Source organism: Aquimarina celericrescens, assembly GCF_042682765.1.
GTDB lineage: Bacteria > Bacteroidota > Bacteroidia > Flavobacteriales > Flavobacteriaceae > Aquimarina > Aquimarina celericrescens.
The window spans coordinates 1-57,201 of record NZ_JBHUHY010000011.1 but is presented as its reverse complement, the minus strand read 5'-3'; the positions used below and the strand labels follow the sequence as shown (position 1 = coordinate 57,201).

The 57,201-nt window shown below is 33.7% G+C and carries 61 protein-coding genes and 2 tRNA genes; 18 read left to right on the top strand and 45 right to left on the bottom strand.

Features of this window, described 5'->3' with window-relative positions; translation table 11 throughout:
* Positions 1-49: 49 nt before the first annotated feature.
* On the top strand, positions 50-1,375 hold the full coding sequence (locus tag ACFSJT_RS11130; protein ID WP_378320337.1) for a DCC1-like thiol-disulfide oxidoreductase family protein: 1,326 nt from the start codon (positions 50-52) through the stop codon (positions 1,373-1,375).
* A gap of 76 nt (positions 1,376-1,451) precedes the next feature.
* On the top strand, positions 1,452-3,125 hold the full coding sequence (locus tag ACFSJT_RS11125) for an ABC transporter transmembrane domain-containing protein (RefSeq protein ID WP_378320336.1): 1,674 nt from the start codon (positions 1,452-1,454) through the stop codon (positions 3,123-3,125).
* A 751-nt stretch (positions 3,126-3,876) separates the two neighbouring features.
* Here the strand turns inward: ACFSJT_RS11125 and ACFSJT_RS11120 are convergent.
* From ACFSJT_RS11120 to ACFSJT_RS11110, 3 genes are all read right to left on the bottom strand, one after another.
* The gene (locus ACFSJT_RS11120) at positions 3,877-4,098 is read right to left on the bottom strand and encodes a hypothetical protein (RefSeq protein WP_378320335.1); all 222 of its coding nucleotides are present in this window, start codon (positions 4,096-4,098) and stop codon (positions 3,877-3,879) included.
* Positions 4,099-4,194: 96 nt separating this feature from the next.
* Entirely contained in the window at positions 4,195-4,635 is a 441-nt protein-coding gene (locus ACFSJT_RS11115) for a tyrosine-type recombinase/integrase (protein WP_378320422.1), read from the bottom strand.
* Positions 4,636-5,038: 403 nt separating this feature from the next.
* A tRNA-Pro gene (locus ACFSJT_RS11110) sits at positions 5,039-5,113 on the bottom strand.
* A gap of 181 nt (positions 5,114-5,294) precedes the next feature.
* Here ACFSJT_RS11110 and ACFSJT_RS11105 point away from each other — a divergent pair.
* The 3 genes from ACFSJT_RS11105 (at position 5,295) to ACFSJT_RS11095 (ending at position 8,826) form a co-directional block, all read left to right on the top strand.
* Positions 5,295-6,266, top strand: coding sequence for a CAP domain-containing protein (locus tag ACFSJT_RS11105; protein WP_378320334.1), 972 nt, complete (start codon positions 5,295-5,297; stop codon positions 6,264-6,266).
* Positions 6,267-6,499: 233 nt separating this feature from the next.
* On the top strand, positions 6,500-7,801 hold the full coding sequence (locus tag ACFSJT_RS11100) for a cytochrome ubiquinol oxidase subunit I (protein WP_378320333.1): 1,302 nt from the start codon (positions 6,500-6,502) through the stop codon (positions 7,799-7,801).
* A gap of 2 nt (positions 7,802-7,803) precedes the next feature.
* A complete protein-coding gene (locus tag ACFSJT_RS11095; RefSeq protein WP_378320332.1) occupies positions 7,804-8,826 on the top strand; it encodes a cytochrome d ubiquinol oxidase subunit II in 1,023 nt (340 codons plus the stop codon).
* Positions 8,827-9,148: 322 nt separating this feature from the next.
* On the opposite strand, the gene ACFSJT_RS11090 is transcribed toward ACFSJT_RS11095, so the two are convergent.
* Positions 9,149-9,223 (bottom strand) — tRNA-Pro (locus tag ACFSJT_RS11090).
* A gap of 292 nt (positions 9,224-9,515) precedes the next feature.
* On the opposite strand from ACFSJT_RS11090, the gene ACFSJT_RS11085 reads away from it, so the two are divergent.
* On the top strand, positions 9,516-9,857 hold the full coding sequence (locus tag ACFSJT_RS11085; protein WP_378320331.1) for a hypothetical protein: 342 nt from the start codon (positions 9,516-9,518) through the stop codon (positions 9,855-9,857).
* A gap of 167 nt (positions 9,858-10,024) precedes the next feature.
* On the opposite strand, the gene ACFSJT_RS11080 is transcribed toward ACFSJT_RS11085, so the two are convergent.
* Together ACFSJT_RS11080 and ACFSJT_RS11075 are read right to left on the bottom strand one after the other, a co-directional pair.
* Positions 10,025-10,471 (bottom strand): hypothetical protein, encoded by a 447-nt coding sequence (locus tag ACFSJT_RS11080; RefSeq protein WP_378320329.1) that lies wholly within the window; start codon positions 10,469-10,471, stop codon positions 10,025-10,027.
* 771 nt (positions 10,472-11,242) lie between these two features.
* Positions 11,243-11,551, bottom strand: a complete 309-nt coding sequence (locus ACFSJT_RS11075; RefSeq protein ID WP_378320327.1) for a hypothetical protein — start codon at positions 11,549-11,551, stop codon at positions 11,243-11,245.
* A gap of 120 nt (positions 11,552-11,671) precedes the next feature.
* On the opposite strand from ACFSJT_RS11075, the gene ACFSJT_RS11070 reads away from it, so the two are divergent.
* The 4 genes from ACFSJT_RS11070 (at position 11,672) to ACFSJT_RS11055 (ending at position 14,065) form a co-directional block, all read left to right on the top strand.
* On the top strand, positions 11,672-11,899 hold the full coding sequence (locus ACFSJT_RS11070; protein WP_378320326.1) for a hypothetical protein: 228 nt from the start codon (positions 11,672-11,674) through the stop codon (positions 11,897-11,899).
* A gap of 117 nt (positions 11,900-12,016) precedes the next feature.
* A complete protein-coding gene (locus ACFSJT_RS11065) occupies positions 12,017-12,307 on the top strand; it encodes a hypothetical protein (RefSeq protein ID WP_378320325.1) in 291 nt (96 codons plus the stop codon).
* 119 nt (positions 12,308-12,426) lie between these two features.
* Positions 12,427-12,864 (top strand): nuclear transport factor 2 family protein, encoded by a 438-nt coding sequence (locus tag ACFSJT_RS11060; RefSeq protein ID WP_378320324.1) that lies wholly within the window; start codon positions 12,427-12,429, stop codon positions 12,862-12,864.
* A 106-nt stretch (positions 12,865-12,970) separates the two neighbouring features.
* Positions 12,971-14,065 carry a methyltransferase domain-containing protein gene (locus ACFSJT_RS11055; protein ID WP_378320323.1) on the top strand — a complete coding sequence of 365 codons (1,095 nt, stop codon included), beginning with the start codon at positions 12,971-12,973 and terminating at the stop codon, positions 14,063-14,065.
* Between the two features lie 151 nt (positions 14,066-14,216).
* Here the strand turns inward: ACFSJT_RS11055 and rraA are convergent, their stop codons facing one another.
* Genes rraA through ACFSJT_RS11040 form a run of 3 tightly spaced genes read right to left on the bottom strand, consistent with a single transcriptional unit; the run spans position 14,217 to position 17,357 of the window.
* Positions 14,217-14,714: a ribonuclease E activity regulator RraA gene (gene rraA, locus ACFSJT_RS11050; RefSeq protein ID WP_378320322.1), complete on the bottom strand. Its 498-nt coding sequence runs from the start codon at positions 14,712-14,714 to the stop codon at positions 14,217-14,219.
* A gap of 55 nt (positions 14,715-14,769) precedes the next feature.
* Positions 14,770-15,894, bottom strand: a complete 1,125-nt coding sequence (locus ACFSJT_RS11045) for a glycerate kinase family protein (protein WP_378320321.1) — start codon at positions 15,892-15,894, stop codon at positions 14,770-14,772.
* An 8-nt stretch (positions 15,895-15,902) separates the two neighbouring features.
* Positions 15,903-17,357, bottom strand: coding sequence for an SLC13 family permease (locus tag ACFSJT_RS11040; protein ID WP_378320320.1), 1,455 nt, complete (start codon positions 17,355-17,357; stop codon positions 15,903-15,905).
* Positions 17,358-17,577: 220 nt separating this feature from the next.
* On the opposite strand from ACFSJT_RS11040, the gene ACFSJT_RS11035 reads away from it, so the two are divergent.
* Positions 17,578-18,918 carry a GntP family permease gene (locus ACFSJT_RS11035; RefSeq protein ID WP_378320319.1) on the top strand — a complete coding sequence of 447 codons (1,341 nt, stop codon included), beginning with the start codon at positions 17,578-17,580 and terminating at the stop codon, positions 18,916-18,918.
* Between the two features lie 86 nt (positions 18,919-19,004).
* On the opposite strand, the gene ACFSJT_RS11030 is transcribed toward ACFSJT_RS11035, so the two are convergent.
* From ACFSJT_RS11030 to ACFSJT_RS11005, 6 genes are all read right to left on the bottom strand, one after another.
* Entirely contained in the window at positions 19,005-20,117 is a 1,113-nt protein-coding gene (locus tag ACFSJT_RS11030; RefSeq protein WP_378320318.1) for a DUF3103 family protein, read from the bottom strand.
* A 238-nt stretch (positions 20,118-20,355) separates the two neighbouring features.
* Positions 20,356-20,736 carry a nuclear transport factor 2-like protein gene (locus tag ACFSJT_RS11025; RefSeq protein WP_378320317.1) on the bottom strand — a complete coding sequence of 127 codons (381 nt, stop codon included), beginning with the start codon at positions 20,734-20,736 and terminating at the stop codon, positions 20,356-20,358.
* Between the two features lie 14 nt (positions 20,737-20,750).
* Positions 20,751-21,161 carry an SRPBCC family protein gene (locus ACFSJT_RS11020; protein ID WP_378320316.1) on the bottom strand — a complete coding sequence of 137 codons (411 nt, stop codon included), beginning with the start codon at positions 21,159-21,161 and terminating at the stop codon, positions 20,751-20,753.
* A 15-nt stretch (positions 21,162-21,176) separates the two neighbouring features.
* Positions 21,177-21,521 (bottom strand): YciI family protein, encoded by a 345-nt coding sequence (locus ACFSJT_RS11015; RefSeq protein WP_378320315.1) that lies wholly within the window; start codon positions 21,519-21,521, stop codon positions 21,177-21,179.
* Between the two features lies 1 nt (position 21,522).
* The gene (locus tag ACFSJT_RS11010) at positions 21,523-21,948 is read right to left on the bottom strand and encodes a VOC family protein (protein WP_378320314.1); all 426 of its coding nucleotides are present in this window, start codon (positions 21,946-21,948) and stop codon (positions 21,523-21,525) included.
* Positions 21,949-21,961: 13 nt separating this feature from the next.
* Positions 21,962-22,372 (bottom strand): VOC family protein, encoded by a 411-nt coding sequence (locus ACFSJT_RS11005; RefSeq protein ID WP_378320313.1) that lies wholly within the window; start codon positions 22,370-22,372, stop codon positions 21,962-21,964.
* Positions 22,373-22,517: 145 nt separating this feature from the next.
* On the opposite strand from ACFSJT_RS11005, the gene ACFSJT_RS11000 reads away from it, so the two are divergent.
* Positions 22,518-23,501, top strand: a complete 984-nt coding sequence (locus tag ACFSJT_RS11000; RefSeq protein ID WP_378320312.1) for a GlxA family transcriptional regulator — start codon at positions 22,518-22,520, stop codon at positions 23,499-23,501.
* A gap of 201 nt (positions 23,502-23,702) precedes the next feature.
* Here the strand turns inward: ACFSJT_RS11000 and ACFSJT_RS10995 are convergent, their stop codons facing one another.
* From ACFSJT_RS10995 to ACFSJT_RS10945, 11 genes are all read right to left on the bottom strand, one after another.
* Positions 23,703-24,656: a bifunctional helix-turn-helix transcriptional regulator/GNAT family N-acetyltransferase gene (locus ACFSJT_RS10995; protein ID WP_378320311.1), complete on the bottom strand. Its 954-nt coding sequence runs from the start codon at positions 24,654-24,656 to the stop codon at positions 23,703-23,705.
* Positions 24,657-24,842: 186 nt separating this feature from the next.
* Positions 24,843-25,667, bottom strand: coding sequence for an OmpA family protein (locus tag ACFSJT_RS10990; protein ID WP_378320310.1), 825 nt, complete (start codon positions 25,665-25,667; stop codon positions 24,843-24,845).
* A 68-nt stretch (positions 25,668-25,735) separates the two neighbouring features.
* A complete protein-coding gene (locus ACFSJT_RS10985; RefSeq protein WP_378320309.1) occupies positions 25,736-26,158 on the bottom strand; it encodes a hypothetical protein in 423 nt (140 codons plus the stop codon).
* Positions 26,159-26,324: 166 nt separating this feature from the next.
* Positions 26,325-27,218 carry a DJ-1/PfpI family protein gene (locus tag ACFSJT_RS10980; protein WP_378320308.1) on the bottom strand — a complete coding sequence of 298 codons (894 nt, stop codon included), beginning with the start codon at positions 27,216-27,218 and terminating at the stop codon, positions 26,325-26,327.
* 112 nt (positions 27,219-27,330) lie between these two features.
* Positions 27,331-28,593, bottom strand: a complete 1,263-nt coding sequence (locus ACFSJT_RS10975; protein ID WP_378320307.1) for a PepSY-associated TM helix domain-containing protein — start codon at positions 28,591-28,593, stop codon at positions 27,331-27,333.
* A 160-nt stretch (positions 28,594-28,753) separates the two neighbouring features.
* Complete coding sequence (locus ACFSJT_RS10970) at positions 28,754-30,907, bottom strand: TonB-dependent receptor domain-containing protein (protein WP_378320306.1); 2,154 nt, start codon at positions 30,905-30,907, stop codon at positions 28,754-28,756.
* 370 nt (positions 30,908-31,277) lie between these two features.
* Complete coding sequence (locus tag ACFSJT_RS10965; RefSeq protein WP_378320304.1) at positions 31,278-31,664, bottom strand: hypothetical protein; 387 nt, start codon at positions 31,662-31,664, stop codon at positions 31,278-31,280.
* Positions 31,665-31,763: 99 nt separating this feature from the next.
* Positions 31,764-32,696, bottom strand: coding sequence for a TolB-like translocation protein (locus ACFSJT_RS10960; protein WP_378320303.1), 933 nt, complete (start codon positions 32,694-32,696; stop codon positions 31,764-31,766).
* Between the two features lie 71 nt (positions 32,697-32,767).
* Positions 32,768-33,226: a GNAT family N-acetyltransferase gene (locus ACFSJT_RS10955; protein ID WP_378320302.1), complete on the bottom strand. Its 459-nt coding sequence runs from the start codon at positions 33,224-33,226 to the stop codon at positions 32,768-32,770.
* Positions 33,227-33,228: 2 nt separating this feature from the next.
* The gene (locus ACFSJT_RS10950; RefSeq protein ID WP_378320301.1) at positions 33,229-34,041 is read right to left on the bottom strand and encodes an anti-sigma factor; all 813 of its coding nucleotides are present in this window, start codon (positions 34,039-34,041) and stop codon (positions 33,229-33,231) included.
* Positions 34,014-34,568: an RNA polymerase sigma factor gene (locus tag ACFSJT_RS10945; protein ID WP_378320300.1), complete on the bottom strand. Its 555-nt coding sequence runs from the start codon at positions 34,566-34,568 to the stop codon at positions 34,014-34,016. Before ACFSJT_RS10945 ends, ACFSJT_RS10950 begins: the two co-directional genes overlap by 28 nt.
* Positions 34,569-34,690: 122 nt before the next feature.
* Here ACFSJT_RS10945 and ACFSJT_RS10940 point away from each other — a divergent pair, with 122 nt between their 5' ends.
* A complete protein-coding gene (locus ACFSJT_RS10940) occupies positions 34,691-35,212 on the top strand; it encodes a fasciclin domain-containing protein (RefSeq protein ID WP_378320299.1) in 522 nt (173 codons plus the stop codon).
* Positions 35,213-35,285: 73 nt separating this feature from the next.
* Here the strand turns inward: ACFSJT_RS10940 and ACFSJT_RS10935 are convergent, their stop codons facing one another.
* The 5 genes from ACFSJT_RS10935 to ACFSJT_RS10915 form a co-directional block, all read right to left on the bottom strand.
* On the bottom strand, positions 35,286-35,696 hold the full coding sequence (locus tag ACFSJT_RS10935) for a hypothetical protein (RefSeq protein ID WP_378320298.1): 411 nt from the start codon (positions 35,694-35,696) through the stop codon (positions 35,286-35,288).
* 2 nt (positions 35,697-35,698) lie between these two features.
* Complete coding sequence (locus ACFSJT_RS10930; protein ID WP_378320297.1) at positions 35,699-36,157, bottom strand: PaaI family thioesterase; 459 nt, start codon at positions 36,155-36,157, stop codon at positions 35,699-35,701.
* A gap of 74 nt (positions 36,158-36,231) precedes the next feature.
* Positions 36,232-36,843 carry a trimeric intracellular cation channel family protein gene (locus ACFSJT_RS10925; RefSeq protein ID WP_378320296.1) on the bottom strand — a complete coding sequence of 204 codons (612 nt, stop codon included), beginning with the start codon at positions 36,841-36,843 and terminating at the stop codon, positions 36,232-36,234.
* A 31-nt stretch (positions 36,844-36,874) separates the two neighbouring features.
* A complete protein-coding gene (locus ACFSJT_RS10920; RefSeq protein WP_378320295.1) occupies positions 36,875-37,216 on the bottom strand; it encodes a YdhR family protein in 342 nt (113 codons plus the stop codon).
* Between the two features lie 45 nt (positions 37,217-37,261).
* The gene (locus tag ACFSJT_RS10915) at positions 37,262-37,684 is read right to left on the bottom strand and encodes a hypothetical protein (RefSeq protein WP_378320294.1); all 423 of its coding nucleotides are present in this window, start codon (positions 37,682-37,684) and stop codon (positions 37,262-37,264) included.
* Between the two features lie 932 nt (positions 37,685-38,616).
* Here ACFSJT_RS10915 and trxB point away from each other — a divergent pair.
* The gene (trxB, locus tag ACFSJT_RS10910; RefSeq protein WP_378320293.1) at positions 38,617-39,585 is read left to right on the top strand and encodes a thioredoxin-disulfide reductase; all 969 of its coding nucleotides are present in this window, start codon (positions 38,617-38,619) and stop codon (positions 39,583-39,585) included.
* Positions 39,586-39,638: 53 nt separating this feature from the next.
* Here the strand turns inward: trxB and ACFSJT_RS10905 are convergent, their stop codons facing one another.
* The 8 genes from ACFSJT_RS10905 to ACFSJT_RS10870 all read right to left on the bottom strand — a co-directional run bounded on the left by ACFSJT_RS10905 (position 39,639) and on the right by ACFSJT_RS10870 (position 46,174).
* Positions 39,639-40,499 (bottom strand): GIN domain-containing protein, encoded by an 861-nt coding sequence (locus ACFSJT_RS10905; protein WP_378320292.1) that lies wholly within the window; start codon positions 40,497-40,499, stop codon positions 39,639-39,641.
* Between the two features lie 211 nt (positions 40,500-40,710).
* Positions 40,711-41,235, bottom strand: coding sequence for a hypothetical protein (locus ACFSJT_RS10900; RefSeq protein WP_378320291.1), 525 nt, complete (start codon positions 41,233-41,235; stop codon positions 40,711-40,713).
* 117 nt (positions 41,236-41,352) lie between these two features.
* On the bottom strand, positions 41,353-42,144 hold the full coding sequence (locus tag ACFSJT_RS10895; protein WP_378320290.1) for a nuclear transport factor 2 family protein: 792 nt from the start codon (positions 42,142-42,144) through the stop codon (positions 41,353-41,355).
* Between the two features lie 118 nt (positions 42,145-42,262).
* Positions 42,263-42,982, bottom strand: a complete 720-nt coding sequence (locus tag ACFSJT_RS10890) for a head GIN domain-containing protein (protein ID WP_378320289.1) — start codon at positions 42,980-42,982, stop codon at positions 42,263-42,265.
* Positions 42,983-43,031: 49 nt separating this feature from the next.
* The gene (locus ACFSJT_RS10885; protein WP_378320288.1) at positions 43,032-44,789 is read right to left on the bottom strand and encodes a PspC domain-containing protein; all 1,758 of its coding nucleotides are present in this window, start codon (positions 44,787-44,789) and stop codon (positions 43,032-43,034) included.
* Between the two features lies 1 nt (position 44,790).
* A complete protein-coding gene (locus ACFSJT_RS10880; protein ID WP_324180296.1) occupies positions 44,791-45,126 on the bottom strand; it encodes a PadR family transcriptional regulator in 336 nt (111 codons plus the stop codon).
* A gap of 60 nt (positions 45,127-45,186) precedes the next feature.
* Positions 45,187-45,720, bottom strand: coding sequence for a hypothetical protein (locus tag ACFSJT_RS10875; RefSeq protein ID WP_378320287.1), 534 nt, complete (start codon positions 45,718-45,720; stop codon positions 45,187-45,189).
* A 1-nt stretch (position 45,721) separates the two neighbouring features.
* The gene (locus ACFSJT_RS10870; protein ID WP_378320286.1) at positions 45,722-46,174 is read right to left on the bottom strand and encodes a DUF4870 domain-containing protein; all 453 of its coding nucleotides are present in this window, start codon (positions 46,172-46,174) and stop codon (positions 45,722-45,724) included.
* Between the two features lie 153 nt (positions 46,175-46,327).
* On the opposite strand from ACFSJT_RS10870, the gene ACFSJT_RS10865 reads away from it, so the two are divergent.
* From ACFSJT_RS10865 to ACFSJT_RS10855, 3 genes are all read left to right on the top strand, one after another.
* On the top strand, positions 46,328-46,783 hold the full coding sequence (locus tag ACFSJT_RS10865) for a DUF4442 domain-containing protein (protein WP_378320285.1): 456 nt from the start codon (positions 46,328-46,330) through the stop codon (positions 46,781-46,783).
* 124 nt (positions 46,784-46,907) lie between these two features.
* Positions 46,908-47,708, top strand: coding sequence for a TIGR00266 family protein (locus ACFSJT_RS10860; protein WP_378320284.1), 801 nt, complete (start codon positions 46,908-46,910; stop codon positions 47,706-47,708).
* Positions 47,709-47,841: 133 nt separating this feature from the next.
* Positions 47,842-48,039, top strand: a complete 198-nt coding sequence (locus tag ACFSJT_RS10855) for a hypothetical protein (RefSeq protein ID WP_378320283.1) — start codon at positions 47,842-47,844, stop codon at positions 48,037-48,039.
* Positions 48,040-48,056: 17 nt separating this feature from the next.
* Here ACFSJT_RS10855 and ACFSJT_RS10850 read toward each other — a convergent pair whose 3' ends face one another.
* The 6 genes from ACFSJT_RS10850 to ACFSJT_RS10825 all read right to left on the bottom strand — a co-directional run bounded on the left by ACFSJT_RS10850 (position 48,057) and on the right by ACFSJT_RS10825 (position 55,905).
* A complete protein-coding gene (locus tag ACFSJT_RS10850) occupies positions 48,057-49,007 on the bottom strand; it encodes a LysR family transcriptional regulator (protein WP_378320282.1) in 951 nt (316 codons plus the stop codon).
* Between the two features lie 157 nt (positions 49,008-49,164).
* A complete protein-coding gene (locus ACFSJT_RS10845) occupies positions 49,165-49,587 on the bottom strand; it encodes a DUF2141 domain-containing protein (RefSeq protein ID WP_378320281.1) in 423 nt (140 codons plus the stop codon).
* Between the two features lie 150 nt (positions 49,588-49,737).
* Positions 49,738-51,276, bottom strand: coding sequence for an amidase (locus ACFSJT_RS10840; protein ID WP_378320280.1), 1,539 nt, complete (start codon positions 51,274-51,276; stop codon positions 49,738-49,740).
* 480 nt (positions 51,277-51,756) lie between these two features.
* Positions 51,757-52,683, bottom strand: a complete 927-nt coding sequence (locus tag ACFSJT_RS10835) for a hypothetical protein (RefSeq protein WP_378320279.1) — start codon at positions 52,681-52,683, stop codon at positions 51,757-51,759.
* 188 nt (positions 52,684-52,871) lie between these two features.
* Positions 52,872-54,284 carry a S41 family peptidase gene (locus ACFSJT_RS10830; RefSeq protein WP_378320278.1) on the bottom strand — a complete coding sequence of 471 codons (1,413 nt, stop codon included), beginning with the start codon at positions 54,282-54,284 and terminating at the stop codon, positions 52,872-52,874.
* A gap of 157 nt (positions 54,285-54,441) precedes the next feature.
* Positions 54,442-55,905, bottom strand: a complete 1,464-nt coding sequence (locus tag ACFSJT_RS10825) for a S41 family peptidase (RefSeq protein ID WP_378320277.1) — start codon at positions 55,903-55,905, stop codon at positions 54,442-54,444.
* A 688-nt stretch (positions 55,906-56,593) separates the two neighbouring features.
* On the opposite strand from ACFSJT_RS10825, the gene ACFSJT_RS10820 reads away from it, so the two are divergent.
* The coding region (locus ACFSJT_RS10820; protein ID WP_378320276.1) for an IS110 family transposase at positions 56,594-57,201 on the top strand (608 nt) is incomplete at its 3' end.

Genomic DNA, 57,201 nt, shown 5'->3' with positions numbered 1-57,201 from the left:
AACACACTATCAGATATCAATTATAATAAAACTTCAAAATAAATGAAAGATGGAGAGATATTTTAAAAAAATTGCAGTTCATTCATTTCAAAAAATGCCTCCGCAAAGATTAGCTTTATTAAGGATTGCTACAGGTTTATTTTGTCTTTGGTACTTGGTAGATCGTTTCGGTATGTTACAAAGGATGGTGAAAAAACAGAATAATTTTGAACCCATAGGGGTATTATCTTGGATGGATCGTCCTTTATCCCCCGAGATTTTTTGGTGGATTTCGATAGGAGTTATCGCATTAAACCTTTTTTACATTATAGGATGGAAGTTTAAAGTAACCGGACCGTTATTTGCGATTATACTCTTATTGTATTTTACCTATCGAAACAGTTGGTCCATGATTTATCATAACTACAATGCTTTGATTATACACATCCTTATATTGGGCTTCGTTGCATCTGCAGATGCTTTTTCTATTGATGCTTTAAAAAATAAAGGGAAGCCACAGATTATTCATTGGCAATATGGATGGCCTGTACAGTTAATATGTATTGTAACAGTCGGGTCTTACCTTTTGTCAGGAATTGCCAAGTTAGCTGGAGACCTTGCTTGGGATTGGGTGAGCGGTACTGCGATGAGATCACAGGTGGCTGTGGATGCTATTCGAAAAGAAATGCTAGGGGATCAGGCTGCCCCTCTTTTTGATGTACTGTTCGAATTCACCTGGGTTTTTACCATAATGGGAATCCTTACTTTTATATTAGAATTGGGAGCACCTTTGGCATTAATAAAAAGGAGATTTGGGAAAATATGGGCGATTCTCACTTTGATGATGCATTGGGGTATTTTCTTTATGATGGGAATTACTTTTATTTATCAAATGAGCGGTTTACTGTTTCTTTCGTTCTTCGAGGTTGAAAAACTGTGGGTTTCTTCGAATAAAAATTCAGTCAATTTGGTGGTGCCAAAACATTACAAGGTAAAGAATTCATCACCGATCATACTTTTTGATGGAGTTTGTAATCTCTGTAATCGTTGGATACGGTTTATTTTAAATTGGGAAAAGAACCCTAGATTCCTTTTCGCATCGCTACAGTCAGATTTTGCCAGGGACAAATTGAAAGTATCAAATGTATCCAATGAATTGTCTTCTATAGTTTTTATAAAAAACGGAAGAGTATATCAAAAAAGCGATGCAGTATTGAGAATTGTCAATCACTTGCGTTTCCCTTGGAAGTTGTTATCAATATTTTTGATTTTGCCCGCTCTAGTAAGGGACTTTGCTTATCAGATAGTGGCTTCAAACCGTTATAAATGGTTTGGTAAACAGCAAAAGTGTCCTATGATTTCAAGAGATCAAAAAATGAGGTTTTTAGGATTATAAAATATACACTGATTTTCTTTCAAACCCTGAAAAATCAATTTGGTCTTTGGGTTGATAGTAATTTAAAATGGTTTTCATGAACAAGATAAAAAGTAAATGGGATATTATAAGAAGTTTTTGGCTGCATAATAGCAAAATTATTTTGGGCACATTTTTGGCTGGGATTTGCTATAATGTATTTACTATTCTGATTCCGATTAGTATTGGAAAATTCTATGAATTTAGTTTTGGTTTTTCCTCTCATCGCTTAGCCGCATTCAAGTTTATTCCATTTATAGATGCTCAAAATTTTGGCTCTTTTATTGCCTTCTTCTTTGCATTAATAGCTTTAAGGTGGGTTTTCGAGTACCTAAACCTTTACGGAATCTCACTTATTGGTGAGCGTTTCAGCAAAGTGCTTAGAGAAAAGCTTTTTGCACACCAGCTTCAAATTGGTATAGGAGTTTACGACCAAAAAGGCATTGGTAAATACTTGTTGCGGTATAGTGGTGACCTAAAAAGTATACAGAATTATGTAAAAAAAGGGTTAATAAGGTTTTCACAAGATGTGTTTTTACTCATCATCGTGGTCATAGTGATTGGCTATGTTGACATAAATATAGCCTTAATTATTGGAGGGAGTATTTTATTCTCTTCATTCTTTTTATGGATTATTAATAAGATGCTTTATAAGACATCTTTGGAGATTAGAAATGCCCGTTCAGGAATGTTAAGTTTCGTAAATACCAGGTTGCGGGCAATAACAGCTTTAAAGGCTTTTAATAAATATACTCCAGAAGAAAAAAGATATAATAAAAGATCGGGGACTCTTTATCAAATTGGCACGAAATATGCTAAAATTACTTCTTTATTACAGGCACTTGTTCCTGCATTTACTTATGGGATGTTAGGAATGGTGATGATCTATATTTTCATAAGCTCCCAGGATTCAACAAAAAATGTGGGGGGGTCATCATTACTGGTGTTGATACTTTTAATTATCTCAATTCTGCCGGTTTTTAGAAGAAGTCTAAAGGTAAGTATTATATGGAAATTGGGTGATATTTCATTTACAAAGCTAATTGCTATTTTTGACTTGCCTAAAGAAAATATAATCCCCTTAGAAGAATATAAGGCGGCAGGTATTGTTTTTCAAGATGTAGAATATCAATATCCTAACAGTAACTCTCCTGTATTTAAAAAGCTTAATGTAACATTACCTGCTTTGGGTACTGTCTTGTTTGTTGGAAAAACAGGAACCGGTAAATCTACATTAATACGTTTGTTGTTAAAAATGGTGTCACCTTCAAAAGGAAAAATTGCTTTTGGTTCGACATACTATTCATCTTTATCAGAAAAAGCCATAAGAAAAAGCGTAGCGGTAGTTTCTAAAGATTTTCCCTTATACGGAAGAAATGTATTTGAAGCTGTAGTATATAGCCGGAATGAAAGTAGAAGAAAAAAGGCAGAGCAGTTGCTAAAAAAATTACAACAGTTTGAAGGGGAAAACCAAAAATTGATGTTGGACACACCTATAGGTGATTTGGGTAAAAACCTGACCACAGGTCAGCAAAAAATAATTATGTATTGCAGGGCTTTGCTTACTGAAAAACCAATTTTAATTGTAGAAAACCCATTGAAGGATCTTAATGACAAAACGAGAAATATCATCGTAAAATACCTTAAAGAGAGTAGTTTTATTAGGAGCTTAATCATTTTTAATGACCAAGAAGATAAAGATTTTTACTATACCAAAAAAGTCTACCTCTAAACGTATAGTTATATCGCCGGAGAGATGTATCACTGAAGCTTAAAAGCCTGGGGTGAAGAAGATAAAGAGAGCAACTATTCGGCTACAAAATCTTTTTTTTAGAAGAACCAAAAGTGAGTTTTGAATATAATTTCTACCTCGACAACTATAGTAAATCCATCATTTGGAGCGTGGGTTTCGGGCAGTGCTACAACGTTAAACTAGACTGCAAATAATGAAGAAGGTGATGTATTAACTCATAGTGTCTATTTTATTAGCGAGATCAACCTACCATTGTTGGTTGCTGCGAGCCTATAAACCACTAAAATTGAGGTTGATTTGTGACCGAACATCGTATATTAATGACATATAAAAAAATGTAACCGTTGATTGTTTTATTGGTATAATTATATTAATACTTCATTTGTTACGTCAAAATTATAATTTCAGTAGGTTCTTCAAAAGTAGGAATGTGTGAACGTTTCATTTCAGTTAGTTTGTTGATTGTTCAGCAAGTTTTTCTTCAATGTTGCTTAGCAATGTTATGATAGCAATGGTTATAAAAGTAACAATATCCAACACCAATACGAGACAATATTGTCTCATATTGGTAAATATTACTGAATGTGTGATCTTGGGATGATTAGGACTTAATCATAGTAGTCAAATTTCAGGAAGTTCGGAGACAGCATCTTGATCATTTAGTTACCCGAGAGATTTTAGATAGCGCTCCGTCATTAACATACTGGAATGTCTGCACATTTTCTGAATCTTACAGATATCTTTTTTTTTCATAGCAATTTACAACAGCAGTGTGCTTAAAACCATATAGCGTATAATCATCTCCAAATTCAAAAAGATCTTTTACTTTTCTAAAATGCTTTCTCATATAATTTTCACCTATTTTGGTAGTAGAAGGAGTTTGATTTGAACCAAATAAATAATCCCCTGGATGATAGTCACTAAGATTCATTTCTGAGATAATCTTTTTCAATGCTGGAACGATTGGGACAACATCTCGCTTTTTAGTTTTATTGATTTTTCCAGAAACCCAAATTAAATCTTTTTGTAAGTCAATATCTTGTACCTTTCACCTTCTTATTTCTGAAGGTCGCATAAATGAATAATAGATAAAACAAATGATTTTCCAGAGGTAAGGATCATAGTCTAGAACATATTCTTTAATATTAGCAATCTGTTCGTTAGTAAAAGGCTTATTCTTAGTTCCGTATTTTTCTGGTTGTTTATCTATTTTATCAAACGGATTTTTACCTTCTACCCATTCTTGCTTAAGGCAGACGTTATAGAACGTTTTAAGAACTCCAAGAGTGTTGTTATAGGTTTTGGCACTATTCTTTCTTTTGGGTAGTAAATACATAAAATATTGCTGAATTAAGCCATTGTCTAAATCTCCAATCCAAATATTGTCTAATCCTTGATCTTCTAGCCACTTTACGAAACGTTCTAGCGTATTGGTATAAAATTCTATTCCTCGCTTATAGAGTTTTTGGCTTTTTTGATTTCGATAAATGCCGTTGTTGCTTCTCTAACGGAGTATATTTTTTCTGATACTGAACATTGTTGATGAACAGTATTTTTGGAAACTTTTTTCGATTAACATGAAACCCATCTGCTAGTAGTCCATTAATCTGTTTTATAATATCTTTTGCATAGGCTTTCTACGCTGCATCGGTTTTATATTTTTTTGGAATATATCGTCTTTGCCTTACTAGATCATTTTTCTGCACATCCAACACATAGTACATGATGTAATTACCTTTTGCAGCTTTTGACTTGACGAGCCTTTTTAAATTTATGCATATCTTCGTAAGTATGCTTTGGTACCAGACCAAATATACCATAAACTGACGACCCTTGACGTGAAGAAATAGAAAACCCTTTGTGCCTTACTGAAAACAAAGGGTTTTTATTTGTCGGGGTGGCAGGATTCGAACCTGCGACCTCCGCGTCCCAAACGCGGCGCGATAACCGGGCTACGCTACACCCCGAGACTTACATCTCTTAATTTAAGGGTGCAAATATAGATAAATCATTTAAAAATAATATGATAAGTTAGAAAATACTTGAAAAATCTATAGTTATTCCCTAGCAATACTGTTTTTATTTATTGAAATTCAAAATATTACATATTTTATTTCGTTGAATTTAGAATACTAACCCAATCTCTACATGAAATTTTTCAAAAAATATACCATTGAAGCCTGCATGTTATCCGTATTCTTATTGTTTACTAGCTGCTCTAGTGATGATAATGCTAAAGAAGACTTTGGTGGTGAGGAGCAAGGAGGTGATACTACTCCAATCGATCCTAAAAAAGAGGCAGCCATAGCATTATATAACGATTTCTATCTTGCTTCATCACAAACAGCTCAGGATTCACAATGGATTGATGGCAATCCCTCTACGTGTAACGCTGGTTCAGTTAAAAAAAGCACACGTGATAAAATAATGATGCGTTTGCAATATTATAGAAGGGCCACCGGACTTACAAATGTTATAACCGAAAATATGTCTAAAAGTGCTAAAGCTCAGGAGGCAGCACTTATGATGAAAGTTAATGGTACTTTGAGTCACTCACCACCCAAAGATTGGATTTGTTACACTGAAAACGGCAAGGAGGCAGCCGGAAAGTCAAATCTTACCACAGGTAGCGGTGTAAGGGCAATCGATTCGTATATAAAAGATGCAGGGAGCAATAATTTTGCTGCAGGGCACCGTAGATGGTTACTTTGGCCCAAACTGCAAGAAATTGGAATAGGAAATACCGATAGATCTAATGTTATCTGGGTCATCGGAAATGCCGGAAACGTGCCTGAAGATAACCCCAACTTTATTGCTTGGCCTCCGCAAGGTTTCGTGCCAGGTCGTTTGGTGTATCGCAGGTGGTCATTTTCTATTGCTGGTGCAGATTTTAAGAACGCTTCTATACAGATGAAAGATAGTAATGGTGTCGATATTTCTTTATCTATTGAAGATGTTAAGAATTCATTTGGTGACAATACTATTGTTTGGGTGCCAGAAGGAATACAATCTAATATTTCGAGCGACACTTTTTACAAAGTCATTCTAAAAAACGTAATAATCAATAATACTCCTAAAGATTTTGAATACGAGGTAATTCTCTTCAATCCTGATAATTAATGGAGAGTATCATATAGATCATCATATTGGATATAAATGAATTTTTTCGATGAAGTTGACCGTAAAAATTTGCTACCATTTACGGTAGCAATAGATTAATACCTTTCAAGGGTTTTTTAATGTCGTTCTCGGTATTTTGCCGAAATTATTCACTTCATTTTTATCTTAAATCCTTGGCAGATCGTATCTTTATAATTCTTGTAAACTATAAATTTCTTCTCTAAATTTTATCTATGGAAAATCTTGATGCGGCAAGACTCCAAATGGCATTTACACTTATATTTCACATTGTTTTTGCTTGTATTGGTATGGTGATGCCCTTTTTTATGGTAGTCTCTCATTACAAATGGCTAAAAACTCGCGATAAAATTTATCTTATACTTACCAAGTCCTGGCAAAAAGGTGTAGCTATATTTTTTGTTACTGGTGCAGTTTCTGGTACCGCATTATCTTTTGAACTAGGATTACTCTGGCCAGAGTTTATGAAACACGCCGGTCCAATTATTGGGATGCCTTTTTCTTTAGAAGGTGCCGCATTTTTTGTAGAAGCTATTGCCCTGGGATTTTATCTCTATGGATGGAATAAATTACCAGAAAAGTTTCATTGGTTCACTGGGATCATTATTGGTGTATCAGGAGTGGCTTCGGGTATTTTGGTTGTTGCAGCAAATGGTTGGATGAATTCCCCTACCGGATTTGATTATATTGACGGGAAATTCTTAAATATAAATCCAATACAAGCGATGCTTAACCCTGCATGGTTTACGCAGGCATTACACATGACTCTAGCGGCATTTACGGCTACAGGTTTTGCAGTAGCAGGTATACATGCCTATCAAGTATATAAAAAGAGAAAGGTAGAGCTTCATAAAAGAGCATTCAAGATTGCAATTACCTTTGGCGCGATCGCTGCAATACTGCAACCGATAAGTGGTGATATTTCGGCAAAAGATATTGCAAAAAGGCAGCCGGTAAAACTTGCTGCCATGGAAGCGCATTATAATACCGAGAAAGGCGCTCCCTTATATATTGGTGGAATTGTGGATAATGAAAGCCAGGACGTGAACTACAAGATTGCCATCCCCGGGATGTTATCTTTTCTTGCTTTTGGAGATTTTGATGCTGAAGTTAAAGGTCTAAATGATTTTCCTGTAGATGAAAGACCCAATGTAGCCATGGTGCATTATGCGTTTCAAATCATGGTAGGGATAGGAACACTATTACTTTTTGCGGGGATTCTATACTTTGTTTCGCTAAAGCGGAAGAAATGGTTCACTAACAACAAGTATTGGCTTTTGTTTGTCTTGTTGGCCCCTATGGGATTCATCGCTTTAGAAGCGGGTTGGATTGTTACCGAAGTTGGAAGACAACCCTGGATCATTCATAAAATAATGAGAACTAAAGATGCTGTCACCCCGATGTCAGGAATTGTCTTTAGTTTTTATACGTATGTCGTTGTATATCTCACGTTATCAATAGCTGTTGCATGGCTAATGTTAAGGCAAATAAAAGTATTGAATCATTCAAATAGTTAAGTATGTTGTATGTCGTTTTATTCTTCTTGATGTTTTCATTGTATTTGTATATTTTATTGGGTGGAGCCGATTATGGAGCTGGAATCGTAGAACTTTTCTCTTCTAAAGAGAATCAGAAAATTACTAAGAAAACTATTTATCGTGTGATGGGGCCAGTCTGGGAAGCAAATCATATTTGGATTATTATTATGATCGTAATCCTTTGGATTGCTTTTCCTGCATATTATAATATTATGGTGGTGCATCTGCATATTCCACTTACGATCGTTTTATTAGGGGTTACCCTTCGCGGAGTAGCATTTGTTTTTAGACACTATGATGCAGTAATTGATGATTCTCAGAAGCTGTATGATGGCATGTTTAAAATATCAAGTTTAATGACTCCCATCTTTTTAGGGATGGTCTTCGGAGCTTTAATTAGTGGTAAAATCAAAATAGTTGAAGATGTAAGCACCTTAACCTTTTATGAAGCTTTTATTAGACCATGGTTTAATGTTTTTAGCATATTAGTAGGATTATTCTTTGCAGCGCTTTGCGCCTTTTTATCTTCGGTGTTATTAATTGGCGAATCAGAAAAAACAGTTTCAAAAATTTATATTAGGAAAGCAAGTTTTGCTACTATGGTGGTTTTTATAATAGGATTAATAACTTTTATCTATGGTTATTTCTTTCAATATGTTTTCGTTCAAGATTTTCTTCAAAATGGCTATTCCATTACATTAATGTTCCTATCAGGAGTTTTATTGGTACCGTTAAGGATAACCATTAGAAAGGGTAGGAGAGTACTTAGTCGGTTTTTTGCCGGATTACAGGTGTTTTTGATCTTATTAGCAGCATTAATTTCACACTTTCCTGATATTATTATTACAGAAAACACAAGTATTAATTTATTAGACAATATTGCACCAGATATTGTTATTAATGTATTAGGGATCTCTTTGATTATTGGCGGAACTGTTATTCTTCCAGGATTATTTCACTTACTAAAATCTTTTAAAATGATTAAAATTCTAGAAAGGAATTGATTTAAATCCAGTTCGTATTTAATTAGAGTTTGAGCCACCATAAGAAAAGATCTTTATTCTTTTTCATTGTCTCATAAAATGAGATTTTTTAATATCATATTTAAATATGTTTTCACTGAGGAACAAATAAAAAAATGCTAATTTAAATTCAATCAAGAAATAAAGAATTTCTAAAGTATAAAATTAGGAGAAACATTTGTCAAACAAATATAACATTTTATGATAAAAACCGGTCAAAAACGAACATTTTCAAGATTTTGGAAAGATGGTTTTTTAAGGGTTAAAAAAGCTGAAACCCCTCTGTTAAAGGGGTTTCAGGGTGTCGGGTAGAGAGGATTCGAACCTCCGATCTCTGGTCCCCCAGACCAGCACTTTAACCGGACTAAGCTACTACCCGAAATTAGGATTGCAAATATAACTTTTTATTCCAATTTTTATTAAAAGTTCTTTTAATAAAAAAGATAAAGCAGGCAAAAAACTTACTTTAGTTTTATTGATAAGGCAACTTCTAACTTCTTTATAATCAACATATGTAGGTTTAAGAATATGATTTTTTTTCAAATGAATAAAAAATACTAAAATAAAAACTGTCTATGATGATTATTTAAAACAATTTTTAATGTTAATTTTGCCCAGTCACTCTTAAATTGTGAGTGAAATCTTATAAAAGTTAACCAAATAATTATATTATGAAAAAGATCCTTTTAGCACTTACGATCATTATCTCTTCTGCTTTTACTAATATTAGTAATAATGAAGTAGTGAGCATCGAGGCAACCTATAGTGGTCAATCTGATGATGCATATTATTTTACGAATAAAGAAACCGGGAAGGCGATGAAATTTGCTTTTGTGAGTAAGAAAGCTATTTCTAAATATGATCTGAACGATAAGAAAAATATAGGTTTGACCTTTACAGTAACTTATGAGATAGAGAAGATTGAAGTGCAGTCGAAGAATTCAGACGATAAAGCACAGGTCAAAGAATATAAGCAGCGTTACATTCTGATTGATCTCAAAAAATCTGAATAACCTATAAAACGCATTAAGAGCGGACCTTTAATGCGTTTTACTTATATATTCCAATATTTTATAGTGTGCCCTTGTTATTTTAAAAGCAATATTTTAATATCCGAACCTTTGACTCTTTTGGCCTATGTCTTGATTCAGTAAACCAAAATCATCATAACAGGATTTGCTTATTTTATCTTTTCATAATTTTCGGATTGAGAATATTGTCCTTCCTGATCAAAATCGATTTGTTGATATGAATCTTTACTCATGACCAACTCAAACTTAAAAACCTGGGTAGTATCAACAATTTTCATCATGGGTCCCGAAGCATACTCCAAACGTTCTTCGAGCATACCATCTTTTACAGTATAGGTGCCATATCCAAACCACTCATTATTGTCCATGGGATCAAATCTGGTCCACATAACTTTTCCTTTGCTATACATTTTTACCTGTCGGTATCCATTTTGATTTACTACAGTATCTGATACCTGATTATTCTCATATAAGAATTGATGTTTAAGTTCCCAAACACCTTCAAGGTTATAAGGCTCTGTTGTGGTTGCCTTTTTCTCTTGTGTGATGCCTAAAAAAGAGGACATCCCGATTAGAAGTATGAGTATATTTTTCATTCTTAGAGAGGTTTTTGATGAAGACCATATTAAGTTACAAAAAAATTGTCAGATACTTCTTCTTAATTATTGATTTATCATTTATTTAAAATTGATAATTAGACTTTTAAGTTATTTTTTAAAAATATCTTTGAGAGGATTTCGACCTTGTTAAGAATAAAGGGGATGGAATATTTTTATTATTGTAAAGAGGTTGTTTTTTATATGGTTAGAAGATCAAATTTGAATTAAAGCATAACCCAAATGTGGAAAGCCTAAATAATATCTAGGTAAGGTTTTTGAAATATGTAAATGTACATTTACAAATGCTTATAAACGATTACAAATAGAAATGTATATATTCCTATGTTGGCAAACATCAGCTAATCGTTTTTAGATCTATATACTCCATGCAATAAAAGAAAAGCAATCCACAAAAATATAGAACGATGTCTATAATATCTGCAGTATACCTTTCATTTTGTTGTGGGAGATAATACTCAAAATAAACGCAATAAAAAACAGTGATTGTCAAAAGAGGGGCTAGTGGAATTCTCAATGTTGGATCACTTCGTATATGTCGTGTGGCAGATTGACATATAAATAGCACCACAGGAATACACAAAAAGTCATTAACGTAATTATTTGCAATTTCCGGGAGTCGCACTCTACAATATTGTAATGTGTAAATAAGTATACCTGAACCCAAAAAAATGACAAAATAATATTTTTTTAGGCTAGAAAACAATCTTTGAGTAACAGTAGACATACAAGGATGATTAAAATTCTATATTATGCGGCGATATAACCTAAAATAAATGCGAGAAAAGAACCTATTGCCATTACAATCACCCAAATAGAGTAGAAAAATTTTGCAATCCATCTAACAAAGAAATGGGGATGATCTTTGGCATTCTCAAAAAATGAAGTGATTACATTTGGTTTTTTAGATTTTGCTTGCTGCTCCTTTATGGCAGCGCGATGTTCTCGCTCTTTTTTTCTTTTCAAATTGGTATTGATAATCTCTCCGCATTGTTCACAATAATCTTTATTTAAATTGACCTTTCCACAGTTTTGACACGTTCTATATATTTTATCCATTATATCTTTTTGTAAGAAACAATTTCTCCCATAATTAAGAAAATACAAATTTGACTAGAAAAATCAAGAATTAGAATTACTAAAGAGATTTTAGGTTTTAATTAATACTTAGAACAAATCATGAATACACAAAAGTTTTGGTATCTAGGTCTAATTTTTATCGCTGATGAGGATCAGCATCTTATAGACGTGTTCATTACTTTTCCAGATGATGCTTTAAAAGGAGAACCATTGTATTTTGAAGGAGAGTTTTCTATAAACGGGACTATGATTCCCAGGATAAGACATTGGCGTGAATATTCAGACAACCAATATTCGGGATCAGACATAATTGTTAAAGAATTATAGCACATAAATATGCTTCATTTTCTAAGATTTTTGAATTCTAATTAAAACTTAACGTTGCTTTTTTGTTAATTTAATGCAAACAGTTTTAATTTGTTATCTTTAATATTACACATCTCAATGAGAATCAACTGGCTTCCTAAAAATACCGCAACGAGTTCTGATATACAAAAATTACTGGATCTCGAGTATAAATTTCGTTCAAAGGCAATTAGAATATTATTGGCGATAGGTGAAGATCAGGATGATTTTGATTTGGACCATATAACATTTGATTTTCACACTGCTGATACGGTATTTTTTATATCCAAAATGACTCCGCAACCAATTTATGGCTATTTATCTGAATTAGCTTCAAATTCAGTTGATTCAGAAATACCGTGGTTCTGTCACACACAAACATCTCTTTAAGCTTTTATGATATCGTAATGTAAACCATGTTAATAGATCAGTTTTTATTGGTTTATCTGTTTATTTTTAATAGCTTAATGCTTGGATAGACAAAGTTTCGCTAACTAAAATAATCATTTATGAAAAACGTGCTAATAGTATTTTCTTTATCTCTGTTTTTATCATTAGGCTGTCATGCTCAATCTAAAAAATGTTTTAAGGTACAAGGAGCTCAAATGACAATTATTAAGGAAATGATTGATGCAGTTAATGAGAAAGATGCCGAAAAATATGTAAAGGAATTCTCTGATAACATTGCAATATATGTACATAACGATTTGAAATTAGAAGGTAGAGAAGCCTTGAAAGCAAATCGCTCAAACCATTTTAAGAACCATCCTGAAGTGCGCTCTGAAATTCAATACTTAGTAGAAATTGATAACAAAGTAATCATGCACGACAAAGTTTGGTTAGAAGAATCTAATCATGAGGGAAGAGATATTGTTGAGGTATTTACTTTCGAAAAGGGAAAAATAGTTCGAGTAGATGTAACACAACCTCAGGATTTATTTAAATAGTTAAGATTGAATTTTATTCAACTCGATCATGAATTCTTTTCATGTTCTTTCTCCTTATGCATTATATAAACTGTTGTATTTTGTGTGAGAATCTAAGCGTATAGCAATGATAGAAATTCGCCATTTAAAACTTATACATACGGTAGCAAAAGTAGGTACTTTAAAAAAAGCTGCAGAAAAACTATTTCTTACTCAATCTGCACTGAGCCATCAACTTAAAGAGCTAGAATCTCGTTTGGACACTAAAATATTTCATAGGATCAACAATCAATTAATGTTTACTGATGCTGGCAGGGAGTTGTTGAATGCAAGTGAAGATATATTAGTACGTCTTGAAAAAGCTCAGGATAATATCCGTGAGATCAATCAGGACCGAATGAAAAATTATATTCATGGATATTCGCATGAAGAGACTACGCGGCTTAATGATCAGGCAGGCACCATAGCCGAATTGTTACATTGGGATTCATTTTGGGAAAAGGGATCGTTAATATTAGAAGCGGGTTGTGGAGTAGGTGCACAAACAAAAATTATATCAAAAAATAATCCAGATTCGTCGTTTATTTCAGTTGATATATCTTCTATTTCGTTAGAACAAGCAAAAAAGATAATTCATGAAACTGATGTAAAGAATGTAGAGTTTGTACTAGCCGATATCTTGGATCTACCATTTGATGATGGATATTTTGATCATATTTTTGTTTGTTTTGTTCTGGAACATTTATCAGAGCCTGCCAAAGCCTTAAAAGAACTAAAAAGAGTGCTGAAACCTAAAGGTTCTTTAATGGTAATCGAAGGGGATCATGGTTCTACTTATTTTTACCCAGATAGCGTATCAGCTCAAAATGCAGTACAGGCTCAAGTTTTATTGCAACAACAAAAGGGTGGAAATGCAAATATCGGCAGGGAATTATATCCTCTGTTGTACGCACATGGATTTGAGAATATAGTAGTTTCTCCCCGGCAAGTTTATGTTGATGATTCAAAACCAGATTTAGTAGAGGGATTCATCAAGAATACCTTTACTGCAATGATTAAAGGAGTTTCGGAAGAAGCATTAATCAATAAAATCATTAGTAAAGTGGATATGGATAGAGGGATTGATGATCTGTTTAAAACCGCCAAAGGTGGAGGAACATTTTGTTATACTTTTTTTAAAGCTATAGCTGTTAAAGCTGATATTTTAAATAAGGACGATTGAATGGATCTGGAGATATTTAACCTACAAGAAATGCCTTCTTATTAATAGAAGAAGCGATTTAAAACCACTTTCTGAAGATTAAATCTACTTAGAATAAAATTAAATAACTAAAGGATTCTCTATTCAAAAATATGGAAAGCTGATCGATCTATTATGAATTATTCATTAACATTTTTTTACTTACCAAAATTCCATCTTCGTCTACATATACAAAGTTTCGAGGGATAAACTCAATCCCGGCAAAGGTTACAGGTATATCTTGTTCTCCTATGTTCTTTTTCATACTTTTTACGGGGCAAGTATTGATTGCTCTAATACCTACATTCATATCTTTGATAATACGACTATCACGTATACATCCATAAATTATTATACCTTCCCACTTATTTTCGATAGCCAACTGCGCTAATTGATCGCCTACCAATGCACAGCGTAACGAGCCTCCTCCATCTACCACCAAGACTTTTCCTTTTCCATTTGTTGTTAATTGTTTACGAACATAACTATTATCTTCAAAGAGTTTCAATGTAGTGATCTCACCACAAAAGGCTATTTTTTTTCCATACGATTTAAAAATGGGAGCTGCACATCTAAGATTGTTACTGTGCTCATCCCATAAATCGGCATTTTGAAAGCTATTGGTGTTCATGCTCAAATTCTAATATGATCTCAAATTATATTTAATAATATCTAAAAATAAACCTTTATTTTGTAAATATATCTCGAATCATCTCAAAAGCCAGTTGCTCAACAATATTTCTGGTATTGGTAAAAGCGTCTTCTCTGGTTGCACTTGCAGATAATACGGTTCTAAGGTCTTGAATGCCCATTGATACGATTTCAGATTTCGATAGCTCTGAAGCTCCCGAGATGACGTAAACGGGAATTTTTTTGATTTTCGCTACCTTAGAGATACCATAAATAACCTTTCCGTTAAGTGTTTGTTGATCGATTTTACCTTCCCCAGTAAAAATCAAGTCCGTATTTTTGAGAACTTCTGAAAACTTAGTAATCTCTAACATAGTTTCGATACCAGATTGTAATTTGGAGTTGAGAAATACAATATTTCCTCCTCCCAATCCTCCGGCAGCACCTGCTCCTGGTATTTCAGAAATGTCTTTACCCAATTGTTTAAAAACTATAGAAGAAAAATGGGACAATCCCTGATCCAGAATTTTGATTTCTTCAGGATTAGCACCTTTTTGTGCAGCAAAAATATGAGCCGCACCTTGTTTTCCAAATAAAGTATTATCTACATCACATAGGGTAATAAATCTTACATTGTTAAGGATGTTAATGTTTTCTGGTGGAAGTATTGAGGTAATGGTATTAAGGTTTTTTCCAATAGGCTTTAAATACTGATTACTTTGGTCTAAAAATTGATATCCTAGGGCAGCAGCCATACCTATACCAGCATCACAGGTGGCAGAACCGCCAATAGATAAATAGATGGTTCGCACACCTTTTTTTATAGCATCCAGGATTAGCTCTCCCGTACCGTAGGTTGTGGTATACATACAATTGCGTTCTTCCGAACTTAGTAAAACAAGACCAGATGCTGCAGCCATCTCTATATAAGCAACATCCATGTGTTTTTTGTAACTAGCTTTGATTGGCCGAAACAAAGGATCATTTACAGTAATTGTAACCGTTTCGAGATCAAGATGTTGCTCTAGAACTTCTAATGAACCATCTCCACCATCGGCTAATGGGTGTTTAACAATTTCTATACTGGGATCATACTTCCTTACCCCAGAGGCAATAGCTTCGCATAGTTGATTCGCACTAAGCGAACCTTTAAATTTATCTGGAGCAATAAGCACTTTCATAAAAGACATTATTTAAACAGTTCTGGGAAGCTATCTATTTTGATATTCCATACCAGAGGTAAGATAAAGTATATTAACAAAGTAGCTACGAGTATAGAGATGATATTCATCCAGAAACCTGCTTTTATCATTCTGGGTATGGTAAGTAAACCCGAGCCAAAAACGACTGCATTTGGAGGCGTAGCTACGGGTAACATAAAGGCGCATGATGCTGCAATTGTTGCCGCAACCATGAGAAAGTAGGGATGAACATCTATAGAAAGTGCCAAAGCAGCTAATACCGGCATTAGCATGGCTGCCGTAGCAACATTAGAAGTGATCTCTGTAAGAAAGTTAACCACTGTAATAATTGCCAAGACCATTAGAATGGATGGAAATACTTCAAAAAGTGTTAATTGACTACCAATCCATTTTGCCAATCCTGATACCTTAAAACCTTCGGCTAATGCAAGTCCGCCGCCAAAAAGCAATAAAATACCCCAGGGAATGGTTTCTGCAGTTTGCCAGTTGATGATTCCTATTTTCTTTTTTTCTCCAGAAGGAATTACAAAAAGAGAAATAGCACCGGCAATGGCAATAAGGGTGTCATTAATCCCGGGAATAATTTTTTTTAAAACAAAAGAACTGGTCATCCAACAGAGTGCGACTATAATAAACACCACAAGTACAGACTTTTCTTTATAGGATATTTTTCCTAATTCTTTGAGTTGAGCTGAAATTGCTTTTTTTCCTCCGGGAATACCCTCAACCGTTACCGGAAAAACAACTTTAGTAAGATAGAACCAACCAATAATCAACATAAATATTGAAAACGGAAGTCCTAAAGCCATCCATTGGGTAAATGAGATTGTTTGACCGTATAGTTCTTCTACTATACCTACAAAAATAACATTAGTCGGAGTCCCAATTATGGTTGCTATTCCACCTACCGAACACCCATAGGCAATAGCTAACATTAAGGATCGTCCCATACTTTTTCGTATAGAATCTTCAGCTTGTATTTGAGAAATAACTGCTAGTCCTATTGGTAGCATCATGACTGCAGTTGCGGTATTGGAAATCCACATACTAAGAAAAGCCGTTGCAATCATAAATCCTAAAATAACTTTATTCCAGTTGCTTCCTATGGTATGAATGATATTAAGAGCAATTCTCTTATGAAGATTTGTTTTTTCTATGGCCACAGCCAAAATAAACCCTCCTAAGAATAAAAAGATCATTTGATTTGCAAAAGCACTGGAAACGCCCTTTACTGTCATTACTCCTGTGATAGGAAATAATACAAAAGGTAATAGAGCAGTAGCCGAAATAGGAATAGCTTCTGTAATCCACCAAACTGCAATCCATGTACCAATTGCCAAGGTTGCTATTCCTTCTTGAGATAGTCCCTCACCTTTAAAAAAGAATAGTATTAGTAAAAACAGCATGGGACCTGCGGGAAGTCCGATTGACTTTGCCTTCATCAAGTATTTATTTTTTTAGTCTTTGTTTCTTACCATAAATGGTGAATTTAGTGGAAATATTTTAATCTTTTCAAATACACATCATGATATTATTCTGCGTTATCCATAACTATGAATTATAAGTTTGAAATCTTTGTAAAATCAGCGTATGCCATACTTGAAATAAGTTTAAAAGTAACGATTGAATAAAAATTCGAAAAAATATTATAATTTCATATTCATGATCACAGGGCCATCTTTGTTACTACTCATACTAGCGTCTATTATTCTCATTATTCTTTTAACCGCTAAGTTCAAACTTCATCCCTTTTTAGCACTTATAGCAGCTTGTTTCTTCTTAGGAGTAACTGTACGAATGCCTTTGCCCGATATTGTAAAATCAATGGAAAAGGGTTTTGGAGGTATTATGAGTTATATTGGAATGATTGTAGTTTTTGGAAGTGTGATTGGCGTATTTTTAGAAAAATCGGGTGGCGCTATGAAAATAGCTCAAAGTATTATAAAGCTAACGGGAGAGAAGAAAACTATTCCAGCTATTTCTTTGATAGGAGCAGTAGTTAGTGTTCCTGTATTTTGTGATAGTGGATTTATTTTGTTATCGGGGTTAGCCGATAAAATAAGTAAATTAAGTAACACCAGTAAAGCAAGCCTGAGTTTATCTTTGGCAACGGGTCTATATACAACACATACTTTGGTACCACCCACTCCGGGGCCTATTGCAGCTGCAGGAAATATTGGTGCTTCAGGTTATCTGGGAACTATTATTTTACTTGGATTATGTTTTAGTATACCAGTCTTATTAGTGACACAGTTGCTGTCAAAAAAAATTGGGAAAAGTATTATAACAAATGAAATTCAAAATATGGATAGCGTAGAGCAGAATGATTCTTCTTCCATGCCTTCGCTAACAAATGCTCTTATTCCTTTGTTATTACCTATTCTTTTAATCGCATTAGGAACGATAATCAGATTTGTGGGTATAGAGAACGAATGGTTCAACTTCATTAGTGATCCCGTGGTAGCAATTTTTATTGGAGCTATAATAGCTATGTTACTTTTGCGACCCAGAGCGGGAGACACAATAAAAAATTGGTTTATTGAAGCGGTAAAAGTCTCTGGCCCAATATTAATTATTACGGCTGCAGGAGGTGCATTTGGGGGAGTGTTAAAAGCCACATCACTTGCAGATTATGTGAGACAGTGGATGACTTCAGGCGAATCAGATGATATTTTTATTTTATTACTGATTTTTGTGATAGCCGCCGTTTTAAAATCGGCGCAAGGTTCATCAACCAGTGCTATGGTGATCACCTCTTCTCTTCTTGCACCATTAATTCCAGTATTAGGATGGGACTCTGCTATTCAATTTGCATTGGCGGTGCTAGTAATTGGAGGAGGAGCCATGACCGTTTCACATTTTAACGATAGTTACTTTTGGGTGGTTTCTCAGTTTAGTGGTATGAGTGCCAGGGATACCAATCGATCTTTCACTTTAATTACAGGAGTACAAGGCCTTTTGGTCCTTACGCTTTCGATTTTGGTATGGGTTTTATTCGTATAAGTAGTATTCGCAACTTTTTTGTGGATATGAATAGGATTAAGAAGACAGCTAAAACAGCCGCCTTCTTAATTTTATATAAAAATTCTTTAATTCTCTAAAACAGTAAACGGACTGAGGTTTACCTTAGCATTTCTAGAAGCACCGTAGTAATTAGAATACGATTTATTTTTTTCGATAGTGTAGAATGAGTCGACATAGTCATCATCATCGGTTAACCAGGAATCTGGTAAAACCTCGATAATAGCCCCTGCTATTGTTCCTAACGCATTAATCCAGGATTGTCCGCTTAGAGTACCCGCTATTTGTGCAACACCATCAATTATAATACCTATTAATTCCTGATAATTATAATTAGAATCTTGTTCAAAAAGCTGAATATTAGCCGCCTGATACCTGTATTCGTCCCAGAATAACATAATTTGATTAGGGTAGTATGCCTCATCGTCATGATCCAGGTAATACATGGGAATTACTTTTAATTCCGCTTCATTATTGGTATTCCTTATTCCGGAGGTCACTGCATAAATTTCTGCTCCTCCTTTGATCCATGGCTCCTGATCATCTTTAAGCTCTATTTTGGTGAGTTTTGTGGTTTCTAAAGAGGCTTTAGAAAATGACTGGCTTTGATCAAAGGTGATAGCATCTTTAGATTGAAGACCTGCATCTTTCAACATTTGATTCATGGCTTCCACACGAAGTTGTAAAGCATGAAAACCATTTTTTTCGATGATAATAACCGGGACATCTGGAGAAATCATAGGATCCAGGGCTATTTTATTTCCTTTCAAATCAAATGCAGTAATTGTATTTAGTTTTTCAGCATTTTCTGGCGAAAAAGCGACCAGTAATTTTTGAGGATCTAATTTATTTCCGTCAAAATGAAGCCAAAACTCATATGCTTCACGTTGATTGATGTTTTTGGTAGTTTTGGCAAAACTCAAGAATTGCTCACTTCTTTTGGTTTTAGAGATTTTGGATGAAATTGTTTCAAGTGATATCGGAAATTTGTTTGCTGTGAGCTCACCTAAAATAAGTTCACTATTATTGGTTTCATTAAAAACTTCAATAAAATCCAATACGACCTGGTCATTTACTGAAATTAAAGTCTCGATTTCGGGGATAGAAGATTCTTCTTGTGTTTCGCAACTGGTCATTAATATTGCCAGGAGGCTCATCATAAGTACTGTGAATTTTTTCATGTTTACATTAATTTTGGTTAATAATGAACTTAAAATAAAGTTATACTGTGTATCGCAAATTTAGACATTGAATTGATCCAATACTTGATTTTTTTGTTAAGATATTTTGTGGTGCGTAAATAGAAAGAAAAAACCTCAATAAAGATTAAGGAATTTTTAAGGGGGTGGTATTATTAACAGAACAACAAAAAGGCGATGAATGCGATTGCTTTTGGAAATCTTTTCTAAAAAATGTGTCTTAGTTCTTAATTTCAATCACATAGGATTGAATTTTCTTTAGAATTAAGCTGGTGGTATTTGTAAATTGATAGATGTCACAAAAAGCATAGACCTTCCCGTTCATCTTAATTTCGCCATTGGCTGAAGCTTCACTACCATGAGTAATTATATGATGTAAAGTCATTTCATCGGCTATGTATTCCTTCATTTTATTGACTTCCTTATTGAAATCTTTTTTACCTATAACGGTCTTGTCCCCATAAATTATCCAATTGATCTCATTGCTGGCGTGTTCGATAATAAAATCAGCGTTTCCTGTAGCGAAAGCAATATTATATTCTTTAAGGAATTCTTTTCTAGGTGAATTCTCACAATTGGCAACTATATTAATTTTTGTCATCTTGATTCTATTTTTCAATGAGATTCTACATACTGTTTAAAATTATTTAAAATAGCTTGCCAGCCTTGCTGTTGCATTTCTAAAGGATTTTGGTTTTCGGGTTCAAAGGTTTCTATAATTTTGATGGTACCACCATGATCTTTAAATGTAATTTGTACTTTCCGCCCATCTTCTAAGGAATACTCAATCAAAGATTTTGGAACTATTTTAGTAAAGGTTCCTACGTAATCAAAACCCATACTGCCATCTTTGGCCTCCATACGATAGCTAAAAGTACTGCCTTCCTGAAGGTTGTTTACAGCTTTTGGGCACTGCCATTCTGGTATTGCAAAATTCCAATGGATAATATGTCTTGGTTGTGTCCAGTATTCCCAAACTTTTTCGATAGTGTCATTAATATTTGCTTGCACGGTTATTTTTTTCATATGTCTATTTTATAGTTAAAATGGATTTGCCGTCTCGCGTATTTCAACACTAGTGTCTTCTCCTTCTAAAATTGGGCATTTTTTTGCAATTAAAGTGGCATTATCTATATTATCTGCTTTGATTAATATATATCCTGCTACAGATAAATTAGATGCTACAAAAGGGCTTTCTTCAATTTTTTCTGGTGATAACAAAACACGGCCGTTTTTCAAAAAGTGATTTCCTCCTTTACCCAACTTTCCATTTATCGCTATTTCATTTATCCAAGACATCCATAACTTTTGGTAAGCCGCCATTTGTTTCTGTGTAGGCTGATTATTAAGAACATTCATTCTAAAAATCAGAGCATAATTTTTCATTTTATTTGTATTCGGGATTATAATTAATCATCCACTTTACTCCAAAACGATCGATAAAACTACCAAAATAGTCACCCCAAAACTGATCTTCCATAGGCATTTCGATATCACCACCTTTTGATAAACCTTCAAACAATCTATCGGCTTCTTTGCGAGAAGTAGGATGTAATGAAATATAGCAGTTGCTACCTTCAGATAATTTATGTCCCATAGAGGGTAAAATATCAGAAGCCATCAAAATGATATCTTTAGAAATAGGTAATGAGATATGCATGATTCGGTTTTGTTCATTTTCGGGAAGTTTATCGCTATCTGGAGCTTCATTCATCTTCATTTTTGCTGTGAATTCACCTCCAAAAACAGATTTGTAATGCTCAAATGCTTCTTCGGTCGTACCGTCTAGATTTAAATAAGGATTTACTTTCATTTTTTAAGTTTTATTATTCAGGTATTTTTTCCATATTCATATATAACATGCTCCAACGATGACCATCTACATCCTTGAAGCCAAAAGTATACATCCAGCTGTCAACTTCTGCCGGTTCAGAAAACACTTCTCCACCAGCTTCCTTAACAATGCTGGCAAATGCATCCACTTCTTCTTTGGATTGCGCATCGATATTGATCAAAACTTCTGTTCCATTTTTAGTATCGCTAACATTGTTTTGAGTAAAACTTTGAAATGTTTCTTCTTGAAAAAGCATCATTACAAAATCATGTTCTCCAATTAAGAAACTACCTAAATCTGAAGCTGATTTATGAATCGGATTTTCTCTAAAACCAATAGCTTTGAAGAAAGCTTTCGATTTTTGAATATCTTTAACTGGAAGATTAAGCCAGATTGTTTTCATTTCGTATTTATTTATTAATCAAAAGGTTATCCAAATATACTTCAAGAAAATGGAAATCAGGCATTGTAAACACGTCATTCAAAGGGGTTGATTGCGACATAAAGTTATCCTATATTTATAATAGTAAAACTGAATGACCAAAATCATGAAAAAGCATATCTCTATTGTAGTCCCGAAAGGCCATGTAAGCGTAGTTAATATAGCAGGAACACACCAAATGTTGTCTTGGGTAAATGAATTTTATGATACAATAGGAAAAAAACCAATTTTTGATATAAGGCTTGTTGGGCTAGAAAAACAAATAGATCCATCAGGGGGATTGTTTGCGATCAAACCAGAACTAACTATTGATGAGGTTCCTGAAACTGACTTAATTATAATTCCTGCGATACATGAAGATTTTGAAGTCGCGATGGAGAGAAATGAAAAATTCGTTCCATGGATCATGAATCAATATAAGGGAGGAGCAGAAATTGTCACCCTTTGTATTTCCTCTTTTTTTCTGGCATCTACTGGATTGCTGGACGGAAAGCCTTGTTCTACCCATTGGCAATATGCAAGCAAATTTAAGGAACAATTTCCAAGGGCTATCTTACAGGACGAGAAGATAGTAACCGAGGCTAATGGGATTTACACAAGTGGGGGAGCCTATGCTTTTACGAATCTAATTGTATATTTAATTGAAAAATATGCGGGTAGGGAAACTGCGGTTATGGCGGCCAAAGGCTTTATGATTGATATCGACCGTAGCAGTCAGTCCCCATTCATGATTTTTTCTGGTCAAAAGAATCATAAAGACAAAATAGTCCTAAAAGCGCAGGAATATATGGAACAGAATTATCAAGAGAAAATTTCTGTAAATGACCTTTGTTTGGACATTGCTCTAAGTAGAAGAACTTTTGAACGACGATTTAAAAATGCTACCTCAAACACCATTTTGGAATATTTACAACGAGTAAAGGTTGAGGCAGCCAAAAAAGAATTGGAAAGAGGAGATACAACTATAAGCGAAGTTATGTATAAAGTGGGGTATAATGATGCCAAGGCTTTTAGAGATGTTTTTAGGAAAATAACTTCGATGACTCCCATACAGTACCAGAATAAGTATAGTTTAGCCGGAATAACATAATTTTTGGATTAAAATATCTGTTTAAGTTATACTTTGTGGTAAATGTATTGCACTATTACATGTTTATAAATACTAAATTTGGGGAATTAACAAAACAATAATCGGCGAGGCAGGAGTTGAAGATAAACATTAAAAACAAATCCATTATGAAGGATCAAACGATCAACTCTTTGCCACCGCCGAAGATTTTTGATAGCTTTATTATTTGAGCTCAAGCTCCATTTGAATATTACATCTTTGGTATGGGGTCGGGTGACCAACGACTTTTTTGAAACCCAATTTGTGATAGAGATTAATGGCAGGTTTTAAAATCGTATTACTCTCTAAATAGATTTTTTTTGCACCTAAGCCTTGTGCTTTGTCCGTCACAGCTTTTCCAAGCAACCATCCAATTCCTTTTCCCTTTGCCTCTTTCGAAACAGCCATTTTGGCTAGCTCAAAATCATACTGAGGGTCATCCATTTTTAGTAACGCACACACACCAGCGGGTTCGCCATCATACAAAGCAACCAAAATATCACCCCCGGTATCAAGAATATACTCTTGAGGATTGTCTAAGGATTTACGATCGATTTCTTCCATAGTAAAATATTCATTAATCCATTCTTCGTTGATACTTCTAAAAAATGCTTGATATTTTGCTTCAAAGCTTACGATTTGAACTTTTTCAACTTCTCTTCGTTTTTTCTCTTCTTTGACCCGTTGTATCATAGATTTTTGTTCTAAAAGAAATTCGAATTCTTCTATAGCATGCCACATATTGTGTCTGCTTTGATCTAACATAGCCTGTACAGCATTGTCAACATCAAGATATTGTTCATGAATTTGATCAGTGATGTTATTACCTTTTTCAGAAAGAACAACATTATTTTTTCGCCCATCGCTATCGTCCTTTTTTTCTAATAGAATTCCTTCTTTAACCATTTCTCGAACAATTTTGCTAACAGAAGGGTGGGAGTGACCAATTTCATTGGCTATTGTGGTGATTGATTTTTCTTGATCTTTTGATAAAACATAAAAGACAGGAAACCATTTCGGTTTTAAACCAACACCATACATTTCGTAAATTTCTGTAGCGTCTTCAGTCATCTTTTCACTTAACATTCTAAGTCTTGTCCCGATTGCCATGACACCTACATTATCAAAAAACTTCATATATTAAATTGATTACGTAACTAGTTACGTAAATATACAATTTTCTTTTTATTCATCAAAAAAAGAGAAAAATTCAATTAAATTAGGATTAATAGGTGAGGAGATAATTCTATTTGGAGCCTTCTAGATATAATTAAAAAAAATCCGACCTAGAAGATCGGATTTTGTAGTCGTAATACTATTTTTTTAACTTTTAGATGCGTTTTTCATGTTTTCTTTTACCATATTATAAAATTCATCAAATTTAGCATCAACAATAATTCTGGTCGAAGTTTCAATGCTTTGAGATCCATACTCGCTCTTCCCCAAAACACTCATTCTTTTAGGATCAACTTTGTAATCATTCTGTAAAGCTCTCACTACAGCTGCGGCTTGTTTTGCACTTAGATCCCAGTTATCGTTCAAATTTTTATCTTTAAAGTTAAGTGCATTACTGTTACCTTCAACAATAATTTTTAAATTAGGTTTTGCATTTAAAGCTGTTGCAATTTTTCCTAGAATACTTTTAGCGTTATCCTGTACAGTAACGCTTTTATCATCATCACCAAAAAGGACAGTATTAGCAAGAGTAATTAACACAACACCATTTTGCACTCCAATTTTTGCATCATTACCTAACGCTTGTTTTAAAACGGTTAGCGTAGCTAATTTAACAGAATCTCCCTTTGTAATAGCATCATTTATAGATTTAAGCTGTTTGTCTTTTTCTTGTATACTTTCAAGAGATTTTTCTAGGTTCTGAGCTTTTTTCTTAGAAAGTTCAGTAAAACTACCCATGTTGTTCAAGAGGGATGCATTGGTTTCTTTTAGATCTTTAACCTGTGCTTCCATAGTTTCTACTTGTGTTAAGGTAGCTTTTGTCTTTTTTTGAGCATCATTAAGCTCACCTTTAGTAGTTTTTAGTTCTTTTCGAAGTTTATCTATTTCATCTAAAAGATCCTTTTTTTTCTGAGCCTGTAAATTAAAAGTCGAAATAAATAAAACAGTGGCGAATAAAATAATTCTTTTCATTGGTTTAAGCGATTTGTTGCAGCTGCTAAAGTAAAACTTTTTTTACAAATTATAACATAACCTATTTTCTAGGACTTTTCTAGAAGCTCTCTGGCATTTCTTATACTGGAGTTTATTTGATCTCTTAATTTATTTACTTCAATTTCTTCTTCTTTGAGTATTTTTATCTGAGAAGAAACTTCATTAGCATCTGTCTCTTCATCGTGAGGAAATTTTTCACTAAAATCACTCATCCAGGTCATCATAAAATCATAAGCATCTTTAAGGTCTTGTTGTGCTTTTGCATAAGATTTACCGGTTTCAGTAGTGTCAATTTTAGGTTCGAGTTCTTTAATTAAAGAACTAATTTCTCCCATTTTTGGCATTACTTCATCATGTACACTGATCACTTCTTCCATAAGAGCATCAAACTTTTGCTCTTCTTCAGACAATTGATTACAGGAAACGACAATCAGGACGATTAGAACGTAATAGAAAAAAGATGGTTTCATAGTTGTGATTTTTTTAGGTATCAAAGATATTACTTTTCTTTGTTTTGTTGAGTTTTGGTTGTTTTATATGCCTTTCAATTTCATTCATTTTACGACTTTGTATAAAAATTTGAAGAAAACAGAGAGTAATTGCAGGGATTAGGATAAATGTAAGCATTACTATTAATTAGTATTTACGATTTCTTTTTTGTGTTTCTAAACTATCAACGATGGGCAGGAAACCAGAATCATACATGGTTTTCATCATTTGTAGCACTATAGGTTTTGTTTTTTCTATACTTCCCCCTTGTATTGGTGGATTGGGATTATATTCCATATCGAGCATAATGGCTTGGGTATACGCTTCTCCATATATATCATTCATTATAGCCAAAGCCATATCTATTCCTGCGGTTACCCCGGCAGAAGTCCAATATTTACCATCTTGGGTAAATCTATCATTTGTAAATGTTGCTCCATATTTATGCAACATTTCGTTTGCTCTGTACCAATTTACGGTCGCTTTTTTATCTTTTAATAATCCGGTAGCTCCCAAGATCCATACTCCTGTACATACCCCTGCAGTATACGTAGTATTTTCATCCATTTTCCGAATCCATTGATGTAATTTTTCATCATAAGTGGCCTCTATAGTGCCTTTAAATCCTCCTGGGATCACTAATATGTCTAATTGTTCAACTTGATCTATCGTAGTATCAGGGACCAATTCTATTTTCTTAACTGTTTTTATACTCCCTTTTTTCACACCGATAAGCATTGTTTTGACACCCATTGCTTGACCCAAAACGTAACGAGGACCCATTACATCAAGAGAGTTTACACCATCATAAACCAGTATCCCGATAGTTTTGATATTGTATCTTGGTTTTCCGAAAACTTGTTCCATAGCTTCATAGTGACCTTCTGGAGTAAATTCCTTACTAATTTGTTCTGCAGTTAGGGAATCCTGTACCGACAGTTTTCGAGCGGATTTATCTTGTTCTGTTTCTATTTTTTTCACGTTATTGCAACTTATCATAGTGAATAGTACTAGTAATAAGTATATTATTTCTTTTTTCATTATCTAAAATGTTTTAAAATTTAATTCTAACAATACTTAAGTTAAAGACGTTTCTGCACTAAAATATTATTATCAATTTTTATGACGACTACTAAAAATTTTAATTTCATTTTTATGAAGTCGAAAGAGTTATTCTTCGTTTTTTGTTTAGTTTTCTAACATATTCAATACATAGAATGATTACTATGCTGATACCAAACAATGGAAATACAATAGAAAGTATCACAATTGTTGTGATGATACCATACCCAACTCTGAAAGCTGAAGGAACTTTAGGAACACCCCAGATACCGTTTCGTTTTCGTAAAAGATAAGATATTAGGGCAGAAATACTCATAGCAGTTAACCCTATTGCAACAATCAACATCAACCACCAATTCCATAGACCAAACTCTCCTTGATGAAATGCCATTACCCACATTCTTCCTCGCATAAGAACTCCCACATCTTTCCAATCATTTGCTGTTATGATTTCACCGGAATATTGATCAAAATGTATTTTTTTTTGCGATTGAAGATCAGATGGATTTTCATTTGAAACGCTAAAAACACCTTTAGGCCCTTTAGGTAAATGTAGAGTTACTATGCCCGGAAGATCAAGAGCTTTCGCCTTACTGGCCATCTCATCCAATGTTAATGATTCTCCACTAATTGCAGATTGTAATTGTCTTCCTTCCCAAGTTACCGGATATCCTGTATTGGTGATTTTTTGGATTTGTTTGAAATTCTCACCAAAGACATCTGTCCAGGGAAAACCACCAGCAAGAATTAAAATTAATAACCCAGACATCCAAAAACCTGTGATAGCATGAAGATCTCTGTAAAATGTTCTCTTACCTTCATTAATCCTGGGAATAAAAAAGCCTTTCAATTTCCAACCTCGACCAGGCCACCAAACATAGAGTCCGGTTAAAATCAAAACCACCATCCAACTGGCGATGAGTTCAATAATTTTAGTGCCAAGTTTACCCATAAGTAACTCCCCATGCAGTTTGCGAACTTTAAACATGTCTGTTTTTTTTGTGACGATTGTTCCTGAAACTTCTCCCGAATAAGGATTTATGAACACACTACTTTTCCCGCTAAAGCGTCCTGACACAAATTCGGTCGCTTGATTAGCTCTGTTTGATAGGACAACTGCACTTGGTTTTTTAGGAGTACTATTGTTTGCCATCTGCCATTGTTCCTGTAAAGAAATAGGAGTTCCTTGTACAACTACTTCTTTAATATGCTGCTGGCGAGGAGTTTCATAATCGGTTTTAAAAAGATAAATCCCTCCTGTAATAGAAAGTAATAGTATAAAAGGAAGAGAAATCAAACCTGCTATAAAATGCCATTTCCAGAGCCATTTGTTAAGTTTTTCATTTTTTTTCATAATCGGAAATTCATGTTGAATTTATTTATTAATACGCTACTGTCATCTCGAGCCTGCCTTGTCGGCAGACAGGCGTAGTCGAGAGATAATCAACCTTTCGTTTGTTACATTTCGACTACGCTCAATGTGCCAGTAATTTTACGCACCCTACTATATTATTTTAAAAATTATATCTAGCTCCAAAGTGAAAAGCGATCGGATTACCAATGGTAAAACTGTTTTCTCCTCTGAAACGATTAAAAGAAGCTCTTGCGGCATACAATTCGTCAAAAATATTCAAGGCATGCCCCCAGACTTCAAAACCTCTATAACTTACATTGGCTCTAAGATTGAAAACGTTGTGACCGTTGTACGTAGCCGTCTCTGTAGTTCCATCTTCATTTTCTATTTGCCCCTCAAAACTTGTATTATATTCACCTACCAGTTCATGTTCGGCAGTTAAACTTACTCCCAGATTCTTATTAAGGTCTTTACGATAGGTAATCAAAGAAGTTCCCAGAAGGTTAGGAGCTGTTTCTCTATCGGTATCAGAGAAATCTACACCTCCATCAAAAAACTCTACATAACGATGCATAGCATAACTACCATTATGAGTGATTGAGATTTCTTTGATAGGGCTGTAGGCAATTCCATATTCAATACCATACGACCTGGTGCTACCAGCATTGGTATTAAAAAAATTATCATCTTCATCTCTTAGCGTGATCAATGTATTCTCTCCTTCCAGAAGATACAATGCAGCGTCTATTTTTATTTTTGAAGAAGAAGCAAAGTAACCACCAATTTCGTAATTATTATAACGACTAGGTTCTATTCCCCGAAGTTCATTTCGGTTACGATACAGTGTAGAAACTTGTGGTGGGGTAAAACCTTGAGAATAATTGGCATAAATCCCAGAACTTCTGTCGAAGTTGTAATTAATACCTAGTTTTGGAGTAAGATTATTGAAATTATCTAAAGCGTCATCTACACCTACAATTCCATCAGCCAGATTATTATAATCATACTCAAAACCATCATAACGTAGGGCAGCAGTTACCTTAAATGCATCGATAGGTGATATTTCATATTGAAAATACCCAGCATAATTAAAAATATTCGCTTCATAGTTTAGGATAAAGTCTCCGGTATTCATATTAAAACCAGTATTTCTTCCAGTTTCAGGATCTACTAAAACATCGATTGTTTCTGCCTGATAATCCTGAGGAGAATAATCTGCAGTTGCCCCAATAATCAAAGACGAATTGGCAAAGTTTATATCGAGTTTATGTTGAATCAGTCCTACAAAACTTCTAAATTGATTAGAATTTACTTCGCCTGTACCAAAACCTATTAATTGCCCTTGATTTCTAAATTGTCGGATTCTGTAGGATGGATTTTGATCCATTTGATTGCTTCTCACTATAAAGTTGAATGAGGTTTTGTTACGATCACTCCAGAATTTATCTAATGTAGTTCTGGCTCTAAAAGCGATAGCCTCTCTTTCGGTGAATGTTTGGTCGCTTTCATAATTACCTTCACTATAATCTGCTTCACTCAATGAGCCTGTCATATCTGATCGGTAATCAACAATATCCAAAACAGTAGTCCACTTTGATGTTGCATTAATGTCATATACAGTTTTGAAAGTAATAGCGGTTTTTTCATAATTGCTATGCTCAATAGGACCATTTTCTCGTTGTGCATATTGACCCCCCAGATAAAAACCAAATTTTTCACCTGGCTGATCAGAGATTTCAAAGTCATACCGGGTAAGTCCTAAATCATTGGTTTGAAAACCAATGCTGCCACTCAAATTTTCAGATGGCGTCTTAGTAATAAAATTAAAACTACCTCCGATAGCTTCGCTACCATAAATACTTGAAGCAGGTCCTTTAAGAACCTCTATGCGACTATACGAAAGGTCATTCATTTCTAAAAGCGCATTGTGATTAAAAACCGAAGTAGGACGAATTTGTAATCCATCTTCAAGATAAAGAAATAGTGCTTTTGTGGAGATTGGAGATCGCACAGCCATGAAATGCTGTTCATTACTGGCTGCTCTAGAAGTAGACATAAATACGCCCGGTACCTGATTAACTAATTGATCGATTCCAAATGCTTTGGTTTCTTTAATAGTTTGTGCATTTATGGTTGCTATAGACCCTGGTACTTCAGAGCGTTTTTGTATTTCCCTACTTGCTGAAGTCACTAATACTTCTTCTAGTTGTTCTTCGGAAGGTATGCTGTCTTTGATGTTTTCCTTATATGATTCTTGAGCATAATTAAATACTCCCATACATAGGAAAACTATACATGTTACTATGTTTTTCATTGAGTATAATGAATTGTAATGACACTCTGTTTGCAGGATTTATATGCAAGGAGTTATCATCTTTTGGTTTTTAAAAGATTTGATTTTTTTACAATAACAACTTCTGGGAGAGGTAAAAGATGTATTACCTTATCCTTAAATAGATTTTAATAAAAGTTGCTCTTTAACCCCTTTTATGCATTAGAAAATCCCCGCCTGCCTATCCGAACCATTAAGGCGGGCAGGTATTACAGCTTCCAGCTACTGCAAAATATAGCACTACGCTACATTTTTAAATTTAACCGTAGCGATGCTATGCTAAAATTTAGAAAATGTCATATTTTATGGTATCTGAAAGCTTCATTACGAAGTTCTAATGCATAAAACGGGTTTAAGAAAGTTGAATTTCTGGAGGGTGATCGATGTCTACAGATATCGATTTTGGATGGAAATATTCTAATTTCCAGTTTTGTATTTGATCTGAAATAAAAGGATTAACGTTTTTTATCGAAATCGAATTGTCCTGAAAAAAAAGAGGGATAAAAGCTTCTACGATGATAGTGTTTTCAGACTTTTCTTTTGAAGGCTGAGTCCTAGTTTTCATTTGACTCATTAAATAACATTTACCGTTACAATTCAATTTTGGCCTTTTCTTATTTACGCAGTATTTTTCAACGATATAATCGATGTTAAGTTGATAATACATTACCGTGCTTATCTCCATAGCAGGACGTATGGCAAAAGCGATAAATAGAAATAAAGAGAATAGAATTCTCATGTAAACAGTTTAAATTTCCGTGCAAAATTACAAATTTGAATGCTTTTATTATGGTAAAACTTAAATAAGATGTTGTTAAAATAGTATTTTGGATTGAACTTATAATTGTATAACGCTGCTATAAATTCTGCTTAGACCGTTTTCATAAGAATTCATTAGTCCTAGAAGCTCTTTTAGATTCTTTGATTGAGTAAAATCATCTCTTATGGAATTTCTTTTACTTGTGAAATAAAGTGTTTGAGTTTTTGTATCATAAAACGGACAATAATCCATTTTATCAGAATTGATTTTGATAAGGTTTTGTGCTACAGACCACTTTCCTTCTTGATCCTTATAAGAGATATATAAATCTCCGCTACCTAATCCATTTTTTCGATTATATCCTCCAAAAATTAAAAATGATTCATCATGAGCTATGTAAGAATTATATTCATATCCTTCAGAATTAATAGTTTCGGGTAGAGAAACGGGTTCTACATATTTATTATCTTCCCATTTGCTTATGAAAATATCGTCTTTTCCTTTGGTAGAAGATGCAGTGGTACTGGTAAAATATAAATTTCCGTTTTTTGCAACAGAGGGATAAAATTCATCCCCTGCTGTATTAATTGGACTTCCAATATTTATTGGTGAAGACCAATCTGAATCGATTGAGGATCTTTCTAAATACCAAATATCATAATTTTTTGTTTCTTTTGTTGTATGCTCATTAGGCCTGTCTGAAACGAAATATAATTTTAATCCATTAGGAGAAAACATAGCTTCTAAATCTTTGTATTGACCAGAAAAAGGAGCAACTTCTGGCGCTGACCATTGGTCCTCTTTTTTTACAACTTTTATAATCGTTGAAAGTTCTCCTGCATATCCTTGCGCTGTAAAATAAATTTCATTTTGATTTGGAGATATAGTAAAATCTCTAACCGCAGGAAATTTTGAAATGATTTGTGGTAATACGGATTGAACAACTATTTTTTTTTGACTATTGATCAACTGCGGAATAATTGCTAAAAGCAGAACTGCAATTTTTTTCATAATGTATTTTGATTGATTCTTTTGGAAGATAAGTATTATGAATAAAACTGGATACTAAGATTTTGATAAAGTTAAAGATCAAAATGAAGTTTCATACCCTCGTGAGAGGCTTTAAATCCCAGTTTTTTATAAAATTGAATAGCTTCAGGCCTTTTTTTATCTGTGGTAAGCTGAAGTAAATGTGCTCCTCTTTGCTTTGCGCGATTTATAGCCCATTCAAATAGTTGATGTCCAATTCCTTTTCCTCTTAGATCTTCTCTTATTCTTACAGCTTCAATTTGTGCTCGTATCCCGCCTTGGTAGGTTAGGTATTGAATATAAGATAGTTGCAATGTTCCAATGATTTCAGAATCAATGTTTTCAAGTACTATCAACTCCTGATTGGGATCTGCGTCTATATTTTTAAAAGCTTCGGTATATGCTTTAGGAAGAGGACTTGTAAAATTTTCTCTGGTTTTTCCCAAAGAATCATTAGCAATCATTTTAATAATTACTGGAAGATCTTCTATCGTTGCCTTTCTGAAAATCATGACTAGAGTAATACATTCGATATTAAACGCTCAACAGTAGGATGATCATTTCCTCCTGCAGGTTCTATAGTGATATTAATAGATGCTGTATTCTCAATATATTTCATCGCAATCATTTGTTTATCAGACGGTATTACGCCCATATTGATCATTTCACCATCTACATCTGCCCACATTTGATAGGTTTTATCATCCTCTAATTGTGCTAAACCTTCAGAATTTAAGATTACCGTCTTCTTATCATGATTAACATAAGTAATAGCCGTAGAGCTAGGGGAAATTTCATTTCCTTTAAGCACCAACTGGATGGTGTTTGGATTATTGATTGCAGTGTACCAGGTATTAGTTTCCTTTAAATTCTCTTCTAAAGTCACTATACGATTGCGTAAATCCAGAGTTTCATCTTGTACAACCTGCAGATTGTTTTTTGAATCTTGCCATTGATTATAAAGCCATGCAGAACTTAGCATAAAAAGCACGGCAAGGCTGGCCGCAATAGTTAGATAGACAGCACTCTGATTTTTTCTATTGATAGCAATCACATTTTTATTATTGCTGGTAGTAGAGCCTAGAATATCATTCATTAATGAATCTTTTACTCTTGGTGGAGGAGCAATTGCGTTTTCAAAAGCCAATTTCTCAAAATCTTGTTCTAAGTCGGTATAGTATTGAAACAATTCCTGGTCTTCTTTCAGAATTTTTTCAACCTGAACGTGTTGATCATCTGATAGTTCTCCTAGCAAGTATTGCTCTAATATCCCTTTCTCTTTTATCGATTTCCTGTCCATCATATCATCTTTTCTATTATCACCCATAATAAAATGAGTTGTTTTTGATATGTTTCTCTCAATTTTTTTAATGCCTGTTTAACATAGGATTTAAAAGTACCAAGTGGTACATTCATCTCCTCATGTGCCTCTCGATGTGTAAGCCCATTAAAATATACCAATTCTAATGCTTTTTGATGATGTGGATCTAATGCTTTTAGTGAACCATTTAATTGTAATATGTCCAGTTTTGGTTCATTAATCTCTTTATCCTCATATACACTTAAATCTTCATTTTGGATGAGTTTAGTAGGATTTCTTAAAGAATTTAACGTTAAATTTTTTGCAACACGATACGACCAGGTAAAAAATTTACCCTTTTTTGGATCATATTGATAAGATTTTTGCCAGATTTTTAAAAAAGTTTCTTGCAAGAGATCCTGAGCTACTTCTTCATTTTTACATATACGTAGAATAACTCCGTACAACGCTCCCGAGTAACGGTCATAAATAGCAGATAAGGCTCTACTATCCTTATTCTGTAATTGCTTTATAAGCTTTAAGTCGTCTTGCATTTTGTTAGAAGAATTACTCAAATTTAAGAAAAAAATTAGCGTAGCTCATCCAAAAAGAAAAAATTGGTGTATATGAAAATGTAAAGCGCGTTTAAAATTGTTTAATCATTAAAATAAATAGTATGAAAAAGTTAGTTTTTATTGCCTCAACCTTAATGTTATTTCTATTCACACAATCTATCTCTGCTCAAAAGACAGACAACGATATTGTGGATGTAGCAGTATCTGTCGATGATTTTTCAACATTAGTAACTGCATTGAAAGCAGCTGACTTGGTAGGAGCGTTAAAAGGCGATGGCCCATTTACAGTATTTGCACCCACCAATGATGCTTTCGGAAAAATTGATTCTAAAACGTTGAATTCATTATTAGAGCCAGCAAATAAAGAAAAATTATCAGCAATACTTACGTATCACGTTGTGTCTGGTAAACTTGCCGCTGGAGATGTAATGAATGCATTAAAAAAAGGAAACGGAAAAACAGAAGTTACTACGCTAAATGGATCAAAGCTTAGCGTTATTCAAAAAGACGGTAAGATTTGGTTAAAAGATCAAAACGGAACGTACAGTGAAATTGTAAAAACAGACGTAATGGCAGAAAACGGAGTGATTCATGTAATCAGTGATGTTGTAATGCCAAAATAGTTGTTGGTTAGTTTGGATTTGAAAAAGCGCCTTTTATAGGGCGCTTTTTTAATAGGTTTACTTAATTAAATTTTTAAAATGGAAGTAAATCTGGTTCTAGATACTTTTTTCTAGCAGTAGTTGAATTGAAAATATCAAAACCATAGTGACAATCTAACAACGTTTTGAAATTATATTTTAATCTAGGGAATTCCTCAATAAAATCCTGAAAATCGTTGGAACCTGATTTTTGAGCAAAGTGATTCACAGCTTTGATCGCTGCTATGGTAACAGTTTTGTTAAATTTATTGGGATCACCATGCTTCGTCGCAAATTTCATGATTTGATCTGAAATATTTACGCAGGCTGCATCCATACCATATTTATTAATATGGATCCAAGCTAATCTTAGATGTGCTTCATGAGTAAATAGGGCAGGGTTCAAAGTACTATCAGCAAATTGTCTTTCGAACTCAGTGTCTTTTAATTTTCTGTGCCTTTCCATCTTTATTTGATTAATTTTTTATCTGTGCTGTTTTTAAGTTCTATTAATGTTAACTGCGCGGCAGCGCAGAGTTTTTCATTTCCGTCTTTAACAATATATACTTCAGAATTACAAATAGTTAAAGTCCTACCGTTTTTTAAAACATTAGATTTTCCAATTAGCAGTTCTCCATCACCTGGTGAAATTAAATTAATTTTAAATTCTACTGTCAATACAGAAGAATGTTCTTCCATTAATGAAAAAGCAGCATATCCAGCTGTATTATCGGCTACAGTGCTTATCACACCTGCGTGAAAAAAACCGTGCTGTTGTGTTAAATTAGAACTGTAGGGTACGTGGATCTCACAATAACCAGGTTGAATATCGATCAACTTGGCATCGATCAACTTCATGAAGTTTTGTCGTTCAAAACTTTCTCTTACTTTTTTCTTATAGGTAGTGAATTTAGGTTTAATTTTCATTTCATGTGCAGTGCTTATAACTAACATTCAAAAAAGTTACTTAATAATGTTTTAGTTCTTTACTTAAAAATATCTTATTTATTAACAATGAACTGTGGTAATGAAATCTTGTATTTTACTACTAGTAGTCTTATAATAATAATAAATAATGTGGTAGAAGTATATATTAAATTTTCATCAATGTTAAACATATATAATATCATAAAACAAACCCCGCCAGCAATAGAGGCAGTTGCATAAATTTCTTTTCTAAAAATTACGGGAATCTCATTACATAATATATCTCGTATGACACCACCAAAGCATCCTGTCATGGTTCCCAATGCTATCGAAACGATCGGTTCGAGTCCAGCTCTGATTCCGGTTTCTACACCAGTAATGGTAAAAATTCCTAATCCTATTGTATCAAATAGGAAAAGAGATTTCTTAAGATAATCCAGTTTATTTCTAAATATGATCGAAAGTGCAGTTACCGCTCCGATTAAATACATGACCAGGGGGTTTTGCATCCAGGATACAGGAGTGTTTCCTATAAGAGCATCTCTAACGGTACCTCCTCCGATAGAGGTTACAAAAGCAATAATAAAAATACCGAAAAGATCTAACCTTCGGTTCATTGCACTTAAAGCTCCTGATATTGCAAAAGCGGTTGTTCCCAAAATATCTAAAATATCAAAGAATGTCATGAAATTTATTTTGGGAATAAAAATAGGATATCTAACTCAAATTATTGCCCTTCCTTTCTTGTTTTGTATTTGTTCCTTTTACTTCGAAGCTAATAACGTTGATCTCTACTTTCAAAGTATCTGGTATAATACCATATTGAAGACCAATACCTTTCAAAAAGAAGTGATTAAGATAATCTCTTGCTTGAAATATATCTTCAAAGAAGTAAGTTCCACCAATGATTTTGGTTTCTGGGTTTACATAGTAATATTTAATAATTAGCCCATTTATATTAGCCATTTCATCCTTATGTTTATAAGAAATTTTATGTAACTTTTTGATTGAAAAAGTTGATTTGAACTGTACATTAATAATTGCTTTTTCTCTTAGCATCTATTTTTTGGACTATTACTTCTGGAAGCATAGATTTCTTATCATTTACTGGATACCTAGATTCATTACTATATTTCTATGTATAAAAAAAGAAACCATAATTACTATAATGGCATTACTTTTAATAAGTATACTGCTCAAAGGATAGGCATTGATACTAGTTTTTAGAGTAAATAAAGAAATGATTAAAATTGTTGAGAGTAATGTAATCAACAATACTTCTACAAAATTTTTTGAAAAAACGTACTTTGTTTTTGGGGATAAGATATCATTGGCAAACAGCAGCATATTAATAATGATATAAAGTAGGGTAACATTGTATACTTCTAAATAAAGATATTCAGTTGAGTTTGATTCTCCTGATACTACATAAATAAATAAGAATAGAGCATATAAAACCGCACTAAACATGCTTCGAATACTTAGTAACAAGCTTTTTGTTTTTTGGTTAAAATTTATCGTTTTCATATCATTTTTATTTCGTGATTTATTGAAATGTCATTAAAGGCTTGAAATTCTAGAACTAGGGAATGGTTTTAGTATCAAAATCAATCAGTAACTTTTTGTGTGGAGGTCTTTTACTCCTAAAAAAACCTGAAATAGGAGGTCCAACATCACCATCAGAGATAGTGACGAAGTTTATAGTATTTTTATGCGTCTCCTTTACTTTGAATTAGTTTTTGTTCCCCAGGACAAATGTAGATTGGGGATTAACATTTTGAAAATAAGTATGGTATACTCCTGGTATGCATTTTTTAATTACGGGTAGACAAAAGGTGAACATATAGATGTAAACGTCTGTTTTTTATGTTTAACCCCTTTTATGCATTAGAAAATCCCCGCCTGCCTATCCGAACCATTAAGGCGGGCAGGTATTACAGCTTTCAGCTAATGTAAAATATAGCACTACACTACATTTTTAAGTTTAACCGTAGTCCTTCCCCCTTGCTCAGGGTAAACTGCTATGCTCAAACTTAGAAAATGTCATATTTTATTACATCTGAAAGCTTCATCACGAAGTTCTAATGCATAAAGGGGGTTTGGCAAGTTTGGTTTATCATAAAAAATGTAATATTATTTAGTTCCTTTTGACTTTAGTAATTCTTAAGAGCTATATGGTTTTTCAATTAATAATAATGTTTCGTCAACATAAATTATTGAGTGGCTTCTCCTGGTAGTTAAGCATTCCTTAATTTATCTCCTCAAGAGAATCTACTTTTATACTATATATTCTCTCTTTTTGTAGCTTAGAAGAATTACTTTATTCAAATTTATGCAAGGGAATATTTCATTTCCGTCTTTATTTATGACGTCTATAGTCTAATAACAATTCTTAATAACTTTACTGTAAGGTTTATGATCAAATTGCTACTTTTACAACAGATAAAAACGAAACGATTATGTCTGATACAATAGAAAGAATCAAATGTCTTATTATAGGCTCAGGACCTGCAGGATATACTGCAGCGATATATGCTGCCAGAGCTGATCTTAAACCTGTTATGTATACAGGTATGGAACCTGGCGGACAATTAACCACTACCACCGAAGTTGATAATTTTCCGGGATATCCAGAGGGGATTGATGGGCCGACTATGATGGTACAATTACAGCAACAAGCAGAACGTTTTGGGACCGAGGTACGTATCGGAATGGTTACTGAAGTTAATTTTAGTAAAGAAGTAGGAGGTATCCATAAAGTTACTGTCGATAACTCGAAAGAAATTGAAGCCGAAACAGTTATCATTTCTACGGGAGCTACTGCAAAATATTTGGGATTGCCAAGCGAACAAAAGTTGCGTGGTGGAGGAGTTTCTGCATGTGCAGTTTGTGATGGATTCTTTTATAAAGGGCAGGATGTTGCTATTGTGGGAGCTGGTGATACAGCTGCAGAGGAGGCAACCTATTTAGCTAATATCTGTAATAGTGTAACTATGTTAGTGCGTAAAGACTACATGAAAGCATCCAAAGCAATGCAACATAGAGTAGAAAATACGCCAAACATTAAAGTGATGTATAATACCGAAGTTGATGAGGTATTGGGAGATCAGGTTGTTGAAGGACTGAGAATGGTGAACAATCAGACTGGTGAAAAGACTGATATAGAGATAACAGGGTTGTTTATTGCTATTGGTCACACCCCAAACACCCAGATTTTCAAAGGTCAGATAGATATGGACGATACAGGTTATATTATTACCGAAGGGAAGTCTACCAAAACGAACATTCCAGGAGTATTCGCATCAGGAGATGTACAGGATAAAGAGTATAGGCAAGCTATTACTGCAGCAGGAACAGGATGTATGGCAGCACTTGATGCAGAGCGTTATCTAGCTACTATAGAGACTAGCGAAGAAGTTTCTGCTTAGGTAAATAAGATTTAAAGCAGATAAAAAATATCCGCTTTTATGCGGATATTTTTTTAATTCAATCTCAGCTTGCTAGGCACGTAATCTATATTTTTCTTGAACAAACTGGCTTCGTTTAAAAAAACTTCTATATTGATTTTGGGCTCACCCAACAAGAAAATTTCTGATTTATCCCTGGCTTCAACCGTTATTGTTTCGTTAGTTAAAATATAACAATCACTAGAACCTTCGGCAATTACAGAGGTCTTTGCTGCACTTAATTTTTCACCATAAAAATCGGTTTCATTATCTGCTCTTACCAACATAGATTTTACTTCTCCTTCAAGTTTTGAAGATGCCTTTTGATATAAATCTACTTTAAGACTATCAGAAGTAACTATACCTTTAATCTCTGAATCATCATTAACCTGATAGATAACATCTTTTGCAGTAACATGAAACTCGGCTGAAGATTTTCCATTAGTAATACACTCTAATTTTCCAATATCTGCGGTTAGAAAAATATCTGCGTTGTCATTTACCTCTACTTTCAGTTCGCCCGAAGTAATAGCAGATAAAGACTTCAATTGTACTTTATCATAGATGATAATTCTCTTCACCTCAGAAGCATAAAAAATATCAAGATTTAATGCTTTTGCACGCCTTAGATCTTTATCAGATGTAATCAATAAAACACTATCTTGAACAGAAATTTGGATTAGATCCTGTAAATTACTATCAGCCTCGACTTTGACTTGGTTGTCACTACTTTCATCTATAGAAACCTCAAAATTATTATAGATTTCTATAGTATGGAAGCCCTCCAGATTAAATTCTTCTGTACTCACAATTTTATTGCCTTTAACCTTTTCTTTTTGGCCGTATATATTTCCTAAACATATAAACGAACATAAAAACAGCATTGAAATTCTCATATTTGTGCGAAATTTATTTTATATAACTTATTTTTTGATACTTAAGTATGATGAATTAATTATTTACAAATATAAAAGACTATTTATCCTTAGTGAAGTTACAATGATTGAAAATAAAAATCTCGATAAGAGAGATCTTGCTTTTGGGGTAGATGCTATAGATTAGCTACAATTATCTAGGTAATGTGAACGAATTTACTTTTTATCACTTTCAAAAAACTTTTTGAAAAATCATTGGGATAGCTTTTCTAAAAATAATCCAAGTTAAAAAAGACATAGTCATTAAAAACAATCCAAAACCAATGGGCAATACGCCTCCAAAAGTAAAGGTCATGCCCAGAACGAATCCCAGAAAGATTTCTGGTAAATGAACTCGTGTGAAGAGAGCGATTAAAACAGGAGCCCAAATAGCATATTGTAGAATGTTTTCTAATCCAAATTCCCAAAAAACAGACATTAAGATCCCAAAAAATAGAGATGCAAGAAAGCCTTTCGCAATTCTAGAAGGATCTCTATCATTGATTTTCTTATTTATCAAAGAAATGAGAAGCCAACTAAGCAATGGTATTGTCAATAATCCCCACCAATTTGATATCCCAGGAAGATCTTCTCTTGCTAGTACATAATGAGTAGTTACACCTCCATGAAAATACTCCCATAAAATATGTAATCCTACAAGAGAGGTTATCAGTATAACAAATGATATTTTATTTTTTAAAATTTTTTGTATCATCATTTTTTTAAGATTTTATAGCTTTGAGTCTTTGATAATGTATAATGCGAGTTAAAAGATTGAATACCTTTTAAATACGTCTAACAGAAACAAAAGAAGCGATGTAATTAGCACAGTGTTTTATTTTACCTTTTTAGCTTCCTCGACTATATTTCCGTTCTCCCTGACGATAAATTTGATGACTTTATTATTTACATCTTTTATAAACTCGAAAGTAAGAGGGCTCTGTTTATGAAAAAACAAACTTTCTGACTGGGGATATATCGTAGCCTGCATCTTCTCAGCATTTATTTCTAGAAGGTTATCTTTTTTAGAAACGGTGACCGTTCCTGTATCTGGAGCTTGATAGGTGCCGATATACTGCATTAAGATATTATCAGTTAGTGAGGCTTCTTTTTTATTGGTATTCTGAGGCGCATGTTGGTGGTCATAACTCAAAACACGGGTCATTTTCCATTCGTCGTTTTTATGCTGCCAAACAGGGGTGAATTTGGCAATTTCAGTAAGTACTTCTTTTTTTCCTTTTTCAGTTACAAAAAATTTATGATTGCCATTTATGATTGCTCCATAATTGTTTAAAGGATATATATGTACACTTCCTTCTACTACTTCTCTGCGCACTCTTGGATTTTTGGTGCCGCACAAACCGGTTTCTACTGACTTCATCATTTGGGATAGACCAGAGGTTAGCCCGCCTTTATCATGATAAAATTCAAAATCCTCAATAAAGAAGGTTCTGAATTTATCTAGATCGCAAGTATTATAGGACTCCCAAAACTCATTGTCTAGCTTTAAAATGGTAGTTTCTAAGTTTTGGTTATCTGTATTTGATTGTGAGTTTATTAAATGACTAGAAAATAAAGTGAATATAAAAGTTAAGACAATACTTTTGAAATTGATTTTTGATATCATGTTTATGTTTTTTGATTGATTGAATTGATGAAAAATACTGTCTGAAAAGTTATGATTGATTGGTTAGTGCTTTTCAGACAGTTTTGGTTGGTTATCTTATGATTGGTTAGATTAGATTTTAATGTCTTCTTACATTACCGCCAGAGTTATCTACTTCAGACACTTTTTCTGGTTGACCATAGTATACCACATCGGCACCACTGGTTGCTTTACCGGTAAACTCATTTTTCGCATGGATTTTTATGGATGCACCGCTAGTAGCTTTGGCTTCAGATACTAGGCTAAGCAGATCTTTTGCTCTAATATCGGCTCCACTCGTTGCACTTGCTTTATGGTTATTCACTTTTCCTGTTAGGTTGATCATAGCGCCACTAGTTACAGAACTATTTACAGTTTCTGCTTTTATATCTAATTTTATATCTGCGCCACTGGTCGCACTCAGAGAAAGCTCTTTTTGTACCACTGGTTCTTGAGCCGATATGCTTGCTCCACTATTGACTTTTAATTGCGTTAATTTATCATAAGAAACAAACACATTTTTTTCGTCTGCCCAGTATATATTTTTATCTGCTGTCACATATAACGTATTTTCTTTTACATATACCTCGATATGTTCATGAAGATTCTTGTTGGCTTCTACAATTACTTTTGTTTCTTGGTTTTTTACCAAGATTACATCTAATCCTCTACTTGCCTTAATGGCATCAAAGTCTTCGTTGATAACTCTTTCTTTACGAACTACTTCTCCTTCTCCTTTGATTCCGTCAAAAGCAATATTGCAAGAGCAACAGGCAGCAGATAAACAAAGGGTTACTAAAATTTTTGCTAGTGTGGTCATGATTGTTTTGTTTTAATGTGTTATACTATTCGATTTTTGATTTGATTTTTTAATTTTCGGTTTTAATTTCTATACCGTTTTCGTCTATTTTTATATCTACTTCTTCACTTTTTAGTTGAACGCCATCTTCGTCAATTTTAAGATTAGTGTCCTTATTGTCTGAGTTGATATTAATTTTCACATCATCTTCATCTTCCCACTCGTTATATTTCCACTCATTACTATTATCTTTTTCTGGGCAATTTTTACAGTCTAACTTTCCATCTATTACTTGAATATACTCACCCTCATTACCATCTATAGTAACATAGTCATCGTATTTCCAGGAATTATTGTAACCAGATGTATTATCCTCTGCAAATAGCGTAATTCCTTCAGGAAGGGTGAGTATTATATTGATCTCCTGATCTCTATATTTATTAGTGTAGTCTGTAATTGCATACCCATCTAATAAAAGTGTTTTTCCATCGACTTCATACGCATATTTTAATTCTTCAGCTCGTTTTGAAGCTTCTTCATACGATCTACCTTCTGCTTTCTTTTCTATAACAATACTTACAGCAGAATCTCTTTTTGAAGTTTTGAGATAAAGTTCCACATCTTGAATTACAATTAGTCTGTTTCCTTGTTCGTCTCTTTTGATTTTGTAATCATTTCTATGATTAAGATACTTCACATAACGTGTATTTCCTTGCATTTTTATATTTACCGTATCACTACTGTAGAAAGGCAACATTTTTTCTTCGGTGATTACTTCTGCATCATACGCTTCTAATGTAGCTTGTCTTAAACCTATAACGGTTAAACCAATTAATGCCATTATCCAAACGCCTAATAAACCAAGTTTAGCAGGTGTTCCTATCGATTTTAGATTATTAATTAGAATTTTTAATCCTAGAATGAATAGGAAGAAAAATGGTATTCCTACAGCAAAGAAGGATAATAATGAAATTAACCAAAGAGGAACTTCTGGATGACTACCAACTTCAAAATATTCTACCCATGGCATATCCATGAATCCAAATGTACCAAGTGTAAACAATCCAATAAATAAACTAATTAGAGTAATACCAGCTGCGATGATTAGAATGACACCAATAAACTTCACAAAAATCTTTAGGAGAAACAACAACACATCTCCCAAGGCTTCAAAAAAAGTTGTCGAGCTACTTTTTACTTTGTTACTATATTTTTGATAATCTACGTTTTTTACAGTATCTGCTACACCATCAAAACCCTCTTTAATTTTTTTTTCGATGTTACTAATGTTAACAGCTTCACCTTTCATTGCCAAAAAATCGGCAGTGGTTTTTGCTTCCGGCACAAAAATCCAGAAGGCTATATAGATGAGTACAAAGGCACCACTGGAGAAAATAGTGAACAATATCCATGCTAATCTTATCCAGATGGGTTCTATCCCTAGATAATGTCCCAATCCAGAACTTACTCCTCCTACATAAGAGTTGGTCGTATCTCTGAATAATTGTCTGGATGATTTTGTTTTTTGATAGGTGGCTTTTGGCTCATCTTCAAAGATTTCCTCATCTAATCGATAGTCTTCAGGTTGTCCCATGATAGCGATAACTTCGTCTACTTCTTTGACACCGATAACCTGTCTTTCATCCTTTATTTTTTCACTAAACAATTCTGCTATACGAGCTTCAATATCTGCAATAATTTCATCCCTTCCCTGAGAATCTGTAAAGGAACGTTTGATAGCATCAAGATAACGTTGCATTTTTAGATAAGCATCTTCATCTATGTGGAAAAATATACCTGCTAAATTTATATTAACTGTCTTGTTCATTTTACTTCTTTTTTTGTTTAGTTACCACGTTTACAGCGTTTCTTAATTCGTCCCAAGTGGTATTTAATTCTTTTAGAAACAATTTTCCTGTTTCTGTGAGTCCGTAGTATTTACGTGGTGGTCCAGACGTAGATTCTTCCCAGCGATAGCTAAGCAATCCGGCATTTTTTAACCTGGTGAGTAAGGGGTAAATGGTACCTTCTACCACAAGCATCTTTGCATCTTTTAGGGTTTCCAAAATTTCTGCTACATAGGCATCATCGTCCTTTAGGATAGAAAGTATGCAATATTCCAGAACACCTTTGCGCATTTGCGCTTTTGTGTTTTCGATCTTCATAAAACTAATTTTTAAAAGTTAAACTGTTCATTTTTTGATTGATGATTAATGATTGATGAATTATTTAAATATATATTGATCAGTGAGTACGACACCAGCAACAAAGACCGATGTTAAAAGATAATTGATTAAGTTAAATTTTATAGTGTACTTCTGTTCTTTTGATATTTTGATGATTAGAAAAAGCAAAGTGAAACATACCAATAATGGTAAAATCCAATATCCAAGTCCTAACCAGGCGCTAATACGAGCTTCATCATTTGGATGTATAATTGAAATTATCATAGCCATAAACCTCATATAGAAACCAAAGAATAAAAATGGATACAAATATGTATTGTTTGTTTTTCTAATGATATAAAAAAATACAAATGAAATGACAATTGTGAATATTGGTCCGGCTGCACTTACGAGTTGTTGGTGCCAGGGATTTGCATATTCTCCTTCTGCCAAAAATGTTGAATTTAATGTCATCTTCATAGGATATCCTAAGAGTTCTCCTGCTACTAAATGTGCCAATTCATGAAAAAAGAATGAAGACACAACAGCAACTGCAGTTATTAGAATATATTTTATGTTAATAGATAACTTCATTTTATTTTATAAATCTTATTGTTAATGGATATCTATATGCTTCTCCCTTATTAGCCTTTATTGCTGCAGATATAATGAAAACTATTTCCAGAAAAAAACCTACCAAAGCAATTATTCCTACAAAAGAAGCACCTATTAACGTTCTAAATCCTCCAGGTTCAGAAATATTAATATGTAAATCATCAAAATGAACGATATCGTAAAAAGAAGCATCTCCAAAAAGGTTAAAAACAAAAAACGGAATAGAGAGCATCCCCAAAATAATAGTGTATAATAAAATACTTAACTGAAAGTTAATTGCTTCTTTACCATGTCTGTCTATAAATTCTGATTTGTCTTTGTTTACTGTCCATAATAATATGGGAATAATGTAATTGCCAAAAGGAATTATATATCGAGAAAATATTCCTAAGTGCATAAACGTCGCAATATTTTTATAGTTGTTATCTAACATTTTTAAAAGTATATAATAGTTTCTTATGCAAATATATGTTTAAAAAAAGGTATTATGCAAAACATAGTACCATAATTTAACATATATTTAAGATTTCATGCAACTCACATGAATTTTAGTTTTGCCTATATTGTGGTACTAAAAAGCTAAAAAATGAATATAACTCCCGGGAAACTTAATACCTTCTTATTGTTTAAATTACCATCTGCTTGGATTTGTGGTGTACGAGTAATAAAAATTGATAGAACAAGCTGCACGGTTACCGTAAAACATCGGTGGATCAATCAAAACCCGTTTAATTCTATGTTTTGGGCGGTACAAGGTATGGCAGCCGAACTAACTACTGGTGCGATGGTTACCGATTATATACGTAACAGTGGAAAAAAAATATCCATGTTAGTTGCAAATAATAATGCCACTTTTACCAAAAAAGCTACTGGTAAAATTACTTTTGTTTGCAATGATGGCCATTTGGTTGAAGATGCCATAAAAAAAACTATCGAAACAGGAGAAGGACAGACGGTATGGATGAAATCTATTGGGACCAATAGTGACGGAGTGCAAGTATCTACCTTTAATTTTGAATGGACTGTTAAAGTAAAAAATTGATACTACACTAAATAATGAGATGTAACATTTTGTAAAAATTGTTTACATATACTGTGACTATTCATTAATAAAACACATTAATAAATTTTCGTCTACACGGAAATGATACAAAATAATTCTTATTATGACAGCACACGAAATCGACTACAAGATCATTGGTGAAGAAATGCAATACGTTGAGATAGAACTTGATCCTCAAGAGGGAGTAATTGCAGAAGCAGGAAGTTTTATGATGATGGACGATGGTATAAAGATGGATACTATTTTTGGGGATGGCTCGGCAAAGGATCAAGGAGTTCTTGGAAAAATCTTTGGAGCAGGTAAGAGACTTTTAACAGGAGAAAGCTTATTTATGACGGCTTTTTACAATCAGGTATTCAGTAAGAAGAGGGTTAGTTTCGCCTCTCCTTATCCCGGTAAAATCATTCCCATAGATTTAACTAATTATGGAGGTAAATTTATTTGTCAGAAAGATGCTTTTTTGTGTGCGGCAAAAGGAGTCTCTATAGGGATTGAATTCTCAAGAAAGCTAGGAAGAGGGTTATTTGGCGGAGAGGGGTTTATCATGCAAAAACTCGAGGGTGATGGTATGGCGTTTGTACATGCAGGAGGAACAACTGCACGTAAAGAATTACAAGTGGGAGAGAAATTAAAGATCGATACCGGCTGTATTATAGGTTTCTCAAAAGGGATTAACTATGATATCGAGTTTGTTGGCGGAATAAAAAATACCATTTTTGGTGGTGAAGGACTATTTTTTGCAACCTTAACTGGACCTGGAGTGGTATATGTACAATCCCTACCTTTTAGCCGACTTGCAAATCGCGTTTTGGCGCTGGCACCAAGAGCCGGTGGAAAAAGTAAAGGAGAAGGTAGTATTTTAGGAGGTTTAGGAGATCTTCTGGATGGCGATAACAATTTTTAACTGTGTTAAATAAGCGCCAAAGGACTATTTTTTTGGTTTTATTTACATATATTAGCATAGACAACTTTAAAAAACGTAAGCTTATTCCTACAAATTACTCGTTAAAATTAACATTCTAAACCCCTATTAATTTATGGCAAGAGCAATGTTTGATTACACCAAAACGGTACTTAAAAAAGTAAGTTTTGATGTTAATCTTTTTACAAAGGAAGTTCTTAAAGCACTAAACAGATTACTTCCACACGAGATTGAAGAATTGAAAATTTGGATTCAATCACTGACAATTAAACAACCAGAATTACAATCTTGTTTAATTTATTTAAAAACATAGTAAAAAAAAGCGACTTTTTAGTCGCTTTTTATTTTTGTAAGCGGACTAATAATTTGAACATTCTGAAATGCAATCGCACCTTTTATAACTCCAGCAATTGTGGAATGTAAAGCTTCAATAATTTGCATCTTTAATTCACTCTTATTAAAAATCAGACTTACTTCTCTTGCAGGCGATGGCTCATTGAAATAATGGAGATTCCCTTTTTCACTATCCTTTATATCTAGCGTATGTAAATAGGGTAGAAGTGTCATTCCTAATCCCTCGTTTGCTAACTTGATTAGAGTCTCAAAACTTCCACTTTCTAATTGGAAATGATCCTCATCATAGCTTTTTTTGGTTTTACAAAGATTAATAATTCCATCTCTAAAACAATGACCATCTTCTAGTAGCAGCATATCATCAATATCTAGATCGGTAATGTCAATTTTTTTCTTTTGATTTAATCTATGCGTAGAAGGAATATATCCTACAAACGGCTCATAATAGAGAACACGCTCTTTGATACTTTCATTTTCTAAAGGAGTAGCAGCAATTGCAGCATCCAAATGACCATCTTGTAGGCGTTCAATGATAGCCTCTGTATTAAGCTCTTCTATTTTTAGTTTAACTTTTGGATACTTTTTAATAAAATTATTGAGGAACATTGGCAATAGCGTAGGCATTACAGTAGGGATTACTCCAAGTTTAAATTCGCCACCAATAAATCCTTTTTGCTGGTCTACAATATCTTGTATACGTTCACTTTCGTTTACAATATTTCTGGCCTGTTGCACTAATTGTGCACCAACTTCTGTAAGGGCTATTGGTTTTTTGCTACGGTCAAAAATAAGAATATCCAATTCTTCTTCTAGTTTTTGAATTTGCATACTTAAAGTAGGCTGAGTAACAAATGTTTTTTCTGCCGCCTTGGTAAAGTTTTTATGCTCTGCTACCGCGAGAACATATTTGAGTTGTGTAATGGTCATTTGTTGTTTTTAGGGCAACAAAAATATGAAAGCTATCGATAATACTTATTAATTTTTTACTAAAAATTCATTTTATCTATCAAAGAGTTGAAAAAAAGAAAAGAACTGTACCGGTAAAGTACAATTCTTTTTTTTGATTTAGGATTGTTACCTATTCTTACATTCTAATTTCAAGTTCTAAGTCCTCAGAACCTACTTCAAATTTTGCATCATTCCACATTGGAGGCCCATAACTCATGTTGTTATTTGATACTCCGTAGCTTTCTTTGGGCATGCCATTTTCCTCAAAATCCATTCTGTTATTTCCATTTTTATCATGAAAACATGAGATGGCAAAAACTCCTTCCGGGACATTTTTGAAGCTAATTGTTGCAGCTCCATCTTGAATACTGCTTTTTTCGCCTTTTAAAGGAGCAGCTTTCATGAACGTATTTTCATCATACAAACCAAAAAGTATTTCACCTTCAGAGCTGGTTACATTAGGTACGGTTACCGTTATAGTAATACCTTTGATTTCTTCTTGTGCCTGGATAAAAAAGTTGGAGATGAACATGGCTACTAATAATGCTAGAGTTTTCATATGCGTATAATTTTATAGTTATTTGATTTTTGATGATTCAAATATCTATAAAACCCTACGCTTTTAATGAAGCTTTTTACCCAATTGTAGAAATTTGGGGATGAAATGTCAAATGCTATATTTTTAATGAATGTTGCCTTTTGTGAGAACTTATTGCAAGTTAGGTGCTCTTCTATGTTTTGTTCCTTGTTCATAAGAGTAAGTCAATCGAATCAACGTTGGCTCATCGTACATCCTACCCAAAAACTGTAATCCGGCTGGTAAGTTCTTATTGGTATAACCCATTGGAACTGTGAAAGCCGGCTGCCCAGTGTGTGGGCTTATGATCTGACTGTTATCTCCTTTGTATTCCTGCTGGTAGAAATCAATCCTGGCAGGTGGATGATTCCAGGAGGGATACACAATAGCGTCTAACTTTAAAGAGTCCATAACCTTTTCAATGGCCTCACGAAATGCAATACGCTTAGAATCCTTGTAAGCACTTAAGCATGGAATTTCAGGGTTTTCCCATCTACCATTGTTGGCTGCATTCCTTTCAAGTCTATCTCTGGCAAAATCAGAATTGGTTCCTGCTCGTATAATGCTCTCGATCGATTTCAAAGAATCACTTTGTACATAGTTGGCGAGAAAATCTTCGATATCTTCGCGGAAGGATGCACACCATTGGTTTTGCCTTACTATCGAAAAATCAGGAATTACCACAGGATCAATTACTGTGGCGCCTAGTGAATCCAAATGATAAAGAGCCTTTTCAAACAAAGCTTTAATTTCAGGATGTGGATCATCATCACTTAACTCCCTGAGCACACCTATTCTAGCACCTACAAGCCCGTCATTTAAGAGAAACTCACTATAGTTGGCAGGTACTTTGCCTTGTGAGTTTTTGGTAATTGGATCCTTGGGATCATATCCTACCATAACCTCCAACACTTTGGTAGCATCTTCAACCGTTCTACACATGGGGCCAACAACATCGTTTCTTAAATAAAGAGGTACAATAGCACTTCTACTTACGAGTCCCAATGTAGTTCGAAAACCGACCAAAGCACAATGAGAGGAAGGCCCTCTTATAGAGTTTCCGGTATCAGTTCCAAGTCCAATTGTACCAAAATTGGCGGCAACAGAAGCTGCTGTTCCACCACTTGAGCCTGCAGGAACATAAGTAATATTATATGGGTTTCTTGTCGTTCCTGCTGTCGAACTTTCAGTATGCATTGGGCTAAAGGCCCATTCGGCCATATTCGATTTGGCAATGAGTATTGCACCGGCCTCAACGAGCTTTTTTATTATCAAAGCATCCTCATCCGGAATATAGTCTTTTAATGCCAGCGCCCCGGCTGTAGTTGGAAGTCCGGCAGTATTAATGTTGTCTTTTACGATGATCGGAATACCGTGCAAAGGACGCAGGATTCCTGTTTTCTGATATTCTTTATCCAGCTGGTTAGCAATGTCAAGCGCTTTTGGATTTATTGTTGTAATGGAGTTTATAGTGCTATCTATATCTTCAATTCTATGCAAATAGGCCTTAACCAATTGATTACTAGTATAAGTTCCTTCTTGATAAGCCCGGTGTATTGCAGCTATGGTCAGTTCTGATACGTCAATAGTTTCTATGGGTTTTGATTGTTTGCATCCCATAAATCCAACTACTAAGAGTAGGACTACAAATAATACTTTTGATTTAGTCATATTAAAAATTAGCTATAATGATAGGCTATGAGAAGTTGCGTGGGTTAGTACTTAACTTTACAAGTACCTACCATGCTGAAAATTTCAACAGAATTTTCAGGGTAGGCGAGAACAAGCAATTACTTATAGCCTTTTTGTCTTTTGCACAAGATAGTAAAAACCTAACATTGATTTAATTTGATTAGGGTATTGTTTAACCATTTTAAAGTATGCAAGGTAGCCACTCTAATTGCCTACAATCAAAAACATACTTGAAATTTACTAGAGATACCGTGCAAAGTCAAGTAGGTGCAGTAGTTGCCTCTATTTTAGGATTAAGATCAATTCTAAGGCCTATAATAGGGTGTTTAGAACAACTTTATGTCCATAACATATTACAATATAACCAACACAAATCATCGCTTACATCGAAGATGTGGAGTCCGATAGTTACTTTTTAAGGAGTTGCGCAAGGGTTACCATTGTTGTATACAGTTTTTATTAGTTCAACATCCAATTTATCAAGTCATTTGTATCTACGATGGCCCAACTATGAGGATGTCGCTCTCCATTCGATCTGTATCCTTTATTTTTTGTTGGAATGTACTCAACATACTCATATCCCTTCTCTGCTAGGTTTTCAGATAATTTTTTAATGTAAAAAGCGTTCATTTCCTCGTAATCAACCATTCGATGTTCTTTCCACCAAAGAGTATCAGGTTCTGTATAAAGTCTAATTTTAGTCCTTTTTAATTTCTTCAGGTTAGAAGTGTTTTCAGTAATAAATGTAAACACAGATTTGTCCTCATAATTTTCAATATCATCATAGGGATTTCCTAAATTACTTCCTAAAGTTTCTAACAACCAAGTGCTTTCTTGAATGGAAGGTTCTGAAAAATTTCGTTCTATATTTTTTTCTGAAGATTTATACAATGCGACTAAATCTATTGGTGAATCCACTATAAACACTCCTTTTGGGGCGATGTAGAATTGTTTCATACCGACTATGAAATTGCTTATTAAAAGGCTTACAACTCCACCACTTGAAAAGCCACCGATATAGATATTATCGGTTGGTAACTGATTTTCTACAATTATATTCTGTAAACTTTTTGCAAGTTTATGTTTTTCATTTTCCTCAAGCCATAATTTCTGATTAAAATTGGACATTATAACAGCAATATTGTTTTTTCTTGCAATATCAAGTATTTTGAATTCTCTCTTAATGTCTTCTGCACCTTCGGGATAGCCTCCAAATAGAATTAAAACAGCTTTGACCTCTTTCTTCGGTTTATAAAGTTCATAATCTTCTTTTATGATTTCCGTAAACGTTAACTTTTCAGAAGTTGTTTTTTTTTCTTGTTTGTTTTGTTTACAGGAAAAAAATACAATAAAAATTAAAATTAATATTATTGATGTTCTTTTCATTCGTCAAATTGTGTACAACGGTCTTCTTTACTCTACCACCGTATATTTTTTAGTTATCTAACTTTACTAAGAGACAAGAGCCGAATTTTTAAATTTTACTATTTATTTTATTTTTATAAAATCGTCAAATTTAAAAATTTGGCGACTTTATAAAAACGCTCAAACCTTTTTGTTAGCAACGATTTGAGCTATTTTTTATATGTATTGTTAGCCATAGATTTTTTTATCAATTCGTTAGTGAAATTTATGACTTTATCTTGGTTATTTATTTCTTCCTCAATTGAATTTTGTACAAAGTGATCTGGTTTTATACCGTGACCATCATTTTCAAAATCGACATTCATTTTCCAAAGAACGTAAGGAATAAAAACTAATACCTTGGAATTAGGCAAACCTATAATTAACCAATCTCCACTCGTATTTTGTACTTTGTTCCCTCCGGTTTCATCGCCTATAAAAGTGGCTTTTCTATGTTGTTTAATAAATGAAGCGAACTCAGCCGCTGCAGACAAAGTGCTCCCATTCACCAAAATATATAACTTACCTTTAAAATTATTTTTTTCTGGCTTTGTTCTTTTCACCCCATCAGTTCCTGCTATAGCCCGATAATATCCATCGGCTCCTTTTTTCTGTGCCCAGCTTGATATGTTTTTTTGATATTGACTAATCTCGGGAATTATAGAAGTGTCCCAGTCTTTGTGTAATCTATAAACATCATCATAGAATACAAATTCTTGTCCGTAGATATACGAAATAAGCTCTTCTACAGATTCCGTATGACCGCCTCCATTATTTCTAATATCTATAATCAGGTGGTTGATATTTTGTTTCTCAATTTCTTTGAATAAATTTTTAAGCTTTGATGAGTATTTGGCTTTTTTGAGAGGTTTTAAATTGAACGTTTCTACTTTTAGTGTAGCGATGGAATCCTTGATTGAAAATTCTACGCTTCCAGTATCGAAAAGTTCATCTGTTTTATGACTGAATTCCCCAAAAGGTATGTTTTTTAACGTGATTTCTTTTCTTGTTGTGCCATCTAGAATTACGAGTTGTGTTTTAGGTCTGCTTCCATAATGCAGGGCATAGGTTCTACCAAAATTGTAAATTAATTCCTCGGTTGGTTGAGTAATATTATTACCATCCCTTTCTTTATATCTCAAAAGCTGATTAAATGCTTCATCAATAGCTATTCCATCAATAGACAGTATTTCTCTTTGAACGATTTCTTGGTTTTCAGCATCTGTGATATAGAACTTATTGTTGTCCTTATAAATTTTGAAAGAAGGCATTAAACAATCTGTACCTATCTGTTCTGGATTTATGTGAAACCAGGTGTGACCATTTTTTATAAGTGTATTAAGTTCATTGAGTTTTTTGAAAAATTCCAAAGAAGAAGCATTGCTTAGATTCTTCTTGGTTTCCGAATACCATTGCTCAAATTCTTCTTTTGTCGTATAGGCATATAGTCCTGTATGATATGCTTCAAGGTTGGCTTTTAGAACATCAAGGTCTTTTATCAATAATTCCTTATCAATTTTCTTTTGACCTAGAATTGTATTGGATTGAAGAAAAAGAATTAGTAAAAGAAGTATTTTATTCATTGATGCTTATTTTTTAATTTATGGCTAACGGTTAGTATATGCAAAGCAGGCGATTTCAGGCTTCAAACTTATCAAGCCGTTGCAATTTTGAAGCGGGCTACAAATCACTAAATTGATTACAATCACGCCTATTTTGTATATGCATTGTTGCCACACGTTATTCCTTGTTTATTTGTTTTGTCACATAATCCAACTGACTGTCTTTCCCATCAATTAAGTCCTTTATTGTTAGGGGGATTTCAATATCAGGCAATATTCCACTCCCTTTCTTTATAGTTGTATCTTGGGTATAGCGACTTATTTTGACAAACGAAATCAGTACTTTAATTTTTGAATTTGGCAATGTATAAATTATTGGATATCCACCTGTTTGCGTATAATACCCTCCACCTGTCTCCTCTCCAATTAATGTGATGCCTTGATTTTTACAGAATAGAGCAAAGCTAGAACCTGCTGAAAAAGTTTTACCTCCAATCAACACATAAGTTTTTCCTTTAAACCCTTTTTTGTTTGGAATCATTAATTGTTGGTTCTCGTCAATCATTGATACCCATTCGTTTTCTTTCCTTAAAGCGTTCTGGTAATACTTTTGAAAAAATGTTTCAAACGTATATCCGTTCACTAAATTTTGACTGTAATTTACTTCTGGAAGGCTAGAAGTTATAACGCTTGATGACTTCTGTTGCTTAAATGGCTGATGTGCTATGTATGAAAAAGCGGCAATACTATTCAATGGATATCCTCCGTCATTTTGTCTGATATCAATAATGAGATTCTCAACCTTTTTCCGATTAATATTTTTAAAAATATTCTTTAGTTCCGATTGAAATTTCTCAACATCCACCTGGAAGGAATTCATTTTTAGAACGGCTGTATTTAGTGAATCAATAAAATATACGAATGGTACTTTTTTGCCTATTGTGTTTTTTGCAAATTCAAGTTTGTTCGCAGCTTTATGATATATTGAAAAATATGAGTTTCTATTCACGAATCTACCCCCGATACTTTCAAATGATTGACTATTAATATTCTTTGTGAGCACCTCGTTTGAAGGTGTTTTATATGTTACTTGGTAGGCATCTTTAGCGCCAAACTCGTAAAAATGTAAGATACCAAATTCACGTTCTATTTGTCTGTCTTTTTTACTTGTATTGAAGCCATCTGAAGGTGCATATTTTAGGAACATCTGTCTTAATTCTGTCCCTTTGATATTATCTATGGAAAGTATTTCCGAACCTATTGGAATTCCAAAATCCTCTGTGTCAGTGTAAAATTTTTCATCAACTATTTTAAGTATTAGAGGAAATAGTTTAGGTACTGAATCAAGTTGCGGACGCATTACAATTAGGTGTCCATCACGAACATAGTCGGTTAATTCAGTAATGGATTTATATAAATCACTGCTATTTTCAATGTTTGGTATTTTAGTATTTTCAAAATTTGAAAATAGGCTATCCCATTCTGACTGGGAAGTATATTCATATAGTCTTGGATAGCCTTTAGTTAAAACATTTTTTAAAATGGTGTAGTCTTCAATTATTTGTTCTTTTGTCAACACAGCTTGACTGAAAACTAAAAAAGGACAGAAGATTATTAGAAATATTAAGGCTTTTATTTTCATTTAATGTATGGTACCGTGTTCGTGCATGGTTAGTTGCGTTGGCTAGAACTAAATTAGTAAAATAGAACGAACCAGAGGAAATTCCGAAGGAATTTCCAAGTAAGAGAGAACCAAGCAATTAATTATACACCTCTTAAGTTTACAATTCAATAAATTAGAGTATTAATCAGAAAGAACAAAAGAGAGAAATAAGGTTAGTATACACGGTGAAGCTTTAGACTTCGGCAACATTGATAACCCTCTCTCTTTTACTACTAAGATTTCGTTCAGTTCTGTGAGTATAAAACTCGATTTCAAGTTGTTGAAACGTANTTGAAAAAAAATCTAAGGATCATCTCTAGAAACTTAAAAATCTTAGGTAATTTCTCTTAAATAAGTAGAAACAAATCTAAATTTACTTAGACCTACGGATTTAAGGTGTAAACTTGCGGTAGTGGGATTTGAGTGCTAACTCGAACCGCGATTGCTTATACACCTCTTAAGTTTACAATTCAATAAATTAGAGTATTAATCAGAAAGAACAAAAGAGAGAAATAAGGTTAGTATACACGGTAAAGCTTTAGACTTCGGCAACATTGATAACCCTCTCTCTTTTACTACTAAGATTTCGTTCAGTTCTGTGAGTATAAAACTCGATTTCAAGTTGTTGAAATGTCAGTAGCTCGTTCTTTCCAAATTTCAAGTTGTTATGAATAAATATAGGGAAATTTATGGAATAGACATTAGTAAAAATGTCTTTGACGTTTATGGTTCCAAAGCAGGTTTCAGTCAGTTTACCAATGATGGACAAGGATTTAAAAACTTTGTAAAACAGTTGCCGAGATCATCTTTGGTAGTAATGGAAGCTACGGGCTATTATCATTATCGTTTGGCCCAGTATTTACACAACAAAGGTGTTTTTGTGTCTGTGGTCAATCCGTTATCGGTAAAGCGATTTATCCAGATGAAATTGGCCAAGGTCAAGACCGATAAAAGTGATGCCAAAGCGATTTGTGGGTATGGACAAATGAATGATGTTCTGTTATATAATGCCTTAACTGATATCCAGGGTGAGTGCTTGCAACTGTTCAGGTTAGTGGATAGTTACCTAAAACACAGAACAGCCACCAAGAACAAGTTGAAGGGCGAAGAAGTATTGGGAGTTCCGTCCAAGTTTGTCTATCAGTCATTAAAGCGTAATATAAGACACTTGAACAAAGAAATAGAGGCTTTAGAGTCTCGATTATTGGAACTAGTAAAACAAGACCAACAACATCAATTAACGTTATTAAAAAGTATCCCAGGTATGGGCGTAAA

Excerpts from the sequence above, each read along its gene's own strand:
- ACFSJT_RS11130 (WP_378320337.1), top strand. The coding sequence starts at position 50 with ATGGAGAGATATTTTAAAAAAATTGCAGTTCATTCATTTCAAAAAATG.
- ACFSJT_RS11125 (WP_378320336.1), top strand. The coding sequence starts at position 1,452 with ATGAACAAGATAAAAAGTAAATGGGATATTATAAGAAGTTTTTGGCTG.
- ACFSJT_RS11105 (WP_378320334.1), top strand. The coding sequence starts at position 5,295 with ATGAAATTTTTCAAAAAATATACCATTGAAGCCTGCATGTTATCCGTA.
- ACFSJT_RS11100 (WP_378320333.1), top strand. The coding sequence starts at position 6,500 with ATGGAAAATCTTGATGCGGCAAGACTCCAAATGGCATTTACACTTATA.
- ACFSJT_RS11095 (WP_378320332.1), top strand. The coding sequence starts at position 7,804 with ATGTTGTATGTCGTTTTATTCTTCTTGATGTTTTCATTGTATTTGTAT.
- ACFSJT_RS11085 (WP_378320331.1), top strand. The coding sequence starts at position 9,516 with ATGAAAAAGATCCTTTTAGCACTTACGATCATTATCTCTTCTGCTTTT.
- ACFSJT_RS11080 (WP_378320329.1), bottom strand. The coding sequence starts at position 10,471 with ATGAAAAATATACTCATACTTCTAATCGGGATGTCCTCTTTTTTAGGC.
- ACFSJT_RS11075 (WP_378320327.1), bottom strand. The coding sequence starts at position 11,551 with ATGGATAAAATATATAGAACGTGTCAAAACTGTGGAAAGGTCAATTTA.
- ACFSJT_RS11070 (WP_378320326.1), top strand. The coding sequence starts at position 11,672 with ATGAATACACAAAAGTTTTGGTATCTAGGTCTAATTTTTATCGCTGAT.
- ACFSJT_RS11065 (WP_378320325.1), top strand. The coding sequence starts at position 12,017 with ATGAGAATCAACTGGCTTCCTAAAAATACCGCAACGAGTTCTGATATA.
- ACFSJT_RS11060 (WP_378320324.1), top strand. The coding sequence starts at position 12,427 with ATGAAAAACGTGCTAATAGTATTTTCTTTATCTCTGTTTTTATCATTA.
- ACFSJT_RS11055 (WP_378320323.1), top strand. The coding sequence starts at position 12,971 with ATGATAGAAATTCGCCATTTAAAACTTATACATACGGTAGCAAAAGTA.
- rraA (WP_378320322.1), bottom strand. The coding sequence starts at position 14,714 with ATGAACACCAATAGCTTTCAAAATGCCGATTTATGGGATGAGCACAGT.
- ACFSJT_RS11045 (WP_378320321.1), bottom strand. The coding sequence starts at position 15,894 with ATGAAAGTGCTTATTGCTCCAGATAAATTTAAAGGTTCGCTTAGTGCG.
- ACFSJT_RS11040 (WP_378320320.1), bottom strand. The coding sequence starts at position 17,357 with ATGAAGGCAAAGTCAATCGGACTTCCCGCAGGTCCCATGCTGTTTTTA.
- ACFSJT_RS11035 (WP_378320319.1), top strand. The coding sequence starts at position 17,578 with ATGATCACAGGGCCATCTTTGTTACTACTCATACTAGCGTCTATTATT.
- ACFSJT_RS11030 (WP_378320318.1), bottom strand. The coding sequence starts at position 20,117 with ATGAAAAAATTCACAGTACTTATGATGAGCCTCCTGGCAATATTAATG.
- ACFSJT_RS11025 (WP_378320317.1), bottom strand. The coding sequence starts at position 20,736 with ATGACAAAAATTAATATAGTTGCCAATTGTGAGAATTCACCTAGAAAA.
- ACFSJT_RS11020 (WP_378320316.1), bottom strand. The coding sequence starts at position 21,161 with ATGAAAAAAATAACCGTGCAAGCAAATATTAATGACACTATCGAAAAA.
- ACFSJT_RS11015 (WP_378320315.1), bottom strand. The coding sequence starts at position 21,521 with ATGAAAAATTATGCTCTGATTTTTAGAATGAATGTTCTTAATAATCAG.
- ACFSJT_RS11010 (WP_378320314.1), bottom strand. The coding sequence starts at position 21,948 with ATGAAAGTAAATCCTTATTTAAATCTAGACGGTACGACCGAAGAAGCA.
- ACFSJT_RS11005 (WP_378320313.1), bottom strand. The coding sequence starts at position 22,372 with ATGAAAACAATCTGGCTTAATCTTCCAGTTAAAGATATTCAAAAATCG.
- ACFSJT_RS11000 (WP_378320312.1), top strand. The coding sequence starts at position 22,518 with ATGAAAAAGCATATCTCTATTGTAGTCCCGAAAGGCCATGTAAGCGTA.
- ACFSJT_RS10995 (WP_378320311.1), bottom strand. The coding sequence starts at position 24,656 with ATGAAGTTTTTTGATAATGTAGGTGTCATGGCAATCGGGACAAGACTT.
- ACFSJT_RS10990 (WP_378320310.1), bottom strand. The coding sequence starts at position 25,667 with ATGAAAAGAATTATTTTATTCGCCACTGTTTTATTTATTTCGACTTTT.
- ACFSJT_RS10985 (WP_378320309.1), bottom strand. The coding sequence starts at position 26,158 with ATGAAACCATCTTTTTTCTATTACGTTCTAATCGTCCTGATTGTCGTT.
- ACFSJT_RS10980 (WP_378320308.1), bottom strand. The coding sequence starts at position 27,218 with ATGAAAAAAGAAATAATATACTTATTACTAGTACTATTCACTATGATA.
- ACFSJT_RS10975 (WP_378320307.1), bottom strand. The coding sequence starts at position 28,593 with ATGAAAAAAAATGAAAAACTTAACAAATGGCTCTGGAAATGGCATTTT.
- ACFSJT_RS10970 (WP_378320306.1), bottom strand. The coding sequence starts at position 30,907 with ATGAAAAACATAGTAACATGTATAGTTTTCCTATGTATGGGAGTATTT.
- ACFSJT_RS10965 (WP_378320304.1), bottom strand. The coding sequence starts at position 31,664 with ATGAGAATTCTATTCTCTTTATTTCTATTTATCGCTTTTGCCATACGT.
- ACFSJT_RS10960 (WP_378320303.1), bottom strand. The coding sequence starts at position 32,696 with ATGAAAAAAATTGCAGTTCTGCTTTTAGCAATTATTCCGCAGTTGATC.
- ACFSJT_RS10955 (WP_378320302.1), bottom strand. The coding sequence starts at position 33,226 with ATGATTTTCAGAAAGGCAACGATAGAAGATCTTCCAGTAATTATTAAA.
- ACFSJT_RS10950 (WP_378320301.1), bottom strand. The coding sequence starts at position 34,041 with ATGGGTGATAATAGAAAAGATGATATGATGGACAGGAAATCGATAAAA.
- ACFSJT_RS10945 (WP_378320300.1), bottom strand. The coding sequence starts at position 34,568 with ATGCAAGACGACTTAAAGCTTATAAAGCAATTACAGAATAAGGATAGT.
- ACFSJT_RS10940 (WP_378320299.1), top strand. The coding sequence starts at position 34,691 with ATGAAAAAGTTAGTTTTTATTGCCTCAACCTTAATGTTATTTCTATTC.
- ACFSJT_RS10935 (WP_378320298.1), bottom strand. The coding sequence starts at position 35,696 with ATGGAAAGGCACAGAAAATTAAAAGACACTGAGTTCGAAAGACAATTT.
- ACFSJT_RS10930 (WP_378320297.1), bottom strand. The coding sequence starts at position 36,157 with ATGAAAATTAAACCTAAATTCACTACCTATAAGAAAAAAGTAAGAGAA.
- ACFSJT_RS10925 (WP_378320296.1), bottom strand. The coding sequence starts at position 36,843 with ATGACATTCTTTGATATTTTAGATATTTTGGGAACAACCGCTTTTGCA.
- ACFSJT_RS10920 (WP_378320295.1), bottom strand. The coding sequence starts at position 37,216 with ATGCTAAGAGAAAAAGCAATTATTAATGTACAGTTCAAATCAACTTTT.
- ACFSJT_RS10915 (WP_378320294.1), bottom strand. The coding sequence starts at position 37,684 with ATGAAAACGATAAATTTTAACCAAAAAACAAAAAGCTTGTTACTAAGT.
- trxB (WP_378320293.1), top strand. The coding sequence starts at position 38,617 with ATGTCTGATACAATAGAAAGAATCAAATGTCTTATTATAGGCTCAGGA.
- ACFSJT_RS10905 (WP_378320292.1), bottom strand. The coding sequence starts at position 40,499 with ATGAGAATTTCAATGCTGTTTTTATGTTCGTTTATATGTTTAGGAAAT.
- ACFSJT_RS10900 (WP_378320291.1), bottom strand. The coding sequence starts at position 41,235 with ATGATGATACAAAAAATTTTAAAAAATAAAATATCATTTGTTATACTG.
- ACFSJT_RS10895 (WP_378320290.1), bottom strand. The coding sequence starts at position 42,144 with ATGATATCAAAAATCAATTTCAAAAGTATTGTCTTAACTTTTATATTC.
- ACFSJT_RS10890 (WP_378320289.1), bottom strand. The coding sequence starts at position 42,982 with ATGACCACACTAGCAAAAATTTTAGTAACCCTTTGTTTATCTGCTGCC.
- ACFSJT_RS10885 (WP_378320288.1), bottom strand. The coding sequence starts at position 44,789 with ATGAACAAGACAGTTAATATAAATTTAGCAGGTATATTTTTCCACATA.
- ACFSJT_RS10880 (WP_324180296.1), bottom strand. The coding sequence starts at position 45,126 with ATGAAGATCGAAAACACAAAAGCGCAAATGCGCAAAGGTGTTCTGGAA.
- ACFSJT_RS10875 (WP_378320287.1), bottom strand. The coding sequence starts at position 45,720 with ATGAAGTTATCTATTAACATAAAATATATTCTAATAACTGCAGTTGCT.
- ACFSJT_RS10870 (WP_378320286.1), bottom strand. The coding sequence starts at position 46,174 with ATGTTAGATAACAACTATAAAAATATTGCGACGTTTATGCACTTAGGA.
- ACFSJT_RS10865 (WP_378320285.1), top strand. The coding sequence starts at position 46,328 with ATGAATATAACTCCCGGGAAACTTAATACCTTCTTATTGTTTAAATTA.
- ACFSJT_RS10860 (WP_378320284.1), top strand. The coding sequence starts at position 46,908 with ATGACAGCACACGAAATCGACTACAAGATCATTGGTGAAGAAATGCAA.
- ACFSJT_RS10855 (WP_378320283.1), top strand. The coding sequence starts at position 47,842 with ATGGCAAGAGCAATGTTTGATTACACCAAAACGGTACTTAAAAAAGTA.
- ACFSJT_RS10850 (WP_378320282.1), bottom strand. The coding sequence starts at position 49,007 with ATGACCATTACACAACTCAAATATGTTCTCGCGGTAGCAGAGCATAAA.
- ACFSJT_RS10845 (WP_378320281.1), bottom strand. The coding sequence starts at position 49,587 with ATGAAAACTCTAGCATTATTAGTAGCCATGTTCATCTCCAACTTTTTT.
- ACFSJT_RS10840 (WP_378320280.1), bottom strand. The coding sequence starts at position 51,276 with ATGACTAAATCAAAAGTATTATTTGTAGTCCTACTCTTAGTAGTTGGA.
- ACFSJT_RS10835 (WP_378320279.1), bottom strand. The coding sequence starts at position 52,683 with ATGAAAAGAACATCAATAATATTAATTTTAATTTTTATTGTATTTTTT.
- ACFSJT_RS10830 (WP_378320278.1), bottom strand. The coding sequence starts at position 54,284 with ATGAATAAAATACTTCTTTTACTAATTCTTTTTCTTCAATCCAATACA.
- ACFSJT_RS10825 (WP_378320277.1), bottom strand. The coding sequence starts at position 55,905 with ATGAAAATAAAAGCCTTAATATTTCTAATAATCTTCTGTCCTTTTTTA.